Origin of the sequence: Streptomyces sp. NBC_01750, from assembly GCF_035918095.1 — a bacterium.
Lineage (GTDB): Bacteria > Actinomycetota > Actinomycetes > Streptomycetales > Streptomycetaceae > Streptomyces.
In genome coordinates this window covers 5,653,546-5,710,952 of sequence record NZ_CP109137.1, presented here as the reverse complement: position 1 = coordinate 5,710,952, position 57,407 = coordinate 5,653,546, and the positions used below count along the sequence as shown (strand labels likewise).

Annotated in this window: 51 protein-coding genes and 1 pseudogene (1 of these 52 running past the window's edge); 18 read left to right on the top strand and 34 right to left on the bottom strand. The window is 68.9% G+C overall.

Annotation, left to right across the window (positions count from 1 at the left end; all coding sequences use genetic code 11):
• Positions 1-34: 34 nt before the first annotated feature.
• The 14 genes and pseudogenes from OG966_RS26060 to OG966_RS25995 all read right to left on the bottom strand — a co-directional run bounded on the left by OG966_RS26060 (position 35) and on the right by OG966_RS25995 (position 12,141).
• Positions 35-691, bottom strand: a complete 657-nt coding sequence (locus OG966_RS26060) for an OmpA family protein (RefSeq protein WP_406731103.1) — start codon at positions 689-691, stop codon at positions 35-37.
• Positions 691-1,281 carry a hypothetical protein gene (locus OG966_RS26055; RefSeq protein ID WP_326652287.1) on the bottom strand — a complete coding sequence of 197 codons (591 nt, stop codon included), beginning with the start codon at positions 1,279-1,281 and terminating at the stop codon, positions 691-693. The genes OG966_RS26060 and OG966_RS26055 overlap by 1 nt, the downstream gene beginning before the upstream one ends.
• A 29-nt stretch (positions 1,282-1,310) precedes the next feature.
• Positions 1,311-1,922: pseudogene (locus OG966_RS26050) on the bottom strand (pilus assembly protein TadG-related protein); the annotation flags it as partial.
• 44 nt (positions 1,923-1,966) lie between these two features.
• On the bottom strand, positions 1,967-2,230 hold the full coding sequence (locus OG966_RS26045; RefSeq protein WP_326652286.1) for a hypothetical protein: 264 nt from the start codon (positions 2,228-2,230) through the stop codon (positions 1,967-1,969).
• A 224-nt stretch (positions 2,231-2,454) separates the two neighbouring features.
• Entirely contained in the window at positions 2,455-3,543 is a 1,089-nt protein-coding gene (locus OG966_RS26040; protein WP_326652285.1) for a response regulator transcription factor, read from the bottom strand.
• A 68-nt stretch (positions 3,544-3,611) separates the two neighbouring features.
• Positions 3,612-4,958 (bottom strand): sensor histidine kinase, encoded by a 1,347-nt coding sequence (locus OG966_RS26035; RefSeq protein ID WP_326652284.1) that lies wholly within the window; start codon positions 4,956-4,958, stop codon positions 3,612-3,614.
• A 67-nt stretch (positions 4,959-5,025) separates the two neighbouring features.
• On the bottom strand, positions 5,026-5,913 hold the full coding sequence (locus tag OG966_RS26030; RefSeq protein WP_326652283.1) for a DUF5936 domain-containing protein: 888 nt from the start codon (positions 5,911-5,913) through the stop codon (positions 5,026-5,028).
• A 17-nt stretch (positions 5,914-5,930) separates the two neighbouring features.
• Positions 5,931-6,872 (bottom strand): type II secretion system F family protein, encoded by a 942-nt coding sequence (locus tag OG966_RS26025; protein WP_326652282.1) that lies wholly within the window; start codon positions 6,870-6,872, stop codon positions 5,931-5,933.
• Positions 6,873-6,929: 57 nt separating this feature from the next.
• Complete coding sequence (locus tag OG966_RS26020; RefSeq protein WP_326652281.1) at positions 6,930-8,270, bottom strand: CpaF family protein; 1,341 nt, start codon at positions 8,268-8,270, stop codon at positions 6,930-6,932.
• Positions 8,271-8,378: 108 nt separating this feature from the next.
• A complete protein-coding gene (locus OG966_RS26015) occupies positions 8,379-8,744 on the bottom strand; it encodes a TadE/TadG family type IV pilus assembly protein (RefSeq protein ID WP_326652280.1) in 366 nt (121 codons plus the stop codon).
• Positions 8,741-9,151, bottom strand: a complete 411-nt coding sequence (locus tag OG966_RS26010; RefSeq protein ID WP_326652279.1) for a TadE/TadG family type IV pilus assembly protein — start codon at positions 9,149-9,151, stop codon at positions 8,741-8,743. The genes OG966_RS26015 and OG966_RS26010 overlap by 4 nt, the downstream gene beginning before the upstream one ends.
• A gap of 16 nt (positions 9,152-9,167) precedes the next feature.
• Positions 9,168-10,424, bottom strand: a complete 1,257-nt coding sequence (locus tag OG966_RS26005; protein ID WP_326652278.1) for an AAA family ATPase — start codon at positions 10,422-10,424, stop codon at positions 9,168-9,170.
• A 7-nt stretch (positions 10,425-10,431) separates the two neighbouring features.
• Positions 10,432-11,145 (bottom strand): Flp pilus assembly protein CpaB, encoded by a 714-nt coding sequence (cpaB, locus tag OG966_RS26000; RefSeq protein WP_326652277.1) that lies wholly within the window; start codon positions 11,143-11,145, stop codon positions 10,432-10,434.
• 117 nt (positions 11,146-11,262) lie between these two features.
• On the bottom strand, positions 11,263-12,141 hold the full coding sequence (locus tag OG966_RS25995; protein WP_326652276.1) for a hypothetical protein: 879 nt from the start codon (positions 12,139-12,141) through the stop codon (positions 11,263-11,265).
• Between the two features lie 286 nt (positions 12,142-12,427).
• Between OG966_RS25995 and OG966_RS25990 the strand changes: the two genes are divergently transcribed.
• The 4 genes from OG966_RS25990 to OG966_RS25975 all read left to right on the top strand — a co-directional run bounded on the left by OG966_RS25990 (position 12,428) and on the right by OG966_RS25975 (position 17,396).
• Positions 12,428-12,727: a hypothetical protein gene (locus tag OG966_RS25990; protein ID WP_326652275.1), complete on the top strand. Its 300-nt coding sequence runs from the start codon at positions 12,428-12,430 to the stop codon at positions 12,725-12,727.
• 165 nt (positions 12,728-12,892) lie between these two features.
• Positions 12,893-14,596, top strand: a complete 1,704-nt coding sequence (locus OG966_RS25985; RefSeq protein WP_406731108.1) for a chitinase — start codon at positions 12,893-12,895, stop codon at positions 14,594-14,596.
• A 522-nt stretch (positions 14,597-15,118) separates the two neighbouring features.
• Complete coding sequence (locus OG966_RS25980; protein ID WP_326652274.1) at positions 15,119-15,586, top strand: hypothetical protein; 468 nt, start codon at positions 15,119-15,121, stop codon at positions 15,584-15,586.
• Positions 15,587-16,022: 436 nt separating this feature from the next.
• Positions 16,023-17,396: a M14 family metallopeptidase gene (locus OG966_RS25975; RefSeq protein WP_326652273.1), complete on the top strand. Its 1,374-nt coding sequence runs from the start codon at positions 16,023-16,025 to the stop codon at positions 17,394-17,396.
• An 82-nt stretch (positions 17,397-17,478) separates the two neighbouring features.
• Here OG966_RS25975 and OG966_RS25970 read toward each other — a convergent pair whose 3' ends face one another.
• The 4 genes from OG966_RS25970 to OG966_RS25955 form a co-directional block, all read right to left on the bottom strand.
• Positions 17,479-18,951: a GntP family permease gene (locus tag OG966_RS25970; RefSeq protein WP_326652272.1), complete on the bottom strand. Its 1,473-nt coding sequence runs from the start codon at positions 18,949-18,951 to the stop codon at positions 17,479-17,481.
• 111 nt (positions 18,952-19,062) lie between these two features.
• A complete protein-coding gene (locus OG966_RS25965) occupies positions 19,063-19,473 on the bottom strand; it encodes a RidA family protein (protein WP_326652271.1) in 411 nt (136 codons plus the stop codon).
• 66 nt (positions 19,474-19,539) lie between these two features.
• Complete coding sequence (locus OG966_RS25960) at positions 19,540-20,289, bottom strand: IclR family transcriptional regulator (protein ID WP_326652270.1); 750 nt, start codon at positions 20,287-20,289, stop codon at positions 19,540-19,542.
• Entirely contained in the window at positions 20,286-21,359 is a 1,074-nt protein-coding gene (locus tag OG966_RS25955; RefSeq protein WP_442806816.1) for a sugar kinase, read from the bottom strand. The genes OG966_RS25960 and OG966_RS25955 overlap by 4 nt, the downstream gene beginning before the upstream one ends.
• Before the next feature lie 206 nt (positions 21,360-21,565).
• On the opposite strand from OG966_RS25955, the gene OG966_RS25950 reads away from it, so the two are divergent.
• Positions 21,566-22,888 carry an amino acid deaminase gene (locus tag OG966_RS25950; RefSeq protein ID WP_326652268.1) on the top strand — a complete coding sequence of 441 codons (1,323 nt, stop codon included), beginning with the start codon at positions 21,566-21,568 and terminating at the stop codon, positions 22,886-22,888.
• A gap of 11 nt (positions 22,889-22,899) precedes the next feature.
• Entirely contained in the window at positions 22,900-24,516 is a 1,617-nt protein-coding gene (locus tag OG966_RS25945; protein ID WP_326652267.1) for an N-acyl-D-amino-acid deacylase family protein, read from the top strand.
• Here the strand turns inward: OG966_RS25945 and OG966_RS25940 are convergent.
• Positions 24,513-25,142 (bottom strand): alpha-ketoglutarate-dependent dioxygenase AlkB, encoded by a 630-nt coding sequence (locus tag OG966_RS25940; RefSeq protein WP_326652266.1) that lies wholly within the window; start codon positions 25,140-25,142, stop codon positions 24,513-24,515. The two genes, OG966_RS25945 and OG966_RS25940, sit on opposite strands and share 4 nt — an antisense overlap.
• Before the next feature lie 121 nt (positions 25,143-25,263).
• Entirely contained in the window at positions 25,264-26,127 is an 864-nt protein-coding gene (locus tag OG966_RS25935) for a S1 family peptidase (RefSeq protein ID WP_326652265.1), read from the bottom strand.
• A gap of 390 nt (positions 26,128-26,517) precedes the next feature.
• Between OG966_RS25935 and OG966_RS25930 the strand changes: the two genes are divergently transcribed.
• Positions 26,518-26,784: a hypothetical protein gene (locus OG966_RS25930; RefSeq protein ID WP_326652264.1), complete on the top strand. Its 267-nt coding sequence runs from the start codon at positions 26,518-26,520 to the stop codon at positions 26,782-26,784.
• A 60-nt stretch (positions 26,785-26,844) separates the two neighbouring features.
• Here OG966_RS25930 and OG966_RS25925 read toward each other — a convergent pair whose 3' ends face one another.
• The 4 genes from OG966_RS25925 to OG966_RS25910 form a co-directional block, all read right to left on the bottom strand.
• A complete protein-coding gene (locus OG966_RS25925) occupies positions 26,845-27,984 on the bottom strand; it encodes a GNAT family N-acetyltransferase (RefSeq protein WP_326652263.1) in 1,140 nt (379 codons plus the stop codon).
• Positions 27,984-28,274 (bottom strand): hypothetical protein, encoded by a 291-nt coding sequence (locus OG966_RS25920; protein WP_326652262.1) that lies wholly within the window; start codon positions 28,272-28,274, stop codon positions 27,984-27,986. The genes OG966_RS25925 and OG966_RS25920 overlap by 1 nt, the downstream gene beginning before the upstream one ends.
• 187 nt (positions 28,275-28,461) lie before the next feature.
• Positions 28,462-29,673: a glycosyltransferase gene (locus OG966_RS25915; protein ID WP_326652261.1), complete on the bottom strand. Its 1,212-nt coding sequence runs from the start codon at positions 29,671-29,673 to the stop codon at positions 28,462-28,464.
• 566 nt (positions 29,674-30,239) lie between these two features.
• Positions 30,240-30,479 (bottom strand): chaplin, encoded by a 240-nt coding sequence (locus tag OG966_RS25910; protein ID WP_326652260.1) that lies wholly within the window; start codon positions 30,477-30,479, stop codon positions 30,240-30,242.
• Positions 30,480-31,224: 745 nt separating this feature from the next.
• On the opposite strand from OG966_RS25910, the gene OG966_RS25905 reads away from it, so the two are divergent.
• The 5 genes from OG966_RS25905 to OG966_RS25885 all read left to right on the top strand — a co-directional run bounded on the left by OG966_RS25905 (position 31,225) and on the right by OG966_RS25885 (position 35,394).
• The gene (locus OG966_RS25905; protein ID WP_326652259.1) at positions 31,225-31,458 is read left to right on the top strand and encodes a chaplin; all 234 of its coding nucleotides are present in this window, start codon (positions 31,225-31,227) and stop codon (positions 31,456-31,458) included.
• 245 nt (positions 31,459-31,703) lie between these two features.
• Complete coding sequence (locus tag OG966_RS25900; RefSeq protein WP_326652258.1) at positions 31,704-32,354, top strand: DUF4360 domain-containing protein; 651 nt, start codon at positions 31,704-31,706, stop codon at positions 32,352-32,354.
• A gap of 258 nt (positions 32,355-32,612) precedes the next feature.
• A complete protein-coding gene (locus tag OG966_RS25895) occupies positions 32,613-33,221 on the top strand; it encodes a DUF6058 family natural product biosynthesis protein (protein ID WP_326652257.1) in 609 nt (202 codons plus the stop codon).
• Positions 33,222-33,703: 482 nt separating this feature from the next.
• Entirely contained in the window at positions 33,704-34,915 is a 1,212-nt protein-coding gene (locus tag OG966_RS25890; RefSeq protein ID WP_326652256.1) for a pyridoxal phosphate-dependent aminotransferase, read from the top strand.
• A 92-nt stretch (positions 34,916-35,007) separates the two neighbouring features.
• On the top strand, positions 35,008-35,394 hold the full coding sequence (locus OG966_RS25885) for an SCO4983 family protein (RefSeq protein ID WP_326652255.1): 387 nt from the start codon (positions 35,008-35,010) through the stop codon (positions 35,392-35,394).
• A 224-nt stretch (positions 35,395-35,618) separates the two neighbouring features.
• Here the strand turns inward: OG966_RS25885 and OG966_RS25880 are convergent, their stop codons facing one another.
• Positions 35,619-36,209, bottom strand: coding sequence for a helix-turn-helix domain-containing protein (locus tag OG966_RS25880; RefSeq protein WP_326652254.1), 591 nt, complete (start codon positions 36,207-36,209; stop codon positions 35,619-35,621).
• Between the two features lie 83 nt (positions 36,210-36,292).
• Here OG966_RS25880 and OG966_RS25875 point away from each other — a divergent pair, with 83 nt between their 5' ends.
• Positions 36,293-37,357, top strand: coding sequence for an NAD(P)/FAD-dependent oxidoreductase (locus OG966_RS25875; RefSeq protein WP_326652253.1), 1,065 nt, complete (start codon positions 36,293-36,295; stop codon positions 37,355-37,357).
• A 240-nt stretch (positions 37,358-37,597) separates the two neighbouring features.
• Here OG966_RS25875 and OG966_RS25870 read toward each other — a convergent pair whose 3' ends face one another.
• Complete coding sequence (locus tag OG966_RS25870; RefSeq protein ID WP_326652252.1) at positions 37,598-39,433, bottom strand: phosphoenolpyruvate carboxykinase (GTP); 1,836 nt, start codon at positions 39,431-39,433, stop codon at positions 37,598-37,600.
• A gap of 284 nt (positions 39,434-39,717) precedes the next feature.
• On the opposite strand from OG966_RS25870, the gene trhA reads away from it, so the two are divergent.
• Entirely contained in the window at positions 39,718-40,392 is a 675-nt protein-coding gene (trhA, locus tag OG966_RS25865) for a PAQR family membrane homeostasis protein TrhA (RefSeq protein ID WP_326652251.1), read from the top strand.
• Positions 40,393-40,608: 216 nt separating this feature from the next.
• Positions 40,609-41,247 carry a TetR/AcrR family transcriptional regulator gene (locus OG966_RS25860; protein WP_326652250.1) on the top strand — a complete coding sequence of 213 codons (639 nt, stop codon included), beginning with the start codon at positions 40,609-40,611 and terminating at the stop codon, positions 41,245-41,247.
• 67 nt (positions 41,248-41,314) lie between these two features.
• Here the strand turns inward: OG966_RS25860 and OG966_RS25855 are convergent, their stop codons facing one another.
• From OG966_RS25855 to OG966_RS25830, 6 genes are all read right to left on the bottom strand, one after another.
• A complete protein-coding gene (locus tag OG966_RS25855; protein ID WP_326652249.1) occupies positions 41,315-43,750 on the bottom strand; it encodes a galactose oxidase-like domain-containing protein in 2,436 nt (811 codons plus the stop codon).
• 73 nt (positions 43,751-43,823) lie between these two features.
• A complete protein-coding gene (locus tag OG966_RS25850; RefSeq protein ID WP_326652248.1) occupies positions 43,824-45,008 on the bottom strand; it encodes a glycosyltransferase in 1,185 nt (394 codons plus the stop codon).
• A complete protein-coding gene (locus tag OG966_RS25845; protein ID WP_326652247.1) occupies positions 45,005-46,726 on the bottom strand; it encodes an ArnT family glycosyltransferase in 1,722 nt (573 codons plus the stop codon). Before OG966_RS25845 ends, OG966_RS25850 begins: the two co-directional genes overlap by 4 nt.
• Positions 46,723-47,937: a glycosyltransferase gene (locus OG966_RS25840; RefSeq protein ID WP_326655371.1), complete on the bottom strand. Its 1,215-nt coding sequence runs from the start codon at positions 47,935-47,937 to the stop codon at positions 46,723-46,725. Before OG966_RS25840 ends, OG966_RS25845 begins: the two co-directional genes overlap by 4 nt.
• A 228-nt stretch (positions 47,938-48,165) precedes the next feature.
• A complete protein-coding gene (locus OG966_RS25835) occupies positions 48,166-50,184 on the bottom strand; it encodes a thioredoxin domain-containing protein (RefSeq protein WP_326652246.1) in 2,019 nt (672 codons plus the stop codon).
• A 485-nt stretch (positions 50,185-50,669) separates the two neighbouring features.
• A complete protein-coding gene (locus tag OG966_RS25830; protein WP_326652245.1) occupies positions 50,670-51,407 on the bottom strand; it encodes a VOC family protein in 738 nt (245 codons plus the stop codon).
• A 409-nt stretch (positions 51,408-51,816) separates the two neighbouring features.
• Between OG966_RS25830 and OG966_RS25825 the strand changes: the two genes are divergently transcribed.
• Positions 51,817-55,023, top strand: a complete 3,207-nt coding sequence (locus OG966_RS25825) for a tetratricopeptide repeat protein (RefSeq protein ID WP_326652244.1) — start codon at positions 51,817-51,819, stop codon at positions 55,021-55,023.
• Positions 55,024-55,193: 170 nt separating this feature from the next.
• Here OG966_RS25825 and OG966_RS25820 read toward each other — a convergent pair whose 3' ends face one another.
• Complete coding sequence (locus OG966_RS25820; protein ID WP_326652243.1) at positions 55,194-55,445, bottom strand: hypothetical protein; 252 nt, start codon at positions 55,443-55,445, stop codon at positions 55,194-55,196.
• Positions 55,438-56,319 carry a mycothiol conjugate amidase Mca gene (gene mca / locus OG966_RS25815; protein ID WP_326652242.1) on the bottom strand — a complete coding sequence of 294 codons (882 nt, stop codon included), beginning with the start codon at positions 56,317-56,319 and terminating at the stop codon, positions 55,438-55,440. Before mca ends, OG966_RS25820 begins: the two co-directional genes overlap by 8 nt.
• A 151-nt stretch (positions 56,320-56,470) precedes the next feature.
• Here mca and OG966_RS25810 point away from each other — a divergent pair, with 151 nt between their 5' ends.
• Together OG966_RS25810 and greA are read left to right on the top strand one after the other, a co-directional pair.
• Complete coding sequence (locus OG966_RS25810) at positions 56,471-56,875, top strand: DUF4307 domain-containing protein (protein ID WP_326652241.1); 405 nt, start codon at positions 56,471-56,473, stop codon at positions 56,873-56,875.
• A 184-nt stretch (positions 56,876-57,059) separates the two neighbouring features.
• Positions 57,060-57,407, top strand: partial view of a transcription elongation factor GreA gene (gene greA, locus OG966_RS25805; protein ID WP_326652240.1) — the 5' portion only. 153 nt of this gene lie beyond the right edge of the window; only the first 348 of its 501 coding nucleotides appear in the window; the start codon lies at positions 57,060-57,062; the stop codon falls past the right edge of the window.

The window sequence follows — 57,407 nt, the reverse complement described above, 5'->3', positions numbered from 1 at the left end:
CGGGCCGGCTGTACCACGTATGACCGGAGGGATCTCAGCTGCTTCCACCTGTCGGGAAAGAGACCTCGACCCTGCGGTTCTTCGTACGGCCCTCCTCCGTGGCGTTGTCGGCGATCGGGTAGTCCTCGCTGTAGCCGCGGACCTCGTAGGTGATCCCGGCGTCGGCCAACTGCTGCGCGAGCACACCGTGAACGGCGCCGGCGCGCTTCTTGGAAAGGACCTGGCCGTGTTCGTAGGTGCCGAGGTTGTCCGTGAATCCGAAGACCCGGATCCTCTTTGCGTTGTGCTTCTTGATCTCCGCAACGATTGCGGCGATCCGGCCGTTCGCCTGGGGAGAGAGGTTCGCACTGTCCTTGCTGAAGAGAACTTCGGCCTGCAGGGCGAACTTCAGATTCGAGTTGGTTTCCTCGCGGCGCTCCTCACCGCCCTCGGACTCGACGATCGAGACGATGTCCAGCACCCGCGAATCGGCGAGGGTCGCGCCGTCGCGCATCTTCAGGCCGGGATTGCTGCTGTCGATCTTCGGCGGTGTGTACGTCGATTCGCTGCCCGGCGGGATGCTCGGATCGTCGTCGGCCGACGCGCCGTTCGCCGTGGCGAGCTGGAAGCTGACGAGCAGGAACGCCGCGGCGAGTGAGGTCGCTGCTGGGCGCACTTGGGCCTTGAGCCTGTGAGGCGTCGTGGCACGCATCAGGAGATCTCAATCGTGGCTGTGGGCATCAGCGGAATCTGCAGATCAACTTTGTTTGTCTCGTTCGGAGGCGAGGGGAACTGGGCGAAGAAGTCGACGCTCTGGCCCGCGTCGATCCCGTTAAGACCCGTGGTGGTCAGCGGGAATCCATCGGTGTCGCGCAGCACGTAGTAGCGCTTCTTGCCGACCTTGTCCACCAGGGTCATTCCGGCGAAAGATCGGCCAGTCCTCTTGACCTGGCTCTCCTCGCCGTTCCACTGAATCGGAGGAAACTGCCGCTTGCTGCTGGTGTTCTTGACTGCTCCAGAAACCGTCAGGAAGCCGCCGTCGTCGCGGGCGGCGCTGTGGATGGTGAACTGGAAGCCGTTACTGCCACTGATGGTGGCCAGGGCCTTGGTGGTGTCCGGCACAGTATTGCCATCACTGGGCTTGTTCTCTTTCTTGCCCGGCGGAGCGGAGGTGGACTCGCTGCCTTCCGTCCCGCCCGAACCTTTTTCGTCGCCGCCGCAGGCGGTCAGAGAGACAGTCAGCGCCGCCGCAAGGGCAGCTGTCACTGCCCTGCGGGTCATCGCTCCGTGCCGAATACTCATCACTGATGTTCCTTTGCGTTCGCTCGCGGTCAGTCCTCGGCCAGCCGGACAGAGAAGAGATGGGACAGTTCCGGAAGCTGATCCGGATTCTCGGGATCAATGTCCCAGTCGTCGCCGTCGCAGACGAGCCGTCCCGGGGAGGATGGTTTGCCCTTGTCCGGCTCGTCTTCCTGGCCGTCGCCGCTGCCCGGTTTCCCCTCGTCCTCCCGGGGTTTGAGGGTGCACAGGGGTTCGACGACGGCGGTGGCCTCGGCCCTTGCGTAGTCGTCCTCGGTGCCGGGCAGGATCGTGTCACCGACCGGCTTCTGCGAGACGACTCGGACGGTGAAGCCCCAGCGGCCGTCCTTCGCCCTGTCGCAGTTCTTCAGCTCAGTCCCGTTCCGGAGAGCCAGGCGCCCGGCCGTTCCGCAACCGTCGTAAGTCCCGATCCTGTCGCCGTTGAAGAGGTCACGCAGAAAGTCGAGGTCGAGAAGTTTTCCCTTCAGGAAGCCCCGGAAGTGGTCACGGGATTCCTGGGCCGCGGCGAGCGCGGCCGCGTCGGCGCCGGACTGGGCGCCATTGCGCGTGGCTCCTGCCTGGCCTACCGCAAAGAACGCGAGCGCGAGAAAGAGCAGGCCAGCCACCATCGTGATGTAGATGGGAGCGGCCTGCCCTGACTCACGGAACCTGCTATCGCCTGCTGTGGTTACTGACCGCCACCACCACCGCCGCCACCGCCGTTGCCCAGAATCTCGCCGACCTTGGTCGTGAGACCCGTGGCGATGTCGTTGGCCACACCGGAACCCACGATGGCCGCGATGATCAGGGCGACCAGAACGATCACGCCCACGTACTCGACGGCGCCCTGCCCCTTGTCCCTGCGGTCCTTCATCGCAACCGTCGTCGCCGCCATCCAACTGGCGACGTAAACACGGGTGTTGACCATGGTCTTCAGCGTCACGTTCGACATGGATTTCCCCTCCGGTGCCGGCCGCCCGATGGCCGGCCGGCTCGTACGAGTCCTTTGTGCCGCCCGCCCTACCGGCTTCCTCCTGGCCGGTCCGGCCGACGACGTCAGAAACGTACGCCGGGTCCACATCCCCCGACATGGGCCTCAGGGCCCAACTCCGGGCCCAATCCGGGGATTGGGCCCCTCCGGCCCGCACGTCGCGGACACTCTGGGCAACAGAACGCTCAGCCATGCCGTAACGACCCCCCTTGCGCCATGCCGTGCCAGATGGCGATGGCCTCGCCCCTACTACCCGCATTCAACTTGGCAAAGATGCGGTTGATGTGGTTCTTGACCGTCTTCTGACTGATGAAGCAGGAGTCGGCGATCTGCTGGTTGGTCATGCCGGACGCAATCAGCTCCATCACCTCGACCTCCCGCTGGCTCAACTCGGCGATCACTCCTCGCGGTCCTCCGACTACATCGGAGCCTGAAGAAGAATGTGCCACATTCGCTTGCGTAAGCGAAGACTGTTGAGCAAATTCCTGTTGGCTCGGACCGGCCCGAAAGCCCTGTCCCGACTGACTCGCCGGATGATGACGGGCATCCTGCCCCGGTGTCGCGTATGCGGTCGCAGACGATTCCCGAGGGACAGGCGGAGACCCGGACCCGGTGAGAGCCGCACCCAGCCCCTCGGGCAGCGGCTGTCCCTCCCGTCCTTCCGCCGCGTCCCCACGGACACTGGCCAGCAGTGCGCTGGAGGCGGAGTGCGTGAAGTGCGCCCGGCCCTGCTTGATGTCCCTCACCGCGGCGACCAGTTGGTCGGCGGTGAACTCGCCGTGTACGAGGTAGCCGCCCGCGCCCAGCCGCAGCGCTTCATGCACGATCGCGCTCTCCCGGCTGTACGTCATCATCAGCACAGGAGCCAGGCGCACCAGGTGTGGCAGGGCCGAGAGTCCGTCGACGCCCGGCATCCGGACGTCCAGCAGTACCACGTCAGGGCGGTGGTGGACGGCCGCATCGTAGGCCTGGCGTCCGTCGGCGGCTTCCGCGACGACTTCGAGGTCGTCACGACCCTGCAGCAGCACGGTCAGGCCTGCACGTACGACGGGGTTGTCGTCGGCGACGACAACCCTCAGGGGCGGGGCGGCCGGCATCGCGGCCGGGCCCGGGAGGGCGGGGAATTCGCCGGTTGTCACGGGCGGCGCGGAGGCGAGCGGGATGCCCGTGGTGTGGTCTGAGCTGAGCGGGGTGGAGTGCGAGGACGTGTGCTGCGAGACATGGGACTGCTGGGTCCAGTTCTGTCCCGAGCTGCGGGAGATGTCGTCCGGCATGGCTGCAGCCTCCTCTCGATGGATGGGGAACGGTGGGTTGTCGAGGTTGAGTGGTGAGCGGGGGGCCGTCAGTTGAGCAAGGGAGCACGGTGCTGCCTCGGCTGGGCGGGGATCCCCGGCGCGAGGTTCAGGGCGACGACCGGCAGTTCCAGCCGCACTTCGGTGCCTCTCGCCGCACGCCCCTTGCCGATCCGGATGCGTGCGCCGATGGAGGCTGCCCGCTCGACCATGCCCACCAGGCCGAAGTGGCCGGCCTGCCTGAGTCCGTCGAGTGAGGTGTTGGGGGGAAGTCCCCGCCCGTCGTCGTACACGCTGATCCGCAGTACGTCTCCGACGACACCGGCCGACACATCCAGATAGCTGGGCCGGGCATGGCGTTGGGCGTTCTCCATCGCCTCGGCGGCGATCGTGAGCGCCTGGCGGGCAACGGCGTGGGGCACGGGCGGCGCCGTTCCGTCCCCGAGCCTGCGAAAGGTGGCCCGCACGCCGTGGCGGCGGGCGAAGTCCTCGGTGCGGGCGCCCAGTTCGGCGAGTACGTCGACGCCACCGTCCAGACCGGACTCCCGCCGCAGGTCCGAGAGGAGTTCCCGCGACTCCGCGGCGGCGCGGCGCGCCGAGCGGGCCACCAGCTCGGCCTGGTGCTTGACGGTGAGCGGGTCCATCCGGTCGGCGGTGCTCGCGAGTCCGTCTGCTGCCAGGGCCAGACCGTGCAGTGTCTTGGCCACCGAGTCGTGCATCTCGCGGGCGAGCCTGGCCCGTTCCTCCTCGACGGCTCCGCTCACAGCCAGCCGGGCGCGTGCCTCGGTGAGGGCCTGGCTGGCCGCCCCGAATCCCAGCATGAGGTTGCGCAGCGTGCTGCCGATTGCTCCGGCCAGGATGCACAGCCCTGGCAGGAGGAGCGCGTTGAATCCTGCCCTGACCTCAAGGTTGACCGCGTAGGCGCCGCCGATGATGAGCGACTGGAGGACAGCGAAGACCGCGGCGCCCCGCCAGCCGTAGATCAGTCCCGCGAGCAGCGGAGTGCACATGGTGACGTAGGCGAGAGTCGAGTCCGGCGAGGCCGTGACCAGCAGCAGAGCGCCGAAAACCATGTCGGCGCCCAGCAGCCAGGGGTGGCGCAGCAGGACGGGCCCGAAGCGCTCCCAGTCGCGCAGGAGGACGTACGAGGTCATGAACGTGACCAGCACCGCCGCCCCCACCAGCCAGCTTGCGGGCCCCTGTCTGGTGCCCGCCAGCGCGAAGGGCGCGGCCAGGGCGATCATCGCAAGCCGGAATCCGAAGACCTGACGGCACAGCGCCTGAAGGGCGTTGACCTGGATGGGGAGCGACGGCATTCGGGCGGGTCCGGCGCCCGCCACGTCGTGTGGCAGCTCGCCGGCGTTGCCGCCGCTGAGGGCTGCTGTTCTCGTGGCCATGGGGGTCACCTCCCGTTCGGTGTCTGCGGCGTCGTCGGTGTCCGGCGGAATGCTGCGGCGGCGGCGGTCATCCGCCCAGTACGGCTCCGAAATCCACTCCGGAGCCGTAGTAGAAGCTCATGACGATCAGAATCATGGTTGCGGGGAGCATCACCATGGTGACCACGAGCGTCGATTTCGGCACCGCCTTGGCGGCATTGCGCCGCGCGTTCTGGGCATCGGTGCGCCGCATGTCCGTGGCGATCTGAATGAGGGTGTCGACGATGGGCGCACCGAGCTCCTCGCCCTGCTGGAGAGCTGTGACGAACATCGACACCTGTTCGGAGTCGTTGCGCTTGCGCAGTTGGTCAAAGGCCTCACGCCGGCTGACACCCATGTCCATCTGCCGCAGCGTGATGCGCAGTTCGTCGGACCAGGGTCCCTCGTACTTCTCGGCGACGCGCTCCAGAGCCTGGCGGAAGCCGAGACCCGCTGAGACGACGACGGCGAGGACGTCGAGGAAGTCGGGGAGGGTGCGCTCGATGTCCGACCGGCGCTTGCGGACGGCCGACCTGATGATGACGTCGGTCCACAGCAGCCCGTACAACAGGGCGAGGATGCCGATCACCGGCTGCCCCCGCAGGAGCATCGCGAACGCCGCCATCACCCCCAGGGAACCGTAGACCGCCCGGCGCGCGGCATAGCGGTCGACGGTCATGCCGCCGGGGTTGCCGGCCATGTCGAGGCGCCGCCGGAGTGCGTCGACGCGTTTGGGTCCCATCATCCGGAGCACGGAAGGGGCGTATCGCATACCGAGCCGGTCGATTCCGGAGCCCATCGCGCTGGTGCGGGTGGAGCCGACCTCCAGGGCGACCGCGAGATCGCGGGGAAGTTTGGCGTCGGCACGGTACAGGCGGATGCCGTGGAAGATGCCGTACACGGCGAGCCCGAGAAGCGCAGCGAGCAGAAGTCCCATGGTGTCTCTCCTTCCCCTCAGACCTGGATCCGGGACAGACGGCGAATCAGGAACGCGCCGAGGGCGTACAGGCCGAAGGCGATGAGGGTGGCGAACTGCCCCAGCACCGAGCCGGTCATCTTGTCGAGCGCTCCCGGCGTCATCGCGTTGATCATCAGCAGGAAGCCGAGGCCCAGCAGCGGCACGGCCAGGGCGGTGACCTTGATCTGGGAGAGCATCGTGCTGACCTCCCTACGGGTCTCCTTGCGCTCCTCCAGCGTCTCGGTCAGGTTCCGCAGAGAGGTGACGACCTGTCCACCCGCCCGGTTGGAGAGGATGAGCGTGGTGACCAGGACGATGAGCTCGCGGGACGGCAGCCGGTCGGCGAGCTCGCCGAGGGCGTCGTCCAGGCTGTGGCCGACGGCCAGCTGGTCGGCGACCTTGCTCAGCTCCTGACCGGCCGGATCGTCGAGTTCCTCGGCCGCCATGGCGAGAGCCGTACGCATCGCGAGGCCCGCCTGGGTGGCGTTGGCGAGGACCCGGGTGAACTCGGGGAGCTGACTGATGAAGGCCTCGGTGCGTTTGACGCGCTGCCAGTTGAGAAACGCGTTGGCGCCCCAGAGGCTCGCGAAGGCGGCCAGCAATCCGAAGAAGGGCGCGAAGATCGCGCCGACGATGAAGTACACGGCGAGCAGGGCTGCGACGACATAGACGAAGTACTCGCCGCTCGTCAGATCGAGGCCGGTCGCCGTGATCTTGCGCTCGATTCGCTTGCCGAGCTTCGTTTTCCGCAGCCGCCGGTCCAGGCCGGTGAAGCGGCGACGCCTGCCGCCTTCGATCGCGATCTGGCCCGTCTGGGACATGCGCTCGACGAGTGCCTGTCGCTGTGCCCTGCCCGAGGTGTAGGTGTGCACGCCGACGACGGAGAGCACACAGGCGAAAAGTGTGACTCCGATCGTCAGAAGCGGGAGATTATCCATATCGGGCGAGACCTTCTCGGTGGGCGGCGGACGGGACGGGGCTGGTGCCGGATCTGGTCAGACTGCCGTTCTGCGCAGAGCGAGCTGGGTCTCCGACTGGGCGACGCCGAAGGCCGGGGGCAGGGGCTCGCTCTTCATATAGAGGCGTTCGGCGACGCGGCGGGGCACGGGGTAGTACTCGAACTCTCCGTGGATCAGTCCGTCGGCGGACATGGGCCGGGAATTGAAGCGGCAGACCGAGACGATCCGGTACTCCTCGCGACCGTAGGAGTCGACGACGGCGATCTCGGTGATCCGTCGGGAGCCGTCGGCGTGCCGGGTCAGCTGGACGATGACGTCGACGGCGCTGTTTATCTGGTCCTTGATGGCCGCGAACGGGATCTCGACCTCGGACATGGAAGCCAGGGTCTGTAGTCGCATCAGCGCGTCCTCGGCGCTGTTGGCATGCACTGTGGCGAGTGAGCCGTCGTGACCTGTCGACATCGCCTGGAGCATGTCGAGCGTCTCGCCGCCACGGACCTCGCCGACGATGATGCGGTCGGGCCGCATACGCAGGGAGTTGCGCACGAGATCGCGGATGGTGACCCGGCCCTTGCCCTCGACATTGGGCGGGCGGCTCTCCAGGGTGATGACATGGGACTGCTGGAGCTGAAGCTCGGCGGAGTCCTCGATGGTGACGATGCGCTCGCCCTCCGGAATGAGCCCGGAGAGGGAGTTGAGCAGGGTGGTCTTGCCCGTGCCGGTTGCCCCGGAGACGATCACATTGAACTTGGCGCGGACAAGGCCGGCCAGTAGCAGCGTCATCTGCTCGTCGAGCGAGCCGACGGCAATCAGCTCCTGCAGGGTGAAAGCGCGGGGGAAGCGCCGGATGGTGAGGATGGGGCCGCTCAGAGAGAGCGGGGGAATGATGACATTGACACGCTCACCCGAGGGGAGACGGGCGTCGACCATCGGGTTGGCCTCGTCCACACGTCGGTTGACGGTGGAGACGATGCGCTCGATGGTCTGCATGAGCTGCTCGTTGGACGAGAATCGCAGAGGGAGCATCTCCAGGCGTCCACCGCGCTCGACGAACACCTGTTCAGGGCCGTTGACCATGATTTCGCTGATGGAGGCGTCTTCGAGCAGCGGCTCCAGGATGCCGAGACCGAGTGCCTCGTCGACGACCCTGCGGATCAACTGCGAACGCTCGACGGTGGAGAGGACAGGGCCCTCGCGGCTGATGATGTGGCCCAGCACTCGTTCGAGACGTGCGCGACGCTCGGCGGCCGCCAGTGCGGACATCTCCGCGAGGTCGATCTCCTCGAGAAGCTTGGCGCGGTAGATCCCGACGAGGCGGTTCTCCTCGCTGTGGCCATTGACCGGCTCGGGACTGCTGATGCGCGCCCGCAGGCTCATGTCCTCATCTCCCAGATGCTGCTGGTGCGGTGCTGTCGGGTGCGTGGTGCTTGGTGCTTGATCTGTGGTGCTTGGGGCGTTCCAGGTGGTACGGGGGCGGATGACGGGTCAGTCGCAGCGCATCGTGGTGGATCTCGTCGCGTCGCCGAAGTCGAAGACGGGAAGCAGGGCCGGGACCTTGACCCTGACCGTCACCTTGACCTCGTCGGAACTGCCGCCGGATGCTTCGGAGATGACCGCCTCGTCCGCGAGCCAGTCACTCATCGCCGCTTTGCCGGATTCCACATAGCGGTCGGCCCCGCCTTTCTGCGAGGCCACCCGTGCGGCGGCCCGCGACGCCGTGCCCGCCTGCTGAGCTGTGTAGGCCACCAGTCCGAGCTGGATGGCAGCGAGTGCCACGAAGAGCAGCAGGGCGAGCACACCCGCGTACTCGACGGCCGCCTGGCCCCGGTCGTCGCGCGCCGGGCGCGTCATCGCGCAGCCTCGTTCACCGCGGAGGCGCTGCCGTCGACGCTGAAGGGAAGATTCACGCTGCCTGGGAAGAGCACCGGCACTCGGAGCGAGACCGTGGCCGTGAAGAGGTCGCCGCCGGAGGGTGGACAATCGAACTCGGCCGCTCCGCGCCATGCCTCCGGAAGGTGCTCACGGCCCGCTCCTTGGCAAGCCGCGCTCTGGTCGGCTCGTGCGACGGCCCCGGCCCGTGCGGCCTCGTCCGCCGCGTTACCAGCGAGCGAGAAGGTGTATCCCACGAGTGCGGCCTGCCACAGCAGGACCATCGTGGCCAGGACGATCGGAACCATGCCGGTGAACTCGATGGCGGCCTGGCCCCGGTCGCCGCGCAGCCGTACGGTTGTGCGGCTGGGTGTCCCTGGAGATCTCATGGCTCAACGCGCCCCCTCAGTCCTCTCGCCTCGTCCGTGCCCGCAGGACACCGATCGAGCCCCGGTCCCCGCGTAACCTGCCCTGCTTGTCCGCCCCTTCGGGCACTCGTACGAGTCCCAGCTCTCCCGCCAGGCCCCACAGCGCCTGCTTCACAGTGGACTTGGATTCCAGGTCCTGCATCCGGCCGGCGTCGACCACCGGCTGAAGTTCCTTGAAGTTGGCGGGCACGACCACCCGCGAGACCCGGGTGCCGGTGATCTTCTCGATCAGCGGCGGCTGGATCTCTGTACCGCGGGTGTAGCGGTTGACCACCGTGACCGTCTCCTCCGCCTTGCGGATCTGGAGCCGGTCCCACATACGGACCATGCGTTTGGCCGCCCGTACGGCGACCACGTCCGGCGTGGTCACCAGCAGCGTGATGTCGGCCATTTCGATGGCGGCGGCATTGGCGCCGTTCATCTGTGTGCCGCAGTCGATGACAACGACCTCGTGGCGGTTGCGCAGGGCGCTGACGATCTGGCGGACCGCCCGGTCACTGACCTCCTCGCCGCGCTCGCCCTCACCCGGCGCGAGCAGCAGCCCGATCCCCGTCTGGTGGGCGAAGAGCGCGTCCTGGAGCACACGGGGTGAAATGTCCTGGATGCCGGCCAGGTCGACGATCGACCGGCGGAACTGCACATCCAGATACGAGGCGACGTCCCCGGCCTGGAGGTCCAGGTCGGCGAGTGCGACGGTCCTTCCCGACGCCCGGACCGCCAGGGCCAGTTGGACTGCCGTCAGGGTGGTGCCGACGCCGCCCTTGGCCCCGCTGACGGTGACGACCGTTCCGCCGGGGCCGGTGAAGACATCGCCGCTGTGTCCCAGGTGTCGCCGGACGCCGACGGACCAGCCGGCCGCGGCCTGGACCCGCTGCACCAGTTCCTCGTACGAGAGCGGCAGCCCGACCAGTCCTCGCGCGCCAGAGTCCATGGCCGCCGAGTAGAGACCGGGACTCGCGTCGGCGGTCACCAGAACGACCCCGACCGCCGGAAAACGCAGGGCCACTTCCCGGATCAGTTCAAGAGCGGGAACCGGCCCGATCCGCTCATGCACCAGGACGACCTCGGGCAGTTCGTCGAGCGACTCGGCCGCCAACCGGGCCAGCATGTCGAGCAGTGAGGTCGAGTCGCTCACCGGCGAGGCCGGCTCCGCGTCCGGGAGCTGGCTGAGCAGAGTGGTGATGGACCGGGCGGCATCGGCTTCTCCGACGGCCGGGAGGATGCGTGTCGTCATACAGCCCTCACCTGTTCTTGTCTTCGTCGAGGGTGTAGGTGCTGTCGCCCGGGCGCAATGTGGCGGGGCTGCCCTTGGCGAGAAGGGCGAGCCGCACATGCTCGGCGAAGGACTCGGCATAGGCGACGCGCTGCGCGTCGGTGGTGTTGAGGGCGAAGGTGATCGGCACGGCTTCCCTGGGACCGCTCCTCCTGCTGTCGTCCTTGGGCTCCAGCGGGGTGAGCCGGCCGACGTCGATGACCTTTGCGTTGGGGACGATGATGCGGGACTGGTCCGCGTCACCCTCCTTCTTGCCGGCGAAGGTCGCGAAGATATTGACCAGGTCTCCCGGTGTGATCTTGCCTGCCACGCCGGTCGCCGCATCGATCATGATGGCGATCTCCTGCTCACCAGCAGCGAGTACCGGCCGCTTGACGATCATGTCGTCCTGGAGCAGCGACCCCTTCTTGAGCCGAGTGACGGCGATCTTGCCTTCGATTACGGAGATATCGGTCACCGCACTGTCCGAGAGCCAGCGCCTGGGCATGGTGACCTTTTCGAACTGTCCCGCCTGCAATGCCGTATAGGGAGACACGTCGCTCTTGAGTCGGTATGCGGCGACCTCGGGACCGACCTTCGAATTCACATCGCTGATCACGGAAAGCACGCCGGCGAACGCACCGAAAGCGCACAGAACCGAGAGGAGCAGAAGTATGACGCCGCGGCGTTGGCGTGAATTCATGGGCAGGACAACCTCGTTCGCAGATGGGGACTGACGGAGCGGACAGAGCGAGCGGAGTGATGGGGTGCACGCTTGCGACAGGCCGTCACCGTCGGGACGGACTGCCGGGGAGGCAGTTCACGATCCCTGGTACGTAGGTGTTCCATGTTTCAGGACACCAGGATCCTGGGATTGGTTCTCTGCCGCGGCGAGGGTGGCCGAGCAGAAACCGCAGCGGTCACCTATGAGTTCAATTCCGCACCAGGTGCACCCCTCTCGCCGTACGGAGGAAACCAGCTGGTAGAGCACTGAGATATCAGGCAGGAAAGCAGCGAACTCGATCAGCTTGCCCGTGCCCCACCAGCGTGGCGAGTCGGACGGAAGCGCGGTCTCCTGCAGACTCTGCGCCTGCCACTCGGGAGCCAGCGCCGAGGTGACCCACTCGGACTGCAACTGGCCCTTGGCCACGACGAGCTGGGTGGCGAAGTCGGGGCCGGCGAGCCGGCCGGAGCCGATCTTGATGAGCTGTGGGCTCGGGTTGGCGAGTACGCCGAACTGGGAGCCCGGAACCCAGGACTTGGCATGCGACTTCAGACTCACCGGAACGCGGTCGAGTTTGGTGACGGAGCTGAGCAGCGCGCCCGCGTAGATGTAGTGGGAGAGCAGGCGGGCGGCGGAGGCGACGACACCCGCGCTGAAGTCGCAGATGGATAACTGGCGCAGCTGCCGTACGAGCACCGCGATGCCGAGCGGCGGCAGATCGACTTTGAGAAGCGCGATCCGATTGCTCTCCAGAACCGACCGGACGGTGTGCAGCCGGCGTTCGTGCGCGACCGGAATCGACGCGGGATAGAGCGCGATCACATAGCCGTGCTGCTCCAGCAGGACGGACATGTCGGCGAGCGCGGCGCCCAGGGGCTGGGCATCCGGCGCCTGCAGCAGAGCCGCTGTGGGGGTCTGGTGGTCGGTGGGCGGCAGCACCAGATCGGCGCTGGTGACAGCTATTGCGGTCGGCACGCTGGTTCCCCGTTCAGCTCCGGCCGCCGGAAACCCGACGCCCGCAGATCCCTACTGCTCCGTGCTCCTGCAGCAGCACTTTAACCACGACTTAGGAGGCAGAGAACACCTTTCAGAACCCAGAGCCCCAACCCGCACACGCTCCGCACAGGCGATATCGGACGAACAGGTCAGGAGTTAACTCTCGTTACACGAGGGTGAATTCGGCGGCGCTCCGCTCCACTTTGGGCCCCGCCCTGGGTCCACGGATCCACGCCAGGCACGACCGTCACTCGTTTACGACTATGTGGCGACGGGCCCGCGCCCGGCCACCTTCGGCGGCCGGCTGCTGCTGATCCATCTGCCGAACGCGCTCTGCGTCGCGCCGGCGGCCTGGGCGGCGGCGCGGATCCACCGCAAGCCGTACCGGGCCTCGACGCCCCGACATCTGACGGCGTCCTTCGCCGTACCGGTCGTGGCGCAGCTGCTCAATATGGCGGTGCAGTGGGAGGAGTTGGCGGTGGAGGGGCTACTGCTGTCCAACGCGGTGCTGGTGGTGGGGCGCGTGGCGGGATACGCCGGGGACCGGTTGCAGGACGAGGCCTGAACGCCGCCGTCCTGCTCACACGCCGGATGCGTGGTGCGCGTCCGTATACGAATCATCGCCAGAGGTCTTGACAACCCTATTGGTCTGGACCAACTTGTACGCCCAACGGTGGCCACCGTTCCGTAACCCCCTCCACACCCCCAACTCCCCCACCGGAGGCAGCAAGTGGACCGCACCACACGCTCACGGAGATGGCTCGGTGCCGCCCTGGCGCTCGCCGTCGGAACCGGACTCACCCTCGTGGGCATCTCGGGGACCGCGCAGGCCGCCGACATCAACGTCGCCAAGAACGCCGGCTTCGAGTCCGGGCTCACCAACTGGACCTGCTCCGGCGGCAGTGGCGCCACCACCTCCTCCCCCGTGCACGGCGGCGCCTCCGCGCTCAAGGCCACGCCCGCGGGGCAGGACAACGCCAAGTGCACGCAGACCGTCACGGTGAAGCCCAACTCGACGTACACCCTCAGCGCCTGGGTCCAGGGCGGCTACACCTACCTCGGCGCGAGCGGCACCGGCACGACGGACGTCTCCACCTGGACACCGGACTCCGCCGGCTGGAAGCAGCTGTCCACCACCTTCACCACCGGCGGCAGCACGACCTCCGTGACGGTCTACACGCACGGCTGGTACGGGCAGGCCGCCTACTACGCCGACGACGTCTCCGTCTTCGGTCCCGACGGCGGCGGTGGCGGCGACCCCTCGCCGACCGTGCCCGCCGCCCCGGGCGGCCTCGCGGTCGGATCCGTGACCTCGTCCTCCGTGGCCCTGTCCTGGAACGCCGTGTCCAACGCGACGGGCTACAACCTCTACCAGAACGGCACCAAGGTGCAGTCGGTCACCGGCGCTTCGGCGACCGCGACCGGGCTGGGCGCATCCACCTCGTACCAGTTCCAGGTGACCGCGACCAACGCGGCCGGTGAGTCCGCGAAGTCCGCGGCGGTGACCGGTACCACCTCGGCCACCGGCGGTGGCGGGGCCGGCGGATCGGTGCCCAAGCACGCGGTGACCGGCTACTGGCAGAACTTCAACAACGGGGCCACCGTCCAGAAGATCAGCGATGTACCGGCCAACTACGACATCATCGCGGTCTCCTTCGCCGACGCGACCGGTACGCCCGGCGGTGTCACCTTCAATCTCGACTCCGCCGGGCTCGGCGGCTACACCGTCGACCAGTTCAAGGCGGACATCAAGGCCAAGCAGGCGGCCGGCAAGTCCGTGATCATCTCGATCGGCGGCCAGAACGGCACCGTCACGATCAACGACTCGGCCTCCGCGACGAACTTCGCCAACTCCGTCTACTCGATGATGCAGACGTACGGCTTCGACGGCGTCGACATCGACCTGGAGAACGGTCTCAACTCGACGTACATGTCACAGGCGCTGCGCTCGCTCTCGTCGAAAGCGGGCTCCAAGCTCGTCATCACGATGGCGCCGCAGACCATCGACATGCAGTCGACGTCGAACGAGTACTTCAAGACGGCGCTCAACATCAAGGACATCCTGACCGTCGTCAATATGCAGTACTACAACAGCGGTTCGATGCTCGGTTGCGACGGCAAGGTGTACTCGCAGGGCTCGGTGGACTTCCTCACCGCCCTCGCCTGCATCCAGCTGGAGGGCGGTCTCGCACCGGCCCAGGTCGGGCTGGGTCTGCCCGCGTCGACCAGTGGTGCCGGCAGCGGCTATGTCTCCCCGACGATCGTGAACAACGCGTTGGACTGCCTCGCCAGGGGCACGAACTGCGGCTCCTTCAAGCCCTCCAAGACGTACCCCTCGCTGCGCGGCGCGATGACCTGGTCCACGAACTGGGACGCCAAGTCGGGCAACGCGTGGTCCAACGCGGTGGGCCCGCACGTGCACGCCCTCCCGTAACCACCGGTCCTGACTCCCTCGGACAGCAGCGCCGCCGCTCCCCCGGCGGCGCTGCTGCGCGTTGCTGTACGTAGCGCCCGTGAACGCGATGGGGGACTACATCGGCATCAGCCGCCGCACTCAGCTGCGCGGCTCGCTCGGCGTGGTGGCCACGACGGTCGTGGCGGGCGTCGTCGACGCATGCACCGCGGCGCAGGAGGACGGAACGGGCCACGGCGTGGACGTTCGACGGCCGTATCCACGGCGAACTCAGGGTCGCCGGCCGCACGGTCTTCGTCTCCACGATCGGGCCCGACCTTCTGCACGCGCTGGAAGCCGACGGCGCGGCCGCCTGCGACCCCGCCACGGGCCGCGTTCGCCGGCAGGTCCCGGCAGCCCGCGGCACGTACTCCCCGTCCTTCGCGCTCGGCGACGACGCCGTCCTCCTCCTCTCGGGCCCCAGGGGCAACACCCGCCTGTACGCGCGACGCGGCCGACGGCGCCCCGCGCTGGAACGTCCCGGCCCTGGACGGCACGATCACCGTGGCCCCTGACGGCACCACGGCCTATCTTCACGACGGCCGCGGCCAACTGCACGCACACGCCACCGCCGACGGGCGCCGGACACGGACGGCGACAACGGCCGATCACGCGCGCGACGAGGTGGTTCCCTACGCGGGCACGGTGCTGCTCTCGTCCGGCGACGACTACCACGGCGAGGACCGCCGGAGCATCGGCGACGACCGCCCCGGCTATGTCCTCGCGCACTCCGCCCGGACCGGCGGACAGCTGTGGCGCCGCAACCGCGAACAACCGTCCTGGACCCTCCCGGTCCCGGCAGGCCGCCTGGCCCTCGTCGGCCACGACACGGCGTGGTGGGCAGTACGACATCGCCACCGGAGAACCACGGTGGCGGGTGCGTACGACGGAGCCCTGGCTGACGACCCGGTGGTGCGGGACGGAATGCTGTACGGCCCGACCACCGAGGGCGTCCGGGCCGCACGGCTCTGACAGCGCCGGGCCGGAAGAACTCCGGCCACCGCTGGTCCGCGATCAGGCTCACGCACAGCACCAGGAACAGCAGCCCCGCGATCACCAGCGGCATACGGCCGAAGTCATTGCATCCGCGACAACGATTACCGGTCCGACGTATCTCCAACTCCCCTCAGCTGACCGGTTGTCGGGCTCATCGGATCGGCGATCGACGGCGCCTGCCAGGAGGGTGGCGGCCTTGTCACCAGCCCTGGAGTGTGACCGGGATCACCAGGGCGGCGTACGGGTGATCACGCAAAGGGGTCCGACGTTTCGGCTCTTCCTCGCGGTAGCGTGCCGATGGCTGAAGCGCACTCTTGACCGGGTCATGCCAGACCCTCAAGATGTGCGCACACACCCGCACCACGTGCGTCGCAACTGAGTAACCCCCCACACTCCATACCCAGGAGACAGCATGCGACTTCGCCCACGCGGCGGCGGCAACGGATTGCCGAGCGGCAGGAAGACCGCCACCCTCGCTGCCCTGCTCGCGCTCGCAGTAGCCGCACCGTTCACCGCCAACGCCTCGCCCCCCAGAGCCGACACCCCCGACGCGACAGCCTCGGCCGCCGCCGAGGAGGAGCAGATCCTCCAGTACGAGATCCGGGGCCATGCCACCGCCGCCGCCCGCAGCGCCATCGCCGCCACCGGTGTCTCGGTCGACGAGGCCGACGAGCACTCCCTCGTCGTCAGCGCCACCGCCACCGAGGCGAAGCGGCTGCGCGCACTCGGATACAAGATCGCCGCTCTGCCCGCTCCCCCGGCGAGAACCAGGAGCGGCGTGGCGGTCAAGCCGTTCGACTTCCCGTCGGCCGACTCGCGCTATCACAACTACGCCGAGGCGACCGCCGAGATCGATCAGCGGATCGCCAAGTACCCGAACATCATGAGCAAGCGCGTCATCGGCAAGAGCTACCAGGGCCGGGACATCATCGCCGTCAAGGTCAGCGACAACGTCGCGACGGACGAGAACGAGCCCGAGGTGCTCTTCACCCACCACCAGCACGCGCGCGAGCACCTCACCGTCGAGATGGCGCTGTATCTGCTGCGCGAGCTCGGCGAGGACTACGGAACCGACTCCCGCATCACCAACGCCGTGAACGGCCGCGAGATCTGGATCATTCCCGACGTCAACCCGGACGGCGGCGAGTACGACATCGCCACCGGCACCTACCGCAGCTGGCGCAAGAACCGGCAGCCCAACTCCGGTTCCACATCGATCGGTACGGACACCAACCGCAACTGGAACTACAAGTGGGGCTGCTGCGGCGGCTCTTCCGGTTCCGCCGGATCCGAGACCTACCGCGGCGCGCGGGCCGAGTCCGCGCCCGAGGTCAAGGTGGTCGCCGACTTCGCCCGCAGCCGGATCGTCGGCGGCAAGCAGCAGATCAGGACGGGCATCGACTTCCACACGTACAGCGAGCTGGTGCTCTGGCCGTTCGGCTACACCAACTCCGACACCGCCCCGGGGATGACCCAGGACGACCGGGACGCCTTCGCCACGGTGGGCAAGAAGATGGCCGCGAGCAACGGCTACACCCCGGAGCAGTCCAGCGACCTCTACATCACGGACGGTTCGATCGACGACTGGCTGTGGGGCAACCAGAAGATCTTCTCGTACACGTTCGAGATGTACCCGACGGGCTTCGGCGGTGGCGGCTTCTATCCGCCCGACGAGGTGATCGAGCGCGAGACGAGCCGCAACCGGGACGCGGTGCTCCAGCTGCTGGAGAACTCGGACTGCATGTACCGCTCGATCGGCAAGGAACAGCAGTACTGCACGAGCTGACGGGCCGCCGGATCTGAGGACCGGCGCGTCAGGGGTGCCCCGGGAGTCTGTCCGTCCCGGGGCACCCCAACACATCCGCCGGCTAGACGACCAGACTCAGCGCCGCCGCCACCGCGAAGCCCGCGACCGACAGCACCGACTCCAGCACCGTCCACGACTTGAGCGTGTCGCGCTCGGTGATGCCGAAGTACTTCGAGACGATCCAGAATCCGCCGTCATTGACATGCGAGGCGAAGATCGAACCGGCCGAGATCGCCATGATGACCAGCGCCAGGAAGGCCTGCGAGTGGTCGCCGTTCTCGACCAACGGCAGCACGATGCCCGCCGTGGTGACGATCGCGACCGTCGCCGAGCCCTGCGCCACGCGCAGCACCAGCGAGATCAGATAGGCGAGGACGATGACCGGCAGACCGATGCCGTTGAAGGTGTCGGAGAGCGCCTGCGCGACACCACTCGCCTTCAGTACGGCTCCGAAGACGCCGCCCGCGCCGACGACGAGCAGGATGTTGCCGACCGGCTTCAGCGACGAAGTCGACACGGACTCCAGGGACTTGCGGGACCAGCCGCGCCGGAACCCCAGCAGGTAGTACGCCAGGAGCAGCGCGATCGTCAGGGCGACGAAGGGGTTGCCGAAGAACTCGACGACCGAGCGCAGCGTGGAAGGTTCCAGCGCTATGGAGGAGAACGTAGCGGCGAGGATCAGGGCCAGCGGCGTACCGATGATGGCCAGGACCGTGCCGAGACCGATCGGGCGCTCCTGCGGCGTGCGGCCCGCGGCGGTCTGCTCGGCGAGCACCGCGGCCCTGGATTCCTCGGCGGCCTCCAGCATGTCCTGCGGGACCTCGACGAACAGGCGCTTGCCGATCCAGGCGGCATAGCCCCAGGCGGCGAGGACCGCGGGGAGGCCGACGACGATGCCCATCAGGATGACCCAGCCCAGCGAGACATGGAGCAGGCCCGCGGCGGCGACCGGGCCGGGGTGCGGCGGCAGGAAGGCGTGGGTCATCGACAGACCGGCCAGCAGCGGCATCGCGTACAACAGGATGGACCTGCCGGAGCGCTTCGCGGCTGCGTACACGATCGGCGCGAGGACGAAGATGCCGACGTCGAAGAAGACCGGGATACCGAAGATCAGGCCGGTGAGGCCCATCGCGAGCGGGGCTCGCCTCTCGCCGAAGAGGTTCAGCAGGCGCGAGCTCAACACCTCGGCGCCGCCCGACACTTCGAGAATCGCGCCGAGCATCGTGCCGAGACCGATGATGATCGCTACGTGTCCGAGGATGCCGCCCATGCCGGATTCGATGACCGAGACGGCGGCCGACTTCTGGACGGTGCCGAAGAGTTCGGTGACGGAAAGGCCGGCGGCCAGGCCGACGGCTATCGAGACGGCGAGCAGTGCGACGAACGGCTGCAGCCTGACCTTGATGATCAGGAAGAGAAGGAGTGCGATACCGAGGGCGGCGACGGTCAGCAGACCGGCGGTGCCGTCGATGAGCAGGAGCAGACCGCCCGTGTGGGGTGGGGTCTCTGGTGGCGCGTCAGCGGCGAGCAGCATGGCGGGGGACCTCGTTGTTCGGGGGATTTTGGGCGTGGGGGATCACGGCACGGCGCTCGGGGGGAGAGCGCCGCGCCGTGAAGAGCGGGGTAGTGCAAGATCAGCCGAAGGTCAGCCGAGGACTGCCAGGGCGTCGATCTCGATGAGCAGGCCCTTGGGCAGGCCGACGTACACGGTCGTACGGGCGGAGGCGGGCTCCTTGAGGCCCTGCTCCTCGAAGTACGCGTTGTAGATCTCGTTCATCTCGGCGAAGTGGGCCACGTCCGTGAGGTAGACGCGGGTCATCATCACGTCGTCCCAGCTCGCGCCGCCCTCTTCGAGCACGGCCTTGACGTTGGCCAGGGTCTGGAGAGTCTGCTCGCGCAGCGTCGGGCCCGCGGGTGTCGGAGGCCGGCCCCCGACGGCGGGCAGGAAGCCGACCTGGCCCGCGACCTGGAGGATGTTGCCCTTGCGGACGCCGTGGGAGAACTTCGCGGGCGGTGCGGTGTGGGTGCTCGGGGTGATCGCGATCTTGTCCGTCATGGGCATGCTTTCTTCTGAGGGGTGTGCGACCGGCAGGGTCGGAGGGTGCCTTTCCGCCGGCAGCGACTAGGGGCTGACGCTGCCTGAGTACTCCCTGCTGATGGCGTCGGCGGTGCGGCGCACCAGTGGGAGGAGGGTGAGGAGTTCCTCGGCGGTGACGACGACATTCGGCGCGGAGACCGACATGGCGGCGACGACCCGGCCGTCCGCACCGCGGATCGGGGCACCGATGCAATTGATGGACTCCTCGTGGCCGCCGAGGTCGGTGGCCCAGCCCTGTTCGCGCACCGCGGCGAGCTCCTTGAGGAACGCGACGTGGTTCGGGATCGAACGGGATGTGTACATGGGGTAGTCGAGCTTCTCGGCGAGTGAACGCCGCTCGGGCTCGGGAAGGTCGGCGAGCAGCAGCTTGGCGACGGCCGCGACAGTGATGGCGACGGGCTTGCCGATCCGGGAGTACATCCGGACCGGATAGCGGCTCTCCACCTTGTCGATGTAGAGAACCTCGCTCTCCTCGTACACCGCGAGGTGGATGGTGTGCCCGATCTGCTCGTTGAGCGCGACGAGGTGGGGGTGGGCGATCTCGCGTACGTCGAGGTTCTCGACGGCTTCCTGCGCGAGCGCGAACAGGCGGGCGCCGAGGCGGTAGCGCTGGTCCTGCTGGCGGTAGACGAGTCCGTGTTCATGGAGCGTACGGAGCAGCCGCAGCGCCGTGGACTTGTGTACGCCGAGGCGTTCCGCGACCTGTCCGAGGTCGGCGGGTCCTTCGGCGAGCAACGGAAGGATGCTCAGCGCGCGGTCGACTGTCTGGCTCATACGGTACGTACCTCCACCTGGTCCTGCAGGTCCTGCGCGGGGCCCGCGGTCCACCCGGGGCCGAGTCGCAGTGTGCCCCAGGCGCGGGCGCCGAGTGCGGCGAGCCGGTCGGCGTGTGCGCGCTCGGGCGGCGCGGCGAGGTCTGTGGCGACGGTGAGGGTGGCGGCGGCCATGAGATGCCCGTGCCGCAGCCTGGCCCGGGCGGACAGGCCGCGCAGGGTGGCGGAGAGAAACCCGGCGGCGAAGGCGTCTCCGGCACCGACGGGGGCGACGACGTCGACGCTGAGGGCGGGCACGAAGGTCACCGTGTCGCGGGCGGGTCCGCTGCGGACGTACGCCTTCGCCCCCTGCCCGCCCTGCTTCACGACCAGCACCTCCGGCTCCGGCAGCGCCGCACGGATCGCCGGCGCACCGCACAGGCCCCACGCCGCCTCCGCCTCGTCCTCGCCGACGAACACGATGTCCGCACCCCGCGCCAGATCCAGGAGCACCCGCGGGTCCTCGGCTTCGCGCCACAGGTTCACGCGGTAGTTCACGTCGAACGAGACGAGCGGGCGGCCCGGCCTACGTGTCGTCAGCTCGCGCATCAGGGCGAGGCAGTCCGCCGAGAGTGCCGCCGTGATCCCGGACAGATGCAGGATCCGCCCGGACCACAGGTCTTCGTACGGCATCGTCGCCGGCGACATGGCGGACGCCGCCGAACCGGCCCGGTAGTACAAGACCTCGGCGTGGTCACGCTCCTCGCACCGCGAACCCGGCAGCGAATCCAGCTGCGAATCCAGCTGCGAGCCTGGCTGCGAACCCGTCGCGCGCTCGCCCGCCGTTCGGAAGTAGATCCCCGTCGGGCGGTGCGCATCCCGCTGCACCGCCGAGGTGTCGACGCCGTACGACGCGATCGCCGCGACCAGATGCTCACCGAAGCCGTCGGCGCCGACCCGCCCGACCCACTTCGCGCTGTGCCCGGACGCCGCCAGAGCGCACGCCACGTTGGACTCGGCTCCGCCGATGCCCCGTACGAACGAGGGCACATCGGCGAGGCGTCCCGGTCGCGTCGGCAGGAAAGTGACCATGGACTCGCCAAGACAGACGACGTCGACGGATCCGGGCACGGTCACGGTCACAGTCGCTCAGGCTCCTCGCTGGTCGGCCGCCGGACACCATTGACCCGGCGTGGCTCGGATGTTAGACAGCGATAAGCGAACTACGCAATGGGTGTTGCATAGGATGCAACGCGACAGAATGTACGCACTGCACGGCAATCTCCCGAGGAGGCCCCATGGCTGCCCGCGCCACCGATGCTGCCGAGACCGCCGACACCGCGGCCGGACGACTCGAGCGTCTCGCCGACGAGCCGGTCGACCACCGCTTCAAGTCCCTCCCCCCGGACGCCGAGACCGCGGGCCTGACCGTCGGCGCCCTGGCGGCCGAGCGCCGCAACCTCTTCACCGGCGGCTTCACCACCCCCGTACTCGCCCTGTCCGCCGAGTCCGTCGAGCACAACCTCGCCCTCCTCGAGACCTACTCCGAGCGCCACGGCCTCGTCTTCGCCCCGCACGGCAAGACCTCCATGTCACCGCAGCTCTTCGCCCGCCAGCTGGAGCACGGCGCCTGGGGCATCACCGCTGCCGTCCCGCACCAGGTCCGCGTCTACCGCGCCTATGGGATCCGGCGCATCTTCCTCGCCAACGAGGTGGTCGACGCGGCCGCCCTGCGCTGGCTCGCGCACGAGCTGGACACCGACCCCGGCTTCCGCTTCATCTGTTACGTCGACTCCGTACGCGGAGTCGAGCTGATGGACGCGGCCCTCGGCGAGGTGGGCGCGTCCCGCCCGCTCGACGTCGTCGTCGAACTCGGCGCCGGCGAAGGTGCCCGGACCGGAGCCCGTACGGAAGCCGACTGCGCGGCCGTCGCCGACGCGGTGGCCGCCGCCCCGACCCTCCGCCTCGTCGGCGTCGCCGGTTACGAGGGCGAGGTCCCGCAGGCCGACGGCGACCGCGTCCGCGCCTGGCTGCGCCGCCTCACCGCCCTGGCCGCCGACTTCGACAAAGCCGGCCGCTTCGCCGCCACCGACGAGATCGTCGTCAGCGCGGGCGGCAGCGCCTGGTTCGACGCGGTCGCGGAGGTCTTCGCCCCGATCCCCGAACTCTCCCTTCCCGTACTGAAGTTGCTGCGTTCCGGCGCGTATGTCTCGCACGACGACGGCCACTACCGCCACCTCACCCCCTTCAACCGCATCCCGCAGGAGGGCGCCCTCCAGCCGGCCTTCCGCCTCTGGGCCCAGGTCGTCTCCCGCCCCTCCCCCGACCAGGCGTTCGTCAACGCGGGCAAGCGCGACGCGGCATACGACCTCGATCTCCCCGAGGCCCAGGTCGTCCGCGACGGCCGCACCGGTGAGATCCGCCCGGCGCACGGCATCACGATCAGCGGGCTGTCCGACCAGCACGGCTGGGTCCGCACGACCGCGGAGGCCGAGCTCGAGGTCGGCGACTGGGTCGGCATGGGCCTGTCCCACCCGTGCACGAGCTTCGACAAGTGGCAGCTGATCCCGCTGGTCGAGGCGGACGGCACGGTCACCGACTACATCCGCACCTTCTTCTGAGAGGGCGGGACATGGACCTCGTCTTCCGCGACGTACGCGTCATCGACGGCTCCGGCGGACCCTCGTACCGCGCCGACGTGGGCCTGGACGGCGGCCGTATCGCCGCCGTGCGCCGTGAGGGCGATCCCGCCCTGCCCGGGAACCGCGCCCTGGACGCGCACGGCCTCGCCCTGTCCCCCGGCTTCATCGACATGCACGCGCACAGCGATCTCGCGCTGCTCCGCGACCCCGCGCACGAGGCCAAGGCCGCACAGGGCGTCACCCTCGAAGTGCTCGGCCAGGACGGCCTGTCGTACGCGCCGGTGGACGACCCGACCCTCGCCGAGGTCCGCAAGGCGATCACCGGCTGGAACGGTGGTGCGCCCGGGGACACAACCATCGACTTCGACTGGCGTACCGTCGGCGAATACCTCGACCGGCTCGACCGGCAGGGCATCGCCGTCAACGCCGCGTACCTCGTCCCGCAGGGCACGGTCCGGATGTACGCGATGGGCTGGGACGACCGCCCCGCGACCCCCGCCGAGCTCGCCCGGATGAAGCAGCTCGTGGCCGAAGGCCTCGAACAGGGCGCGGTCGGCATGTCCTCGGGCCTCACCTACACCCCGGGCATGTACGCGGGCGACGCCGAACTCACCGAGCTCTGCCGGGTGGTGGCGCACTACGGCGGCTACTACTGCCCCCACCACCGCTCGTACGGAGCCGGGGCTCTCCAGGCGTACGAGGAGATGGTCTCCCTCACCCGCGACGCCGGCTGCGCCCTTCATCTCGCCCACGCCACCATGAACTTCGGCGTGAACAAGGACAGGGCTCCCGATCTGCTCGCGCTGCTCGACGACGCGCTGGCCGCCGGCGCGGACATCAGCCTCGACACGTACCCGTACACCCCCGGCTGCACCACGCTCGCCGCGATGCTCCCGAGCTGGGCGGGCGAAGGCGGCCCGGACGCGGTCCTGGCGCGCCTGCGCGACGACTCCACCGCCGAGAAGATCCGCCACCATATGGAGGAGATCGGCGCGGACGGCTGCCACGGCGTACCCATCGAGTGGGACACCATCGAGATCTCGGGCGTGAGCGACCCGGGGCTCGCGAGCTGCGTCGGCAGGACGATCGCGCAGTCGGCGGCCCAGCGCGGCGAGGCGCCGTGGGTCACCGCCCGCCGGCTGCTCATCGACGACCGGCTCGGCTCGACGATCCTCCAGCACGTCGGCCACGAGGAGAACGTCCGGCAGATCATGCGCCACCGGGTGCACACGGGCGGCAGCGACGGCATCCTCCAGGGCGACAAGCCGCACCCGCGCGCGTACGGCACGTTCCCGCACTACCTCGGCCGCTACGCGAGAGAGCTGGGCGTCCTCAGCCTGGAGGAGACGGTGGCCCACCTCACCTCCCGCCCGGCGGCCCGCCTGCGCCTGCCGGACCGCGGCCTGGTCCGCGAGGGATACCGCGCGGACCTGGTCCTCTTCGACCCGGACACGGTCGCGGCGGGCTCGACCTTCGAGTCCCCGCGTACGCTGCCGACCGGTATCCCTTATGTGCTGATCGACGGCAGGTTCGTGATCGAGGACGGCCGGCGTTCGGACGTGCTGGCCGGCCGCTCGGTCCGCCGGACGGACCACCGCCCCGGCTAGCGCACGCCCCGCGTCCTGAACTGGATGCTGATGCGGGGCCCCACCGAGCGCGCCGTCTTCGGCACCGCATGCTCCCAGGTCCGCTGGCAGGAGCCGCCCATCACGATGAGGTCGCCGTGCCCGAGCGGCCTGCGCACCGGGAGCCGGCCGCCGCCCCTGGGCCGCAGCACCAGATCGCGCGGGGCGCCGACGGAGACGATCGCGACCATGGTGTCCTCCCGGGATGCCCGCCCTGCCGTGTCACCGTGCCAGGCCACGCTGTCCCGGCCGTCGCGGTAGTAGCAGAGTCCGGCCGTGACGAAGGGCTCGCCGAGCTCATCGGCGTAGTGGACGGAGAGGGCCGTGCGGGCCTCGTCCAGGACGGGGTGCGGCAGTGCGTCGTCCTCCCGGTAGTGGGCGAGCAGCCGCGGCACCGTCACCACCTGCTCGTACATCTGGCGCCGCTCGGCCCGCCACGGCACACCGGCCGCCAGCTCCTCGAACAGTGCGTCCGCCCCGCCGAGCCATCCCGGCAGGACGTCGATCCACGCCCCGTCCCCGAGCACGGTCCGCCGTATGTCCTTCAGCGGACCGAGACGGATCTCGTCGGTCTGGTCGAAGAGCGAACCCTGGAGGTGTGCTGCCATGCCTCCAGGGTACCTCGGTATTCGAACATACGAACGGATAGCCGGAGGCGGGAGCCTCCCGCCCCGGGACCCCGGCCCGAGGTCCGGCGTGACCCCGGGCCGGGTCACGGCACTGCGGGCGTTACGGCTTCGGCAGCGCGCAGCCCGGCCGCCCCAGATCGATCTTGTTGTCGAGGCCGACGCACGGCACGATCCCGTAGGTCTCCTGTCCGTAGTTGATGCCTTCGCGCACTGTCACGTTCCCGTTCTCGTCCACCTCGCACGGGTTGTTGTCGGTGCAGCGCTGACCGTCCTCATTGCCGGTGTTGTTCACCGCGACGACCTTGCCGGTGGCGTTGTCGACGACGGGCGAGCCGGACGTACCGCCGATGGTCTTGCAGCTGGAGGTGTAGCGGACCGAGTCCTTCCAGGTCCACTCACCTTCCTTGAGGCGGTAAGCGAAGCCGTCGATGTTGCAGCTGTAGATCCGCTTCCAGTACCCGGATACGACCTTGATTGCGGTGCCCTGCACCGGGTGCGCGGCGTTGATCTCGAGCGCCTTGATGCCGTAGCTGCTCTGTATCTGGGCGTAGGTGCGCGTGAGTTGGTACAGCGAGATGTCGGTGTCCGTCATCGTCGCGTATGCGATCTTGCTGGCGCGCAGTGTGGCGACCCTGCTGCCCGCGGAGTTGAGAAGGCCGAAAGTACGGCTCGACGGCTGATCGACGATGACCTCGCCGGCGGCCGGGAAGCCGCTCTCGATGCAGTGCCCGTTGGAGAGTACGAGGGCGGGGTCGTCGGGCTCCGATGCGGGCATCCGCACCACCGATCCGGAACAGTTGCTGAGCGCCACCGTCCCGGCGAAGTCGACTGCTTTGACGTCGGCCTGGGGTGCGGCGGAGTTGGCGGCCGGTGCCGCGTCGGCGGCGGTGACCGCGATCGCGGGTGCCGCGCCCGCCCCGAGGAGTGCCAGGGCGAGGAGCGCGCCGACGAGAGGCTTGTTCATGTGGGGGTCCCCTCTTGCGACTTCAGTGACCGAAGGGTCTTCGGTTTGTCATGCGCATTGTTGGCGCATTCGTGTCGGTCGACAAGGTACGGAATCCGGTCAGACGAGCGCGGGACCCGCGGGCTCCGCAACCGCCCTGACAGGCAGTCACGCCCGCCGTCGGTACCGACGGCAGCAGAGCGGACGCCATGTGTCGCCTCGCCCCCCGTCCGGGGACTGTTTTCCGTATCATCACGCTCGCCACGGCCCTCGAGCAAAACACCCCACTTTGCACCCTGTTGTCGGCACGAACCTCACCGACACGCGCGCCAGGGTCGAAAAACCGTTCCTGCTGTCCCCCCGCTCCGTACCCTCGCAGTGACTTCGCCCGCGGGCGCGCGTTTGCCGCTTATGGCAAGGACTACCGCGCCTGCTCGATGGCAGCGCGTCCAGACGCTCTCAGCCCCGAATCCGACGAGTCCGCCCGCCGGCACCAGCCCGATCTACGAAGAGCTCGAGCGGGAGTGGGCAGCGGCCGGCCGCACCCTGCCGGGCCGGCCCGACATCGAGTGGACCCGCCTCGCTCACTATCCGCCCCAGCCGGCGGGCGAAACCGACGCCCGCCCCGACCCCCCGACGCAGCGCAGGGGCTGGCTCCACGACCCGCATCCGGCCTGACAACGCCAACGACCACGGACGCACAGCCGGGCGACGAGGCCGTCTCGGCGGCCGGCCGCGCTAGGCCGCCCGCCAGTCGTTCAGGCGCGCACGCCATCCGCGCGCGCCGCGGAGCCGTGTCTTCACGACCCCCGCCCCGCTCTCGCGCCGGTCCGCCTGCGCGGCGCGCAGCCGGAGAGCGGGCTCCAGACCGGACCTGGCCAGCAGCAGCCGCTGGTTGATGACGGCCCGCGGACGCCAATGACTCTGGTACGCCTCGTCCCCCCGCAGCAGGCTCAGAACCCGCCGGCCCGTGCGCGCGGCGAGCTCCGCGTCGTGCCGCAGCAGCATTGTCGCCACATCGACATTCTTCTCCCGCAGCCCCGGGTGGGCGCCGTGCAGATAGCCGCCCGTCAGATACCCCGACTGCAGCGCCACATTGGCCGCCACCACCTCGCCGTCCAGCCGGAACTCGGTCAGCGAGGCCTCGCCGTCCCGCACCATTCGCTGCGTCGCCCGCACCAGATGCTCCGCGAAGCGCGGCTTGAGGTGTTCCACGGCCACCCCCCGTCCCCGCCACTGGAGTTCGTGCAGCCGCAGCAGATGGTCGACGGCCGCGGGCACCTCGTGCTCGGGCACCGCGTAGTTCTCGATCTTCAGCGCGTCGATCTCGCGCAGCTCGGCCTGAAGGCGCAGCGCCCGGCCGGCCGGCAGCCGCTTGACGAGCTCCTCGACCGGAGCGGCGGGGAGTTCCAGACAGACCGAGTCCGTGAGCTGCCGTCGCGCACCCGTCCACGCCTCGTACAGCCGCTCGGCCGCCGCCCCCGGCCGTACCTCGCGCAGCTCGATCACCGCGTGCCGGGCGGCGCGGTACAGCCCCCGCTCCAGCGCCGTGACCGCGATCTCCGTGTGCTCGTCGTCGACGAGGATGTCGCCGAAGTCGGAGATAGGGCCTCCCATCGGCACGAGCAGCGGCAGCGGACGGTGTACGAGCATCAGGGGCGCGGCCGCGATGAGACGTCCGCCACGGCGTACGAGGACGACACGGAGCAGGCCGCCACTCCCGTACGAGAGCCACCAGGAGAGGAGCCAGGCGTGGCTCTGGAAGGGCGTGGCCGTGGCGCACCGGCGCTGCAGCGCCTCCCACTCCGGCCGGAGTCCGGCGAAGTCGCGGGGATCGCTGCACAGCCTGACGGAGATGACCGTTCGCTCCCCGGCCATCACACCAGCTCCCACTCGCCGGCGGATACGGGCACGGTCGGCGGGATCCCTTGGGAGAAGCCGGGGGCCGCACCGGGCTGAACGTCCGCGTTGGACACAGCGACGACATGACTGACGGCCGCGTACTGAGGTGTCGCGAACACGCCGCAGGCGACTGCGCAGACCGTGCCGAGGAGTACGGCAGGCAGCGCCCACCAGTTGGGTGGAGGGGTGATTCTCTCGAGGAGTGCGCCGATTCCTCGCGACAACGATCCGGGGACAGCGGGCTCCTGCTGGGGCGAGTCGGTCATCGGCTTGTTCTCTCGGTCGAGGGGGTGGTGTCCGCGGCAGACCTGCAGGACGGGGAGAGGGCGGGCCGGCGGGCGCCGAGGCCGGTACGCAGCGCCGGCCTGACCGCTGCGTGCCGGGCGACCGCAAGGCCGCGCCCGGGCAGTTGGGGCACGAACACCCCAACGGGCTCCGGCGCGCTCTTCGTGGTCATCGCCGGGTGCGCCTCCTCGTCGTGTGTCGGGCCGAGCCCAGCAGTTCCTGACGCGGAGGCAGGTGGTGCAGCAGTTCCCGGTAAAGGCGGGAGACTGCCGCGGCGGTGTCCCGCACGTCGTGTGTCGCCCGTGCGTGGGTCCGGGCCTGGCGGCCGACGGATTGCCGTAGTTCCGGCCTGGCGAGCAGCGTGATGAGCGCCGCCGCGAGGGCGGGCGGGTTTTGGGGCGGCACGAGTCCGAAAGCTTCGTGGCCTGGCGGCAGACTCTCTCTGGCCCCGCTGACGTCGGCCAACACGACCGGCAGGCCGCAGGCCATCGCCTCCAGCGGGGCGAGCGCCATGCCCTCCCAGCGAGAGGGGAGCACGGCCACGTCCGCCGCCCGGAACCATGGCCTGGTGTCCCGGCACTCCCCGGCGAACACCACGCCCGGCGGGGCGAGCCGGGTCAGCGCCTCGCGGTCGGGCCCGTCCCCGACCAGCACCAGATGGGCATCGGTCACGGCCGCGCTCACCTGCGGCCAGGCTCGCAGCAGAATGTCCTGGCCCTTCTGCCGGCAGAGCCGGCCGACGCAGACCACCAGGGGCGCGGCGGCCGGGATGTGGTCCAGCTGCGGCAGAGCGGCCCGCGCGTACGCGCCGCTCAGCGTGTCGTCGGGACTGAAGTGGCTCAGGTCGACGCCGTTGCGGATGACGGCCCAGCGGGCGGCGATTCCGGCCTGCTCCCCGGCACTTCGCTCGGTCTCGCTGACGCACAGGGTCCGGGTGGCCCAACGGGTCCCGTACCGCTCCCACTTCAGCGCCAGTCCGGCGGCGCGCCCTTCCAGCGCGTCGAAGGACCAGACATGCGGCTGGAAGACGGTCGGCACACGTCCGCGTACGGCGAGCCGGGCGGCGAGCCCGGCCTTGGCGCTGTGCGCGTGCACGAGATGGGGGCTGCTGCGGCGGATGAGGCTGGCTGCGGCCAGGACTTCCCTGACCAGCGGGAGGCCCGGGGCGCCTTCGGCGGACCAGGTGTGCACCCGGGCTCCGGACGCCGCGGCGTCCGACGCGAGCGTCCCGCCGGGAGGGCAGGCCAGGACAGTGAGAAAGCCTTCGGCGACCTGCGCCCTGACGAGGTCGGTGACGACACGCGCGACTCCCCCGTCCACCGGCTGAACCAGGTGAAAAACCGTCAGTTGGTTCTTCTCAGTCCAACTTCTCTGCGGCACGGGCGGCTCTCTTCGTACGCGGACTTCAGACCTGGCTCGGGCGAGCGGCGGCGCCGTGAAAATCAGCAGCGAGAATCTGCCGGCACAAAGAGAACGCGTTGCCGTTCCCGCCCCGTACGCGTGCCGAGTCGCTTGAACAGCGGGCGCTTAGCGGGGCGAAGCCCGGCGACTTCGCCATGACTGGCTCTCCATGTTGGTTCAACGCAACAAAGCAGGAGTGCACTTTGTCAGAAAGTCGGTGGGAAATCACGTCGGACTCGCCGGTACCGAAATGCTGGATCCAGAAGTTTCTCCCGCGGTCAGGCGTCGTTACCGATGCCGACGGCGGCGAGAAACGCGGCCGCGGAAAGGATGCGGAGAGAGGAAACGTTCAAAGGCTGCCGCGATCGTTCTCGGCTCCGTGGTGGCGACCGGGGCGGCCGGAACGGGCCGCCCGCGGCAGCGCGTCCGGGGGGCGCGGCCGTCGGCGGTCGCACTTTCCGGCTGGATGCCCGGCCCGGAACAGCAACCAGGGTGGCGCCACCGGTCGGTACCGGCGGCGCCACCCTGGCGTGGCGAAGCTCGGCTCAGCCGTTGGAGGCGACGTTGCCGGAGGCCGTGTTGAGGAGGCCGATCACGTTGGCGGTGTTGCCCGAGACGTTCACCGGGACGTGCACCGGAACCTGGGCCTGGTTGCCGGAGACGACGCCCGGCGATTCGGCGGTGGCGCCGTCCGCACCGGCATCGGCGAACGCGGATCCGGAGGCGGCACCGGCGGCGAGACCAGCGGTGGCCAGCACCAGGGCGGCCTTCTTGGCAGTCTTCATGGGAAATAGCACCTTCTGCTCGATGTTCTGCCCAACGTTAGGGCTCACATAGATCGAAACGGGATACGCATGGAGATGACACGGCCGACGACGCCGGTACCCCTGTTCAGCCCAATTACCCTACGAGCGTGCCGATGTGGGCCATGTGAGTGAATCCGCGGCTTCGCCGACCGGGCGGACCGGTCTTCGGATCTTCACATTGCACCTCATCGTTTCGATTTCGCACTGGACGTCCAAACAACGTCTCGATCAGCAATTCTGTCGGCCTCTCGGAATTCATTCAGCAAACGGGTGAATACGGGGCCGGGCGGTCGCCAGGGAGTGATGGAATGGCGGAGCAGACCGTACCGGGATCTATTCGGGTACAAGCCTCCAGCCGGCGGCGCATTGCGTCGTGGGGCAGTCGTGCTTCCTGTTGGCATGGCGCATCCGGATACGTGCGACGATCTGCCTCACCGGCGGAGGGCCTCTTGAAGACCCTCCGCCGGTATTCACAAACGGCCGCACACGAGCAGGACGGGAATGCCCCGAGCAGTGGGAGATCATCCCCGCAATAGTCTTCCTGGCGGTCCGATAAACCGCCGTGCTGCATACGAGTGACTTTTCGGGACGGCGGCCATACCGAGGTTTCTTCGCGGGAATCCAGTCGTTACTAGTCCTGCAGAGGTGTTCATGAACAGGGAACTGGCAGCGCAGCGCGAAGGTCGGGCTTGCGTACGACACCACTGCTGAAAGGATCAAAATAATGAAGCACAAGAAGGCTGCAGTCGTTGTCGCGGGCGTCGTCATGGCTTTGGGCGGCGCTGCCCCCGCCATGGCGGACGCGGGTGCCGAAGGTGCCGCTGCCGGCTCCCCCGGCATCCTGTCGGGCAACGTCGTTCAGGCTCCGATTCACGTGCCGGTCGCCGCCTGCGGCAACACCGTCGATGTGATCGCCCTGCTGAACCCGGCCTTCGGCAACGCCTGCGGCAACGGCTGACATTTGTTACAAAGCGGCACCGAGGGTCACGAAAGTGCACCCCGGTGCCGCTTTTCTCTGTTGGCCGGTTCCGGCACATCGGCAAGAGGCCGATAACGGCCCTAGCCAGCCCCTGTCCTGCTATCTACCATTCCACTCGATCCGGCTCTTCAAGAAGCGCCACGAAATACTTGAAGAGTTGACATGATCATGCCTATGCATGGTCACTTCCGGATGAACCCCTCACATTTCCCGATGGGAGAATCATGTCCCGTGCACTTTTCGCAGGTGGCGCGACAGCGGCAATTCTCGCTTCGTTGCTGGCCGCTCAGAACGCTTCCGCTGTGAGCATCGCGCCCCCGGACAAAATCACGATCGACATCGCGACAGTCAACGGATCGGGCTGTCGCCCGGGGTCCGCCGCAGTGGCCGTGTCCGAGGACAACACGGCCTTCACCGTGACCTACAGCGAGTACCTCGCCAAAGTGGGCGTGGGCGCGAGCTCGACCGACTTCCGGAAGAACTGCCAGCTGAACCTGGTGGTGCATGTCCCGCAGGGCTTCACGTACGCGATCGCCAGCGCCGACTACCGCGGTTTCGCGAGCCTGCAGTCCGGCGCCACCGCCATGCAGAAGGCGTCGTACTACTTCCAGGGCTCGCCTGACACGGCGGCCAGAAATCACCCCTTCAAGGGGCCCCTCGACGACAACTGGCAGGCGTCCGACTCCACGGAGTGGGGGCAGTTGGTCTGGGCGGCATGCGGCGTAAAGCGCAACTTCAACATCAACACCGAAGTGCGGGTCAACGCAGGGACATCGGATCCGAAGAAGACGACCAGCTTCATGACGATGGACTCGACGGACGGTGCCATCAACACCATCTACCGGCTGGCCTGGAAGGAGTGCGACGAGCCCTAAAGAGAGGGTTCCTCAGGGCACTGCCCCGGCCACCTTCCGGTGGCCGGGGCGGCAGTTGCGCGATACGCGCCCCGGTTCGGCCTCGGCTGCGGGATCCGGCGAATCCGGCCGCGAGCTCCGTCCCGTCCCCTTCTACGCCATCACGACGTGCTCCGCACCGGCCCGCCTCACCGTTCGGTGAGCACCGAACCAACCCGTCGATAGCGTGCGGAGCACCCCGCGGGACGCGCCCGTGCGGGTGGCGGCGGAGGGCCACGTATGTCGACGACAGACCTGAAGCGGCAGCTGGCGGACCGGTTCCGCGAGGTCAACGGTGTGCATCCGATGACCGATGCCGACGACGCGTACGTCAGCGCGCAGTTCACCGTCCTGGATGAACTGTGCGCAGTCCACGGCCGTGATGCCGACGAGGCCCGCCGGCTGATGCTGGGCCGGCGTCTGCCGCTGCCGGGATACCTGCGCTCCGACGGGGCCGAGATGGTGCCGGCCGATCTGTTCTCCCTCGCCGACGAGGCGGGCGGCACACACCGGCTCGAAGCCTGGTTCACCGCTCACTGGACCGTACCGGCCGTCGGCGAGGAGGAGTGGGATTCGTACCTCAGCGGACGGTACGTATGCCTCCACTCGGTGACTCCGGCCGCCATCCAGCGCAAGGACCGCCTGACGGCCGCGATCAGTGCCGCGCCGCACGAGCCGACTGCCGGTTCGGTGCGGTGGGCGGTGCGACTGCACGCTCTGATCGACGAACTCGATGCGCTGGAGCCTGCGTTCACCGCGTACGACCGTCTCCGTTTCAACGGTCCAACTTCCCGCGACACCTGCATCGACGCGATGCGCAGACGCTTCCCGCGCCCTGTGCGCCGGTAAATCGGTGAGCCGGAGCAGCAGCTGCCGGTGCTGACGCGCGGCGAGGGTGCGCGGGAGTCCGGGAGTGCGCCTTCGGCCGGTACCGGCCGGTCACCGGCACGATCCCGGCCCGCCGGCGGACGGAACACGATCCGCTCAACCGCCGGGCATATCTGAGAGCGGCCGGCGTGCCCCCTGAAGCCCGCGGTCGGCCGAAGCCGACCCGCTCCGGCCGGAAGTCGAGCAGCGGCACGTCGCCGAGGATCTCGATGCCGCCGACGCGGGCCACGACGAAGAGGACGGCGAAGGTGACGAGGACAACACCGAACCGATTCCCTCCTGCCCCCGCAACACAAACCGCAGGTGTCCGGCCCGTCCGGGTAACCCTTTCGAAGGGACGAAGCCGCTCTCGTCGGCCGATGTGTCAAACCGGACATTCATGCCACCTCACGGTGGCCGAAAACACGGGGCGATCAGCGTTACGCGCCCGTAAGCTCGCGGACATGCAGGTGATCCAGTCGACGAAGCTCGCAAACGTCTGTTACGAAATCCGGGGCCCGGTCCTCGAGGAGGCGATGCGGTTGGAGGCAGCAGGTCATCGCATCCTCAAGCTCAACACCGGCAACCCCGCCGCCTTCGGTTTCGAGTGCCCGCCCGAGATCCTCGAGGACATCCTCCGCAACCTCGGCGACGCACACGGCTACGGCGATGCGAAGGGGCTGCTGTCCGCACGCCGTGCCGTGATGCAGCACTACCAGACCAAGGGCATCGACCTGGACGTCGAGGACATCTACCTCGGCAACGGCGTCTCCGAGCTGATCCAGATGTCGATGCAGGCGCTGCTCGACGACGGCGACGAGGTACTCGTACCTGCCCCGGACTATCCGCTGTGGACCGCGTCCGTCTCGCTCGCCGGCGGCACCGCCGTGCACTACCGGTGCGACGAGCAGGCCGACTGGATGCCCGACCTCGCCGACATCGAGCGGAAGATCACCGACCGCACCAAGGCGATCGTGATCATCAACCCGAACAACCCCACGGGTGCGGTGTACGACGACGAGATGCTGCGCGGCCTCACCGAGATCGCCCGTCGGCACAACCTGGTCGTCTGCTCCGACGAGATCTACGACAAGATCCTCTACGACGGCGCCACACACACGCCGACCGCTGCGGTCGCCCCGGACCTGATGGTCCTCACCTTCAATGGGCTCTCCAAGAACTACCGGGTGGCGGGCTACCGCTCCGGCTGGATGGCAGTCTGCGGCCCGAAGGCGCACGCCTCCTCGTACATCGAGGGCCTGACGATCCTGGCCAATATGCGCCTGTGCGCCAACATGCCCTCGCAGCACGCGGTCGCCACCGCGCTCGGCGGCCGGCAGTCGATCGAGGACCTGGTGCTGCCGGGCGGGCGGATCCTGGAGCAGCGGGATGTCGCGTACGACCTGCTCACCCAGATCCCGGGCGTGACCTGCGTCAAGCCGAAGGGTGCGCTGTATCTCTTCCCGCGCCTCGACCCCAAGGTCTACAAGGTCAAGGACGACCGGCAGATGGTGCTCGATCTGCTGCGGACCGAGAAAATCATGGTCGTGCACGGTACGGGATTCAACTGGCCGGAGCCCGATCACTTCCGGATCGTGACGCTGCCGGCGGCGAAGGATCTGGCGGACGCGGTGACGCGGATCGGCAGGTTCCTCGACGGTTACAGCCAGCCGTGAGCCGGTCCCGGGCAAAGATTCACGACCCGACTCAACCTTAGACAGAATCTAAGCTAGGATGGTCTCCTGACAGTGAGCAGGAGGCCATCCCCATGTACGAGCCGATCCGCACCAGGTCACTCCCCTCGATGGCCGACGATGCCGAGTACCCGCACCGCAGCCGCGAGGAAGAGCTGGACATCCAGCTCGCCGGACATCTCTCCGCGCTGCTCGCCGTAACCGACGAGCTCGGTCTCGATGCGGCTGCCGAGCGCATCGCGTCCCAGATCTCCCGCCTCCGTGGCGCCCCGCCGGTCCGCCATGCGGGCCGCAGCGGCGCCGACCCGGCCGCCCTGCACCGCCGCGCGCACGCTCTCGCGGGCCGCGCGCTCGTCGTCGCCGCGTCGCGCGCCGACACCGCCGCCGCGATCCTTTCCGCCGAGCGCATGGACGCGCACACCGCCGCGCTGACCGACACCCATCTGGTCGGCGCCCACTGACGGCCCCGGTTCACGGGCCGCGGAGGCGCGTGGGCCGGGTGCCACCAACTGTCCGCAGCCTCCACGACATGCCGGAGCCCTTCCCGCCGCGGCGGGAAGGGCTCCGGCATGTCGCACACCCACGATCCGCGCCCGGCGCGAGCGACGCGCCGAGCAGGATCGGCCCGCGCAGGACCAGGAAGCCGGCCTCGCCCGGGAACCACGGGCCGCCGGGCCGCCACCGGTCACCTGCCGGCGGGGCGGGCCCGGACGTGTATCCGCTCGCCCTGCGCCCCGAACAGGCTGAGGAACTCGACGGGCCGAGGTCCGGCGTTGGCGAAGCCGTGGGGAGTGCGCGTGTCGAATTCGGCTGCCTCGCCCGCGGTGAGGACGATGTCGTCCTCACCCAGGGCCAGCAGCAGTCGGCCGGACAGGACGTAGAGCCAGTCGTAGCCCTCGTGCGTCCGCTGCTCGGGCCGTACGCCCGTCTGCTTTGCGACGGGAAGGATCTGCTTGTAGGCATGCAGGCCGCCGAGGTGGCGGGTCAGTGGCACAAAGGTCTGGCCGTGCCTGGTGAAGGGGCGCGGGTGGACACGGGGGTCGCCGGTGGGTGGCGCGCCCACGAGTTCGTCCAGTTGCACGTTGTGTGCCTTGGCCAGCGGGAGCAGGAGTTCCAGGGTCGGTTTGCGCTTCCCCGACTCCAGTCGCGAGAGGGTGCTGAGCGAGATGCCGGTCGCCTCGCTCAGCTCGGCCAGGGTGGTGCCGCGGTCGCGCCGCAGGGCCCGCAGCCGCGGGCCGACCGCGCTCAGCACGCCGGGAATGTCGTCGTCAGCCATTTCCCCATTTGCCGCTTCGGCAAGAAGGTTTGTCAAGTTGCCTGACGCGGACCGACGATCTCCGGTGAACGGAGGTAAGCGACATGACGAGACAGAACGAGCAGATTCCGGCCGCCGCTTCCACGGACGAGGAGCGGCGCTACGAGGTCGTGGTCGTCGGGGGCGGTGCCGCGGGACTGAGCGGGGCGCTGACCCTGGCGCGGGCGCGGCGCTCGGTACTGGTGGTCGACGCCGGTCAGCCGCGCAACGCCCCGGCGGCCGGAGTCCACACCTATCTGGCGCGCGAAGGCACCCCGCCCGCGGAACTGCTGGCCGCGGGCCGCGCGGAGGTGACCGGGTACGGCGGCGTGATCCGGACGGGCACCGTCGTGGCCGCCGAGCGGTGCACGTCGGGGGGCTTCCGCGTCGTCCTCGACAGCGGCGGCACGGTCCTGGCGGAGCGGCTGCTGGTGACCACCGGCCTGGTCGATGAGCTGCCCGACGTTCCCGGCGTGGCCGAGCGGTGGGGACGGGAGGTGCTGCACTGCCCGTACTGCCACGGCTGGGAGGTATGCGACCAGGCCATCGGCATCCTGGCGACCGGCCCCTTCGCCGTCCACCAGGCACTGCTGTGGCGCCAGTGGAGCAAGGACGTGACCCTCTTTCTGCACACCGCGCCGGAACCGGGCGAGGAGGAGTACGAGCAACTCGCCGCCCGCGACATCGCCGTCGTCGACGGCGAGGTGACCCGCCTGGAGGTGACCGGCGACCGCCTCACCGGTGTGCGGCTGGCCGGCGGCCGGGAGTTCCCCTGCCAGGCTCTCGCGGTCGTCCCGCGCTTCACCGCCCGCACAGCCGTCCTCACCGGCCTCGGACTCGCGGCCGTCGAGCAGGAGATGGGCGGCCATGTCATCGGCAGCTACATCGCCGCCGACCCGACAGGGGCGACCGCGGTGCCCGGAGTGTGGGTGGCCGGCAACGTCACCAGCCTGATCGAGCAGGTTGTCGGTGCCGCCGGTGCGGGCGTGCGCGCCGCCGCGGCGATCAACGCCGACCTGATCGCCGAGGAGACCCGCCGGGCTGTTGCCGCCCGTCGCTCCCCCTTCTCGCCGCAGTTGGAGCGTGACGTGTGCGAGCGCGTGCTCGGCGACCGCCGGCACGGCCTGTGACCCCACGGCCACCACCCTGCCGCGCCCGAAGGGGTCTTCGAGACCCTCGGCTGTGACGTCCGGCTGATCGGGCCCGAAGGGGCAGTTTGCGAGGAGTCCGTGGGAAAGAGTCCGGCCCCCGGAGCCGTGAGGGGGCTCCGGGGGCCGGGGACGCGGCGGACCTGTGTGACCCCACAGGTCAGGGCGGATGTCTGGAGGATCCGCCGCGACGTTTCTTCAGCCGTTCGACTTCGGCTCCGCTCAGCCGAGACGGGCGACCAGCGCGCGGTACTCGTCCCACAGTTCCTTCGGCGTGTGGTCACCGAAGGTGTTGAGGTGCTCGGGGACCAGAGCGGCCTCCTCGCGCCACACCTCCTTGTCGACCTTGAGCAGGAAGTCGAGGTCGGCCTCCGGCAGTTCGAGGCCGTCCGTGTCGAGCGCCTCACGCGTCGGCAGGACGCCGATCGGCGTCTCGACGCCCTCGGCCTTGCCCTGCAGGCGCTCCACGATCCACTTCAGTACGCGGCTGTTCTCGCCGAAGCCCGGCCACACGAACTTGCCCGAGTCGTTCTTGCGGAACCAGTTGACGTAGTAGATCTTCGGCAGCTTGGCGGCGTCGCCCCTGGACGTCGCAGCCTGGCCGACCTTGATCCAGTGGGCCATGTAGTCGCCCATGTTGTAACCGCAGAACGGCAGCATCGCGAACGGGTCGCGGCGCAGCTCGCCGACCTTGCCCTCGGCGGCTGCGGTCTTCTCGGAGGCGACATTCGCACCGAGGAAGACACCGTGGTTCCAGTCGAAGGACTCCGTCACCAGCGGCACGGCGGAGGCGCGGCGGCCGCCGAAGAGGATCGCCGAGATCGGCACACCCTTCGGGTCCTCCCACTCGGGTGCGGCGATCGGGCACTGCGAAGCCGGCACGGTGAAGCGGGCGTTCGGGTGGGCCGCCGGGGTCTCGGACGCCGGGGTCCAGTCGTTGCCCTTCCAGTCCGTGAGGTGCGCCGGCGCCTCCTCGGTCATGCCCTCCCACCAGATGTCGTTGTCATCCGTCAGCGCGACGTTGGTGAAGACGGCGTTGCCCCACAGGGTCTTCATGGCGTTGGCGTTGGTGTGCTCACCGGTGCCGGGCGCGACGCCGAAGAAACCGGCCTCCGGATTGATCGCGTACAGCCGGCCGTCCTCGCCGAAGCGCATCCAGGCGATGTCGTCGCCGATGGTCTCCACGGTCCAGCCGGAGATGGTCGGCTCCAGCATGGCGAGGTTGGTCTTGCCGCACGCGGACGGGAAGGCGGCCGCGACGTACTTTGACGGGCCCTGCGGCGGAGTGAGCTTGAGGATCAGCATGTGCTCGGCGAGCCAGCCCTCGTCGCGCGCCATGACGGACGCGATGCGCAGCGCGTAGCACTTCTTGCCGAGCAGGGCGTTGCCGCCGTAGCCGGAGCCGTACGACCAGATCTCGCGGGTCTCCGGGAAGTGCGAGATGTACTTGGTGGAGTTGCAGGGCCACGGCACATCGGCCTCGCCCTCGGCGAGCGGGGCGCCGAGGGTGTGGACGGCCTTGACGAAGAAGCCGTCGGTGCCGAGCTCGTCCAGCACCGGCCGGCCCATGCGTGTCATCGTCCGCATGGAGACGGCGACGTACGCGGAGTCGGTGATCTCGACGCCGATCGCGGAGAGCGGCGAGCCCAGCGGTCCCATGCAGAACGGCACGACGTACATGGTCCGCCCGCGCATCGAGCCGCGGAAGATGCCCTTCTCGCCGGCGAAGATGTCCTTCATCTCCGCGGGAGCCTTCCAGTGGTTCGTGGGGCCCGCGTCCTCCTCCTTCTCGGAGCAGATGAAGGTGCGGTCCTCGACACGTGCGACATCGCTCGGGTCGGACGCGGCGTAGTACGAGTTCGGGCGCTTGATCGGGTCCAGTTTCTTGAACGTGCCCTTGGCGACGAGCTCCTCGCACAGGCGCTCGTACTCGGCCTCGGACCCGTCACACCAGACGACGCTGTCCGGCTCCGTGAGTGCAACGATCTCGTCGACCCAGGAGACGAGCTCCTGGTGATTGGTGGGGACGGTGCCGGGAGCCGCGATGTCGCGCGCCACGATCGCTCCTAAGTGAGGGGTTTGAAGGTTGTTGCCCCGTGGGGGCTGCGACCCGGATGCTTCGTAGCCCGCTCATCCGGTGCCGACCGCACTCATCTGATGATCGGTGCAGTGTGCCCATATGTCCAGAGGACCTCTCACGTGAGCATCGCCACTCGTCACTCGAAACCTCGAACCAGGAGGTGGGAACCGGGCCGCGAACCCGGAGCGGGCTCGAGCCCAACCGCTGTGAGCCTGGCGGGAAGGGGCCCGTTACCTACGGTTCCGTAGGTAACATCTTCGCCATGACCTCTGCCGCGCCCGAAGTGACCGAGATCGAGCCCACCCCGGTGAAACCGAGGCTGCGCGGCTGGCTGCACGCCGGGATGTTTCCCGCCGTGCTTGTCGCGGGGCTGGTGCTCACGGCACTCGCCGACTCCACCCGCGCCCGGGTGGCCTGCGCGATCTACGTCTTCACAGCGTGCCTGCTCTTCGGCGTCAGCGCGATTTACCACCGCGGCACCTGGGGCCCGCGCGGCGAAGCCGTACTGCGACGGCTCGACCACGCCAATATCTTCCTGATCATCGCGGGCACCTACACCCCGCTGACGATGCTCCTCCTCCCCGATTCCACCGGTCGGACGCTGCTGTGGGCCGTCTGGGTGGCGGCCGTGGCGGGCATAGCGTTCCGGGTCTTCTGGGTCGGCGCCCCGCGCTGGCTCTACACCCCTTGCTACATCGCGATGGGGTGGGCGGCGGTCTTCTTCCTGCCGGACTTCATGCGGGCCGGCGGGATCGCCGTGCTCGTCTGCGTGATTGTCGGCGGACTGCTCTACAGCGCGGGCGGCGTGATCTACGGAATCAAGCGGCCGAACCCGTCACCGAGCTGGTTCGGCTTCCACGAGGTCTTCCACTCCCTCACCCTCGCGGCGTTCGTCGTGCACTACGTGGGCATCTCGATGGTCGCCTACCAGCACTAGTCGCCTGCCGGCACTAGGGGCGTGTCCGAGAAGTAGCGCCGACCGCTCCTCCCCCTCACTCTTACGGCCCTGGCCGTGGCATCGCCGCCACGGCCTTTTTCCTGACATCGACCGTCTTTGGAGAGCTGCTGTCATATGACATCGACTCTTCGGGACCCGCCGCCCCGGTCGGCGCACGACATCGATGCACGACGTCGATGCACGACAATGACGACCATGGCCGCCACCACACGTAACCCCTTGCGCGACTCGTCCGTCGCCCCGGCGCAGCCACAGCTGGGGCTGCGCGAGCGCAAGAAGCTCAAGACGCGGACCGCGATCCGGCAGGCGACCTTCGGTCTCATCGCCCGGCAGGGGTACGAGGCGACCACCGTCGAGCAGATCGCGGCAGCCGCCGAGGTCTCGCCCTCCACGGTCTTCCGCTACTTCCCGACCAAGGAGGACATCGTCCTCACCGACGAGTACGGCCCGGTCATGGAAGCGGCACTGCGGGCCAGACCGGCCGGTGAGGACCCGCTGGAGTCGATCCGGCATGTGATGACGCACGGTCTGCGGACCTTCATCCACGAGGAGCGCGAGGAGGTCGTCCAGCGCACCAGGCTGATGGTCGAAGTCCCTGCGGTGCGGGCCAGGATGACCGAGACCATGGCCAACACCTCGGAACTGCTGGTCCACGCGCTGGCCGACCGAACCGGCCGCGACCGCGACGACCTGGACGTACGGATCTTCACGGCGGCCGTGCTCGGGGCGCTGCGCGAGGTGGTGCTGTACTGGGCCGCGCGCGACCACCAGGACGCGCTGATCGTCCTGGTGGACCGCGCGCTGACCACGGTCAAGGGCGGGCTGACGCTCTAGCCGCCGGCGCTCCGCCCCGAGCCCCGCCCCTCACACCGCCGGGGCTCGTCCGGCCCCGCGCCCGGGATCAACGGCCGGCCCGGTCGCCCTTGCCGCACGCGAGACCGTCCCTGTCCGGGTCGAGCCCCAGGGGATCGTCCTTGCCGTTGACCTTCAAGCGGCCGTAGTCATGCGCCGAAAGCCACTCACACCGCGCCGCCGTCCCCGCCTTCACCGCCCTCGGAAAGACCGTGGGAACACATACTCCGGCCGTGCCGTAGTGCCGGTCGCAGCCCGCGATCTGCGGACTCACCGATATCGAACTCCGCTTCTTCTGAGCCTTCTTGGGCGCCTGTGCCGGCGCGCCCGCGAAATCGTGGACATGCGCGGACGGCGCGTCCGCGGCCGGCGCCGCCGGTCCCCCGAGATGCACCCACTGGGCCACCGACGGAACGCCGTTCGCGTCGACCGCGAAGAGCATGTACCAGCCGGGCGGCGCCAGATTCGGGTTGCTGGTGACATTGAGGTCGATGTTGTTGCCGTCGACCGTCATCGGCAGATCCACGAACCGCTGGTTGGGGTCGGAGGAGTGTGTCACCGCCGCCGGCCGGATCAGCTCCGCCTTGGCGATGGGCCGGTCGACCGTGATCCGCTGCGTGTCCCCGTACGTCCACTGCCCGTCGATCACCGAAGTGATACTCGGCCGCGCGCCCTTGAGCAGATACGGCGGGGTGTAGACCGACACATTGTGGTTGTACGTGCCGTTGCCCGGGTTGTCGCCGACGGACATCACCCGCCCGTCCGGCAGCAGGAAGGACCCGGAGTGATACGTACGCGGGATCGGGTCCGTCGCCAGGCCCTGCTCGTACGTATTGCTCACCGGGTCGAAGAACGACGCCTCGTACACCGGATCGGCCCGGTCGTGCAGACCGCCCCCCGTCTCCAGCACCTTTCCGTCCGGGAGCAGCACGGCGGAGACGAACATCTTGCCCTCGGCGCCCGACTGCGGACGCTTGCCCTGCCCCTGGTCGACCTGGCCCTGCGGCAGCAACGGACCGTTGGTATACACCGGGTTGGGGCTCTTCAGATCGATGATGTCGGTCAGACGGTTGGCCGCCGGGTTGGTCTCGTTGTTGCCACCGCCCATCGTCAGGACGCGCTGGTCCTGGGCCGGCGGCAGTAGCACGCTCGCCGACTCGTCGCGCTGGTCCTTGTTCTGCAGACCGGGCACATCGGTGATCGTGTTGGCGGTGTAGTCGTAGATCGAGGCACCGGAGCCCTGCGTTCCGTTGCCGAAGACATGGCTGCCGGAGTAGAAGAGCCGGCCGTCCTGCATCAGGATCATCGACGGATACAGACCCCAGTACGACCATGTCTGGTTGACCTCGTTCATCGGCAGCCACCTGTTCTGCGCCGCCGAGAACTTCTCGGCCGTCACATTGCCGGTGGAGTCCTCCTTCAGACCGCCGAAGGAGATGACATCGCCATTGCCGAGGACCGTCGCCGACGGATACCAGTGCCCGCCGTTCATGTCGTTCGTCCTGGTGTACATCTCGGTCGCCGGGTCGAAGATGTACGAGTCCTTCAGCCCCTGGTAGCCGATCCTGCCGTCGGCCGACGGATAGCCCTTGTTGCCGCTCATCACCAGGACCTTGCCGTCCTGCAGCTGCACATGCCCGGAACAGAACATGTCCACCGGCGTGGGGATGGTCCTGAAGGTACCGTACGCCGGGTCGTAGACGGCCGAGGTGAAGGTGCCCGCCTCGAACTGCGCCTGGTCGTTCCCGGAGCCGGCGATGACCAGCACCTTGCCGTTGCGCAGGACCACGGAGTGCATGGACCGCACCGGGTTCTGCACCGGCAGGACCTCCCAGCGGCCCATGGCGCACTCCTGAGGTGTCGCCGTGCACTGGGGCTCCGGAGCGGGCGCTGTCACTTCCTCCATGACGTAGTCGTCGGTGGTGACCGAGCCGGTGCCGTAGACCGACACACCCCAGGTGATCTGGTCGGTATGCGGCGGCACGGCGGGCGTGCGGACCTCGGCGCGCTCGTAACCGCCGCTCATCGGGAGGGCCTTGAGGTCCGTCCAGTACTGCCAGCCGAGTGTCGTGTCGTGGCGGAAGAGGGTGACGGACGTGTCGGGAGTGGTGCTCTTGTACCAGAGCGAGAGGTCGTACTGGCTCTCCGGCTTCACCTTGGGCGCACACGTCACGTTCTCGGTGATCATCGCCTTGCGGTCGCCGTCCACGCGGCGGCTCAGCGACACCTTCATCGCCTTGCTGCCGGAGTGCGCGTCGGCCACGGTCTCGAAGGTGAAGTCGTTGTCGCCCCAGCCGGACTTCTCCCAGCAGGCGGGCATGTCCGCCGTACCGGCCGGACCGGCCGCCTCGAAACCGGGGTTGGTTATCAGGTTGGCTCCGGCGGAGGCGGGCTGCGGAGCGGATATCAGCAGCGCGGCGGTCATTGTGCCGACGCCCAGCAGTGCGGCCGGGCGCCGGCGCCCTCTCCGGATCGTTGAAAGCATGGGCAGATCCCTTTCTGTGCTGTCCCCAGCCGGACGGGCGTGCAGGAAGCCCCGTCCGGCGGTCAAGGACGGACTACTGGGGCCGGGTGGTCCCGACACGGCCCTTGCGCGGCAGGTACACCAGCGCCTCCGTAGCCGCGAACCGCAGGACGAACGTGGTCAGCAGCGCCAGAGTGGTCGCGGGCAGCACGGCCATCTCGAGGCGGCCCACGAACAGCGCGATCAGCGGAATGCGCAACAGCAGATCGGCGTTGGCGAGCAGCGCGAAGCGTCCCGCCCGGTCCGCCCAGTGCCGGTGCCCGCGCCGGTCCCGGAACAACAGCACCTCGATGAGGAGGAAGTTCCACCCGACGCCGAACTGGTTGGCCACGATCTCGGCCGGCAGATAGTGCATTCCGGCGGCCGTCAGCAGATGCAGCCCGAGCAGATTCGGTACGAAGCCGGTGAGCCCGATCAGCCCGAAAGCCAGCATCCGCGCCGCCGGAGCGGCCGTACGCAGCGCAACGAGATGCCCGAGGAACCGCAGCCCCTCCTTCGCGGTCGACTTGGACTCGCCGGCGAATCTGTCCTGGAAGACGAACGGCACCTCCGCGACCTTCTCGGGACGGCACCGTACGGCCAGCTCCAGCAGGATCTTGTAGCCGAGCGGCTTCAGCACATCGGCTGTCACCACATGGCGGCGGATCGCGAAGAAGCCGCTCATCGGGTCGCTGATACCGCGCAGCCGGCCCGGGAAGAGCCCCTTGGCCAGCCAGGTCGCACCGCGCGAAACGGCGATGCGATAGCCGCCGGCGAGGCCCGCGCGGCTGCCGCCTCGGATATAGCGGCTGGCGACGACGAGATCGGCGCCCGACCGCTCGCCCGCCGCCACCAGTTCGGGCACCAGCGCGGGCGGATGCTGGAGGTCGGCGTCCATGACCACGATCCAGTCGGAGCCCGCGGACTTGATGCCCTCGACGACGGCGCCGCCGAGCCCGCCGACCGGCGTTTCGCGGTGCAGCAGGGTGACGGGAAACGGACAGTCCTGCGCGGCGCTGCGGATCACGTCCGGGGTGTCGTCCGTGGAGTCGTCGACGAAGACGACCTCGCAGGGCAGCCGGGACGGCACCGAATCGGTGAGCCGGCGAAGCAACTCCCGTACATTTCCCGATTCGTTGAAGGTGGGGATGATGATGGTGACGGCACCGGGCTCGGCGAGCTGGGCGCCGCTGAGTTCCGGATCGCCGAGCTCCTCCGCGCCTGTACGGGGTGTGGTCATCGGGCGCCTCCAGCGATACGGCGGATCTCGATCCGGTCCTCGCCGTCGCCGAAGACGGCGACCGGCTTCGAATGCTCCAGTGCCGCCTTGACGTTGGGCAGATCGACGGCGTCACGTCGGACGGTCGGCGACGACACGACATAGTCGAGGTCCCGCCAGCCACGCGGCATCGTCTTCGTCACCGCCGGGTCGAGGTCGGCCTTGTAGAACCAGATGGCGCCGGTGCCGGGCTCGAAACCGTCGTGCACCAGGTCCAGCCAGAGCGCGTCGTCGACCAGGACCCGGGCCGACGACGGGTCGGGCATCTCGTCCTGGAGCCAGGAAGCGGCGGCCCGGTAGGGGCCGTTGGCGTCGACGGTCAGGGCGGCGCGGTTGCCGTCGTACCAGCGCGGCACGACGTAGGCGGCCGCGGCCACCGCGAGGATCCCGGCGACGGCCCAGCGGATGCCGGTCCCCAGCCGCGGGCGCTGCGCCGGGGCTTCGCCCCGGACCCGTCCCGCTGCACCCTGGTGGTCCCCCCACCTCAGCCGCCAAAGAGGCCGGAAATCCCGCCGCAGCACCGCGTGCGCGACGCTCGCCGTGCCGCCCGCGAGGACCAGCGCCAGGAACGGCAGCGCCTGGATGACGTACATCGCCGGCAGATAGCCGGAGGGGCGCATCGCGACCAGGGCGAGGATCGCCACCACCAGCGAAGGTCCGGCGAGCGCCCGTGCGGTGACCGACCAGCGCAGCGTGACCAGCAGCAACGCCGCGCCCGCGAGACCGCCGAGCGGCAGTACCCGGTCGTAGTAGAGCCAGGACCGGAAGACGCCGTGCGAACCGGAGCCCGGGTCGAAGATCGATCCGGAACCCTCGCGGCCCATCTGGTACGTGATCCCGTCGATCAGCGACACATGGCCGGGTCCCGGGAACAGCTCATTGTTGAGCAGCGCGAAAAGTGGATACGACAGACCTATCAGCGCGCAGGCCGTTATCGCTCCGGTCACCGCGTACTTACGGGTGTCGCGATGACTGTGCCGCCACATCGTCACCAGCAGCGCCGGCAGCACCACCAGCATCGTTTCCTTGGTGAGTACGGAGGTCGCTGCGGCGAGACCGGCGGCGAAGTGGTGCCACAGATGGCGGCTCGGGGACGCGGCCAGGCAGAACGCCAGCAGCATCCACATCACCGCGATGTTGTCCAGGAAGATCTCACGCTGCAGGACCACGGAGAGGGGGGAAAGGCCGAAGAGGAGCATGGCCAGGCCGGCCGCCCAGCGCGGCAGGAACAGCCTGCGCGCCAGTACATAGAGGAGCACCGCGCACGCCGCGCTGACCAGCAGCATCGCGAAGCGCATCGACGCCACGGTCATCGTCTCGGGCGCGATGAGCGACGGCAGCCAGGTGAGGAACGCGATCTGGATCCAGCCGAGCGGCGGATGGTCGTACCAGTACGTGTAGTGCGCGAGCCCGTCGCCCTGCTGCACCGCCCAGGCCTGTGCGAGATAGGTGCCCTCGTCGTCGCTGAGGGTCGGGAAGTGCGTGATGTTCCAGCCCTGGACGAGCAGTATCGCCGCCAACAGCGCCGCGCAGAGCAGCAGATCGGGGCGCGAGCTGCGGAACCGTATGACGGGCCGTATGTGGACGGGCGCCTCCGGCCGGGACTCCTCGACGGCGGACGAGGCAGCGGCAGGCGGGACGGCGGCTGTGTCGGGCGCCGGCGGAAGTGTGGTGGTCACCGGTGGACGTCCTCTCGGGTCTCGGTGAGATGAGCGCCGACATGACTGGTCAGCTCCCACTCGTTACGGCCGCGCTGCTCCCGCCAGACGGCGCGCACCGCGGCGCCCGCCAGCAGTACCTGGTAGAAGGGGCCGCCGACGATGAGCTTGAGGTAGTGGCCGGTGCGGACGCGCAGTCCGTACTGCTTCCCGAAGTCGTGCAGCCCGACGATCTCGAAGACAAAGGTGACCATCGCCGTGATCAGCGGCAGGAAGGTCACGATGGCGATCCCGACGGGGACGTCGAGAAAGAGTGCGACAGCGGCGTTGACCGGGATGATCACGCCGGAGAACGCCTGCAGGAACGGCGTCATCAGGGTGTAGCGGGCGAGCATCCGTTGCCCGCGCCCCGGCAGCTGCTTCCAGTCCTTCTTCCGGTAGACCTGCAGAAAGCCCTGGTTCCACCGGGTGCGCTGCTTGAGCAGACTCATCAGGGTGCCGGGGGTCTCCTCGCGGGTGACCATGTCGCTGTCGTACGCGACGACGACCTTCTTGCCGACGGAGGAGAGGCGTACGCCCAGGTCGCAGTCCTCGGCAAGGCAGTTCGGGTCCCAGCCGTCCGCCTCGCGCAGCACCTTCGTACGGACGAAGACGGTGTTGCCGCCGAGCGGGATGAAACCTTTCTGCGCGTGCAGATGGAGACGGGAGCGGAACCAGAAGAAGTACTCGAGGCAGTTGCGCAGGCTGTACCAGCTGGAGTGGAAATTGATCAGCTGTACGCCGCCCTGGACGACATCCGCACCCGTGGAGGTGAAGGCGTGGTCGACATGGGCCAGCAGCTCGGGGTGCACCTGGTCCTCGGCGTCGAAGACGCCCACGATGTCGCCTCGGCAGTGCGGCAGCGCGGTGTTGAGGGCCTTGGGCTTGTTCTTCACCTCATGGGTGTCGGTGATCACGCGCACCCGGACGGGGTCACGGGCCGCGGAACGCTCCGCGACCGCGGCGGTCTCCGGATCGTCATGCCCGACGATCACGATGATCTCGAAGTTGGAGTGGCTGGATTCCAGCAGCCGCTCGATCGTGTGGTCCAGCACCGCCTGCTCGTGCCGCGCCGGCAGCAGCAGGGAGAAAGAGAGTCCGACACCGCCGTCGGGCCGGTCGAACCGAGTCGCCGCAAGCGTCTCGGGCGTCCGCCAGGCATGCATCTGCCACCACAGCGTGAACGCCGCCATCCAGAAAAGCGCCACGGAAATGGCAGCAATGAACACCGATATGAGCACCGAAAGGTCCCCCCTTGGACCTGCGCCCCGGCAGCAGGACCCCCCTGGCCGGCGACACACCTGTTGCAGACCCGGCGCGGCACTCCCCAGTGCACACGCCCGGCAACTCCTCGCGCCGAGGACCCTATTGGCGGAAAGTTAAGGTCCGGTGTTCGGCCGATAAAAACTGGCGTTCCACCGTCAATGGGCGAGTTTTCGGCCAAGCGCGGACGCGTCCACGACAGGGGCGTCACAGGTGAAGTTCCGGCAGACGTAGGCCGCCGGGCGGCCGCCCACCAACGGCCTGTCCCTGAGCAACGGGAACTCCTCGCTGTCCGCCTCCCCCACCGCGATCACCGCACCCGGCGCCGGCGCCAGCAGCGCCGTACGGTGCAACTCCTGTGTCGCCGGGTCGTCCTGAGGTCCGACGACAGCCACCTCACGCGGCCCGTCCAGCAGGGCCTCGGCGACCGCGAGCCCCCAGCCGATGAACCGCGGAGCACGCGGAGCGAGCGCCTTCACCACACCCAACGCGCCCTCGGCCGCCGTGCGATGGGCCTCCGAGCCGGTGTGCGCGGCATAGGACAACAGGGCCCCGGCGGCTGCCGTCCAGCCGGACGGGGTCGCACTGTCCGTCGGATCCTGCGGCCGGCGGATCAGCTGCTCCGCGTCATGCGCGGTGTCGTACAAAGCCCCGGCCTCGCCCACGAACTGGTCGACGACAATGTCCAGAAGGAACCCCGCGAAATCCAGCCACACCCCTTCGCCGCTCACCGCCGCCAGCGTCAGGAAGCCCTCCGCGACATCCGCGTAGTCCTCCAGCACCCCTGCGTTGGCGCCGACTTGACCGTCCTTGGACGTACGGGACAGCCGCGCGCCGCTGTCCATGTGCAGTCGCACCAGCAGATCGGCCGCCTCGGTCGCCCGCTCGACGAGATCCGGCCGCTCGAAATACGCCCCGACCTCCGCCAGCGCGGCGATCGCCAGCCCGTTCCACGCGGCGACCACCTTGTCGTCCCGCCCGGGCCTCGCCCGCTCCGCCCGCGCCGCGAGCAGCCGCTCCCTGATCCCCCCATCCGCTTCACCGTCCGGGAGCCGAAGGACCGAGGCACCCTCCTCGAAGGTCCCCTCCTCCGTCACCCCGAAGAACTCGGCGGCCCGCCGGCCGTCCTCGTCCCCGAGCACCTCGCACAGCTGCTGCGGCGTCCACGCGTAGAACGCGCCCTCGACATGCCTGCCCGTACCGTCGTCGCTGTCGGCGTCCAGCGCGGAGGCGAACCCGCCTTCGGCCGTACGCAGCTCCCGCACCATGAAGTCCGCGGTCTCCAGCGCCACCCGCCGGGCCAGGTCCGACCCCGTGGCCCGCCACAGATGCGCGTACACCCGGCACAGCAGCGCGTTGTCGTAGAGCATCTTCTCGAAATGGGGCACCAAAGGTCCACCAGCCCTCGGTGTGAGAACGTACCGGTGGAACCCGCCTCCCACCTGGTCGTACAGGCTCGAACGGGCCATCGCGCCGCACAGCCCTTCCGCCATCTCCAGCGCCGCCACGGAACCGGCCCGCGCGTGGTGGCGCAACAGAAACTCGATCACCATCGACGGCGGGAATTTGGTGTCTCCCTTGAACCAGCCGCTCGCGGGGTCGATGTCCCGAGTCAACTGGAGGAGCGCAAGGGCCTGGGTCTCCTCGGTGGGCATCCCGGCATCCCCGGTGCTCAGCTCCCGCCCGGCAAGGTCCCGAGTGATCTTCCCCGCGACTTCCCCCACCTCGTCCCGGCGGCTCGTCCAGGCGTTGTGCACGCCTTCGAGTACCTGGCGGAAGGACGGCATGCCATGGCGGGCCTCGGGCGGGAAGTAGGTGCCGAAGTAGAAGGGTTCCCCGTCCGGCGTCATGAACACGGACATGGGCCAGCCGCCCTGTCCGGTGGCGGCTTGCACGGCCTCCATGTAGACGGCGTCCACGTCGGGGCGCTCCTCGCGGTCCACCTTGACGGACACGAAGTGCTCGTTCATGTACGCAGCGGTGTCGTCGTCCTCGAAGGACTCGTGCGCCATGACGTGACACCAGTGGCAGGCGCTGTAGCCGACGCTCAAGAACACGGGGACATCGCGCCGCCGGGCTTCTTCGAACGCGTCGGTCTCCCATGGCCACCAGTCAACGGGGTTGTCCGCGTGCTGGAGGAGGTACGGGGACGTGGCCTGCGCGAGTCGGTTGGGCATATGCCCATCCTTGCGCACCCGCCTCCGCCCCGCCCATGCGCCACAGGAGCGGCACACAAACGGGGCGGAGGAGTGCCGGCTCAGTGCTCGCGCGGCCGGACCTGCTGACGAGTGGCGGCACTGCGCCACCACCACAGCCCACGGCAGGCGGGCAGGGAGAGCCCGAAGAACGCCCCGCATCGCGCGCACCACGGCAACCCGTTCTCCGGGTCCGTGGGGCACTCGGCATCACACCGGGGGCACTTCGGCACGGGACCTACTCTCAGGCGATCACGTCGTACTCTCCGGCCTTCACAGCGGCCGTCAGGTCCGCCCACTGTGCCGCCGTCATCGTGACGATGACGACTACGACCCGCTCGTGGCCTTCTTTCCCCTAAGGACGCGCGTTGGCTCACCGGGGACGCCATCCCCGTCTCCGGTGGCATGGGCTGACGCCACGCGGTCTTCGCCGCTGCCCCGGAACCAGCCGGAGTCGTTGCTCAAGGTCAGCGAGGCGTGAGGAGGCAGAACTCGTTGCCTTCCGGGTCGGCCAGGACCGTCCAGGAGATTGCGGACTGATCGATATCAGGGTTGGTGGCGCCCAGGGCGCGCAGTCGGGCTGCCTCTGCGGCCAGGTCGTCACCGGGGTAGGGGCAAACGTCGAGGTGGACGCGGTTCCACACGCTCTTGGTGTCGGGGGTGCGGACGAACTCCAGGTAGGGGCCGACGCCTTTGGCGGAGCGCATGGTCGCGTGGTCGTCGGTGACCTCGTGCAGCGTCCAGTCCATCGCCTCGCCCCAGAACCGGGCCATCCCTCGTGGGTCAGTGCAGTCGACCACCACCGCGGCGATCGGCCCGGTGTCCTGGTAGATCGGACGGGGCTCCAGGACGCAGAACTCGTTGCCTTCTGGGTCGGCCATGACCGTCCAGGGGACGTCGCCCTGCCCCACGTCGGCGAGCGTCGCGCCGAGATCCTTCAAGCGCGCGACCAACTCCGCTTGATGGGCAGTCGAGGTGGTGGCCAGATCAAGGTGCACGCGGTTCTTGACCGTTTTGGGTTCCGGGCGGGCGACGATGTCGATGCAGACGGCCACGGGGTCGGGGTAGGCGAAGCCCACGGGTTCGAGGTTGGTCACGCCGGGTCCCTCGCTGTCGACACCCCAACCGAGTGCCTCCGCCCAGAACCGGCCGAGCGCGGAGTCGTCCTGGGCCTTCATGTTGATCTGCACAAGTCGTGTTGCCATGCCGCAGATCCTAGAAGCTCCGCCAGCCCAGGCCGCCGCGATCAGACATGTGCTCGACCAGGTGTTGACTGTGGTCGTGCTTGCCGAGACTTCCGACCGGGGCGAGTCCTTGTAAACGATTGCAAGCCCCGACGCCGACGCCACTGACCGATCGAGGCCCCTGCGTACTCCGATACGGGCGCCATTGCTCGTCCCTGTCCTCTTCGGCACTCCACCCGACATTCACAAGAACGGGCGAGATCCCCTCAGGAACCCCCGTGCCACCGGGGCCGCCACGGGGAAGCCTCAACGCGGAAGCAGCCGGGGCCACTTGATCGTCGGACTCTCTCGCGCTGACGCGCCGCAGGCAGGACACTTGTCGACGGAACAGAAGTGGAACGGAAACCGGGGCTCTCGGAGGGGGACGCACATGCGGGACAGCCATCGGGCGGAAGCCGAGCGGCTGTTGGTACGCGCCGTCGAGGAAGAGGTACGGCGTTCGGGCGGGCGATCGGACTCGAGTGTGCTGCTGGCACGGGGTCGGGCCGCCCTGGACAGCATGGCGGCGAACGCGGGCGAGGAGTACGCCGCGTACGAGAAGGCGCTGGCGGAGGCTGAGGCCGGGCAGCAGCCTCTGGCCGAGCGCTTCAGCGGGGGAAACATCTCGACTCCCGTGCTGGTGACAGTCGTTGCGGCGGCTGCCGCGATCGGTGCGGACATCGCGCTGGGTACGGCGACGGCCACCGCGCTCGGTGCCGGGGCCGTGGTCGCGGTCGCCGGGGCCGCGGCCACCGTCGCCAAGGTGACGGCTGCGCACTGGCCGGCCGCGCACCGCAGAGCCGGGGCGCTGAGCCAGCCGGGCGGTGCCGAGCAGCTGCGGCTGCAGTGGCTGACGGCGCTGGAGGTGCGGGGCATTCGCCCGTTCCTGGATCAGCAGCGGATGCTGGCCTCCTCCACCCGCACGGCGAAGAAGGCGCCCGCGGTGCCGCAGCTGCGCGGTACGGACCGGAGTGCGGCGGCGCGCCAGCGGTCGGTGCTGGAGCAGTCGTTCGGTCATCTGCCGGAAGCGGAGGGTCCGTTCGCGGGCCGCCGGGAGGAGATGTCGCAGATCGCGCAGTGGGTGCATGCGGCCCGTGCTTCGACGGAGACCAAACCGACGGTCGTGGTGCTGTACGGCGCGGCGGGCGCGGGGCGTACGACGCTCGCCGTGCGGGCCTCGCATCATCTGAAGGACCAGTTCCGCGGTGCGTGCATCGTCGATCTGCGTGGTGACGGCGAGCAACCGCTGTCGACGCGCGATGCGCTGCTGCATCTGCTGAACCGGCTGGGCGCGCCGCGCGAGCAGCTGCTGTTCCGGGAGCGGTCGTCGGCGGAGCAGCAGGTGCGGCGGCTGAGCGAGCTGTACCACCAGCATCTGACGGGTCTGCCGGTGACGGTGGTGCTGGACGATGCGAGCGATGCGGCGCAGGTGCGGACGCTGGTGCCGGAGCGTTCGGACAGTCTGGTGCTGGTGACGGCACGCAGGCGGCTCGAGCTGCCGGACGACATTCCGGCGTGGGTGCATCAGCTGCCGGTGGAGGCGCTGGACGCGGCGGGTGCGGAGGAGCTGCTGCGGGCGTCGGCGGAGGATCCTTCGACGGGTCCGTACGACGCCCAATCGGGCGACAAGGTACGGGAGTTGTGCGGCGGGCTGCCGCTGGCGCTGCGTATCGCGGGTTCGTCGCTCGGCGCGCGCACCGCTCATCAGCTGGCGACGGATCTTGGTGCGTACGGTCCGGTGGATCCGGTCGAGCGGGCGATGTGGCTGCGCTACGCCGACCAGCCCGAGCAGGCGCGCAGGCTGCTGCGCCGGCTCGCGCTGGCCGGGCGGGCGTCGCTGGGCGTCGCCGCGGCGGCGGCGCTGCTGGCCACGGACGAGCAGGAGTCGCAGCGGCTGCTGTCGGGGCTGGCCGGTGCGGGCCTGATAGATCATGTGCGGGCCAGTCGTTACCGGCTGCACGATGTCGTCCGGTCCTTCGCGCGGGCCAGGCTGCTGGACGAGGAGGAGGCGGCAGAGCGTACGGCGGCTCAGGAGCGGCTGATCCAGAACTACGCGGATCTGGCGGGCGCGGTGATCCGGATGGTGGACGGCAAGATGTCCACGCGTGCGGGCCAGTTCGGGGCGCACGGTTTCTCCTCGCTGGACGCGGCGCTGCGCTGGCTGGACGACGAGTCGAGCTTCATCACCTCGGCGCTGCGGCATGCCGAGGGGGTGAACCAACAGGCTGTGCTCAATCTGCTGGGCGCGCTCTGCGACTACTGCCTGTTGCGCGGCGACCTGTACCGGCTCGGGGAGATCAGCGAGCTGTCACAGGCTGTCGACCAGGGACTGCTGGAGCGTTCCGTACGGTGGCGTACCGGCATCGCGGCCCGCCAGCTCGGCGAGCTCGACAAGGCGCGTACGACGCTGTCCTCGGTCGTCGGCCTCTACCGCGAGGCGCAGAACGATTCGGGCACGGCGCTCGCGCTCTGTTCCCTCGGCATCACGCTGCACCATCAGGGCAATCTGACCGAGGCCGCGGCGAAGCTCAACGAGGCGATCGAGCTGCAGTCCTCGGACGAGCAGGCCGAGGACCGGGCGTGGTCGCTGCACGCACTGGCCGCGGTGGAACGCGACCGGGCCAATCTCAGCCAGGCGCTGGATCTGCTGGCGACGGCGTTGCGGCTGCACCGGGAGGGCGAGTCGCTGCACGGCGAGGCGTGGACGCACTTCCAGCTGGGTCAGGTGTGTCTGCGGATGGGCGATGTGCCGCGCGCGGAGGAGGAGTTGCGTACGGCGCTGGATTCCTACGGCCGTACCCACGACGGCCGCGGCGAGGCCTGGGCGCTGACCCAGCTGGCGCGTGCCCGGCTGGTGGACGGCGATCCGGCCCCGGCGGTGGACCAGCTGCGCCAGGCGCTGTCGCGCCACCGGGACAACGAGGACGCACGCGGTGAGGCGTGGACGCTGTACTACCTGGGCCAGGCGCTGGAGGAACGTGGCGACCGCGATCAGGCGGTACGGGAACTGGAGCGGGCGCGCACGATGTTCTCGCGGATGCGCGATGTGTACGGCCTGGCCTGTGCCCGCCACCACTCGGGCCGGGTGACGAGGGACCAGCGCGCGGCCCAGACCGGGAATCTGCGCAATTCCGGCTTCGCCCGCCAGCTTCTGGTGGACGCCCGTGCGGACTTCCACCGCATCGGTGTCGCGCACGGGGAGGCATGGACCGCTCTGGAGCTGGCGCTGATCGACGGCGGCAACAACCGTCCGGCTCAGGCGCTGGCGCTGTGCGACGAGGCGGCGGCGCTGTTCACCTCGTACGAGGACCATCGCGGCGCGGACTGGGCGCGCTTCCTGCGCTGCACGCTGCTGCCGTTCGCCTCACCGGGCGGTATCGAGGTCGGCACGGTGGTGGCCCAGGAGGAGCTGGCCGAGCTGACGGGGACGACGCACCCGTCGCGCGACGGCAAGCTGGAGGACTGCGCGGAGGCTCTGGCGGTGATGCTGGAGCGGGGCGTGCACCTGGAGGACGGCTGGCAGGCCTGGCATCTGGGGATGGTGCCGAACCGGCATGCGCGGGAGGTGATGGGCGTACCGGTGACTGCGGCGAAGTAGGCAGGGGCGGCCCTTGGTGGAGCGGGGCCTTTCGCGGGCGGGGCCCTCACCGGGCACTGCCCCCGAACCCCCCGCTCCTCAACCGCCCGAGGGCGTACCGGGGTCCAGGGGCCTGGCCCATGGTTTCGGGAAGGGGCGGGGGCAAAGCCCGCCGCGGGCACCCCGCCCGGTCACGCCGCGGCAGCGCCCGAATTGCCCTTGCCGCCCGTGGGGGCGTCCGCCTTCGGGTCCGGGGCCTCCTCGAAGTCGACCTTGCCCATGTGGCGGTTCATCGACTTCATCAGCAGCCATACGCCCACGGCCAGCGCCGCGAAGACGATGAAGCCGAGGACGCCCGGGGTGACCTTGTTGTCGTCGACCTCCTTGGCGAGAGGGACGAGATGCGTCAGTGCGAGGTTTGCGCTTGCGCTCATATCAGGCATTGTCGCCGATGCCCGCGAAGAGGTCGTCCTCGGGGAGGGAGGTATCGACCAGGGACTTGGCGAGCTCGTACTCCTCCGTGGGCCAGACCTTCTTCTGGATGTCCATCGGAACGCGGAACCAGCCGCCGTCCGGGTCGATCTGCGTCGCGTGCGCGATCAGCGCCTTGTCGCGGATCTCGAAGAAGTCGGCACACGGGACGTAGGTGGTCAGCGTGCGCTCGGCGCGCTGGAACTCCTTCCAGCGCTCCAGCCACTCGCCGTACGGGGACTCCATACCGCGCTCGAGCAGCGCCTCGTGCAGCGCGACCGTACGGGGACGGTTGAAGCCCTGGTTGTAGTAGAGCTTCTGCGGCTGCCAGACCGGGCCGAACTCGGACTCCGGGAACTTCTCGGCGTCGCCGGCTCCGTCGAAGGCCACCATCGAGATCTTGTGGGTCATGATGTGGTCGGGGTGCGGGTATCCGCCGTTCTCGTCGTACGTCGTGACGACATGCGGGCGGAAGGTGCGGATGGACTTCACCAGGCGGCCGGCGGCCGCCTCCACGTCCTCCAGGGCGAAGCAGCCCTCGGGAAGCGGCGGCAGCGGGTCGCCCTCCGGCAGGCCGGAGTCGACGAAGCCGAGCCACTCCTGGCTCACGCCGAGGATCTCCCGCGCCTCGTCCATCTCCTTCTTGCGCACTTCGTGGATGTTCTCCTCGATGTACGCGTCGCCCTGGAGCTTGGGATTGAGGATGGAGCCGCGCTCGCCTCCCGTGCAGGTCACGACCAGCACGTCCACCCCCTCGGACACGTACTTGGCCATCGTGGCCGCGCCCTTGCTCGACTCGTCGTCGGGGTGGGCGTGAACGGCCATCAGTCGCAGCTGCTCAGTCAAGACTCGATCCTCAGTGATTCGTCGCGAAATACTGGTGCCGTCCCGCAGGGACGTCGCTGTGGGGCGGCGGTCGGGTGGCGGGCAAGAGACTTCTATAGTGACCGAATCGGGGGCCGGAAAATTCCGGCCGCCCGCCCCGGAAGGAATGATCATGGCTGCGGTGCGCGAACAGCTCCCCGAGGGCCGCTACGGCCGCCCGGCGGACGAGCGCGCCGACCGCAAGCTCAAGATCGTGGGCGCGGTCCTCGGGGTCGCGCTGCTCGGGATGATCGGCTGGTTCGGTTACGACTACATCGCCGGCCAGAAGATCAGCGCCGAGGTGATCAAGTTCGATGTCACCTCCGACTCCGAGGTCCAGGTGCACCTGGAGGTGCGCAAGGACAAAGACGCCACAGGCACCTGTACGCTGCGCTCCCGCGCGAAGGACGGCAACGAGGTCGGGCGGCTGGACGTCGCCGTGGACCAGCGGGACCTGAAGCGGATCGACCAGGTCGTCAAGGTGCGGACAACGGCGCGCGCCACCAGCGCCGAGCTGGTGGAGTGCACCGCCCGCTGACCGGCCCCCGGCCCGGCTCGCTGTCGGCGGGTCTCGTCGCTGACCTGCGTTGATGTAATTCTGATGGCATTCGTCCTCCCCCTTCCGCCACGAAATTGTTAGGCTCGTGGTTTCGCCCACCCGGGGAGGCACATCCTTTGGGTAGGGCGATGCTTTGTATTCCCAGTACCTACGAGGAGCACCTGTGACCCAGACCAGCGAAAACGTCACCTGGCTCACCCAGGAGGCGTACAACCAGCTGAAGGCCGAGCTGGAGTACCTGTCTGGTCCTGCGCGCACGGAGATCGCCACCAAGATCGCCGCTGCGCGTGAGGAGGGCGACCTGCGCGAGAACGGCGGGTACCACGCGGCCAAGGAGGAGCAGGGCAAGCAGGAGCTCCGGGTGCGCCAGCTGACCCAGCTCCTGGAGCACGCGAAGGTCGGCGAGGCGCCTGCCGTCGCGGACGGCGTGGTCGCGCCCGGCACGGTCGTGACGATCGCCTTCGACGGCGACGAGAACGACACGACGACCTTCCTGCTCGCCTCGCGCGAG

Coding starts and splice junctions, on each gene's coding strand:
- OG966_RS26060 (WP_406731103.1), bottom strand. CDS start 691: ATGCGTGCCACGACGCCTCACAGGCTCAAGGCCCAAGTGCGCCCAGCA.
- OG966_RS26055 (WP_326652287.1), bottom strand. CDS start 1,281: ATGAGTATTCGGCACGGAGCGATGACCCGCAGGGCAGTGACAGCTGCC.
- OG966_RS26045 (WP_326652286.1), bottom strand. CDS start 2,230: ATGTCGAACGTGACGCTGAAGACCATGGTCAACACCCGTGTTTACGTC.
- OG966_RS26040 (WP_326652285.1), bottom strand. CDS start 3,543: ATGCCGGACGACATCTCCCGCAGCTCGGGACAGAACTGGACCCAGCAG.
- OG966_RS26035 (WP_326652284.1), bottom strand. CDS start 4,958: ATGGCCACGAGAACAGCAGCCCTCAGCGGCGGCAACGCCGGCGAGCTG.
- OG966_RS26030 (WP_326652283.1), bottom strand. CDS start 5,913: ATGGGACTTCTGCTCGCTGCGCTTCTCGGGCTCGCCGTGTACGGCATC.
- OG966_RS26025 (WP_326652282.1), bottom strand. CDS start 6,872: ATGGATAATCTCCCGCTTCTGACGATCGGAGTCACACTTTTCGCCTGT.
- OG966_RS26020 (WP_326652281.1), bottom strand. CDS start 8,270: ATGAGCCTGCGGGCGCGCATCAGCAGTCCCGAGCCGGTCAATGGCCAC.
- OG966_RS26015 (WP_326652280.1), bottom strand. CDS start 8,744: ATGACGCGCCCGGCGCGCGACGACCGGGGCCAGGCGGCCGTCGAGTAC.
- OG966_RS26010 (WP_326652279.1), bottom strand. CDS start 9,151: ATGAGATCTCCAGGGACACCCAGCCGCACAACCGTACGGCTGCGCGGC.
- OG966_RS26005 (WP_326652278.1), bottom strand. CDS start 10,424: ATGACGACACGCATCCTCCCGGCCGTCGGAGAAGCCGATGCCGCCCGG.
- cpaB (WP_326652277.1), bottom strand. CDS start 11,145: ATGAATTCACGCCAACGCCGCGGCGTCATACTTCTGCTCCTCTCGGTT.
- OG966_RS25975 (WP_326652273.1), top strand. CDS start 16,023: ATGCGACTTCGCCCACGCGGCGGCGGCAACGGATTGCCGAGCGGCAGG.
- OG966_RS25970 (WP_326652272.1), bottom strand. CDS start 18,951: ATGCTGCTCGCCGCTGACGCGCCACCAGAGACCCCACCCCACACGGGC.
- OG966_RS25965 (WP_326652271.1), bottom strand. CDS start 19,473: ATGACGGACAAGATCGCGATCACCCCGAGCACCCACACCGCACCGCCC.
- OG966_RS25960 (WP_326652270.1), bottom strand. CDS start 20,289: ATGAGCCAGACAGTCGACCGCGCGCTGAGCATCCTTCCGTTGCTCGCC.
- OG966_RS25955 (WP_442806816.1), bottom strand. CDS start 21,359: ATGGTCACTTTCCTGCCGACGCGACCGGGACGCCTCGCCGATGTGCCC.
- OG966_RS25950 (WP_326652268.1), top strand. CDS start 21,566: ATGGCTGCCCGCGCCACCGATGCTGCCGAGACCGCCGACACCGCGGCC.
- OG966_RS25945 (WP_326652267.1), top strand. CDS start 22,900: ATGGACCTCGTCTTCCGCGACGTACGCGTCATCGACGGCTCCGGCGGA.
- OG966_RS25940 (WP_326652266.1), bottom strand. CDS start 25,142: ATGGCAGCACACCTCCAGGGTTCGCTCTTCGACCAGACCGACGAGATC.
- OG966_RS25935 (WP_326652265.1), bottom strand. CDS start 26,127: ATGAACAAGCCTCTCGTCGGCGCGCTCCTCGCCCTGGCACTCCTCGGG.
- OG966_RS25930 (WP_326652264.1), top strand. CDS start 26,518: ATGGCAAGGACTACCGCGCCTGCTCGATGGCAGCGCGTCCAGACGCTC.
- OG966_RS25925 (WP_326652263.1), bottom strand. CDS start 27,984: ATGGCCGGGGAGCGAACGGTCATCTCCGTCAGGCTGTGCAGCGATCCC.
- OG966_RS25920 (WP_326652262.1), bottom strand. CDS start 28,274: ATGACCGACTCGCCCCAGCAGGAGCCCGCTGTCCCCGGATCGTTGTCG.
- OG966_RS25910 (WP_326652260.1), bottom strand. CDS start 30,479: ATGAAGACTGCCAAGAAGGCCGCCCTGGTGCTGGCCACCGCTGGTCTC.
- OG966_RS25905 (WP_326652259.1), top strand. CDS start 31,225: ATGAAGCACAAGAAGGCTGCAGTCGTTGTCGCGGGCGTCGTCATGGCT.
- OG966_RS25900 (WP_326652258.1), top strand. CDS start 31,704: ATGTCCCGTGCACTTTTCGCAGGTGGCGCGACAGCGGCAATTCTCGCT.
- OG966_RS25895 (WP_326652257.1), top strand. CDS start 32,613: ATGTCGACGACAGACCTGAAGCGGCAGCTGGCGGACCGGTTCCGCGAG.
- OG966_RS25890 (WP_326652256.1), top strand. CDS start 33,704: ATGCAGGTGATCCAGTCGACGAAGCTCGCAAACGTCTGTTACGAAATC.
- OG966_RS25885 (WP_326652255.1), top strand. CDS start 35,008: ATGTACGAGCCGATCCGCACCAGGTCACTCCCCTCGATGGCCGACGAT.
- OG966_RS25880 (WP_326652254.1), bottom strand. CDS start 36,209: ATGGCTGACGACGACATTCCCGGCGTGCTGAGCGCGGTCGGCCCGCGG.
- OG966_RS25875 (WP_326652253.1), top strand. CDS start 36,293: ATGACGAGACAGAACGAGCAGATTCCGGCCGCCGCTTCCACGGACGAG.
- trhA (WP_326652251.1), top strand. CDS start 39,718: ATGACCTCTGCCGCGCCCGAAGTGACCGAGATCGAGCCCACCCCGGTG.
- OG966_RS25860 (WP_326652250.1), top strand. CDS start 40,609: ATGGCCGCCACCACACGTAACCCCTTGCGCGACTCGTCCGTCGCCCCG.
- OG966_RS25855 (WP_326652249.1), bottom strand. CDS start 43,750: ATGCTTTCAACGATCCGGAGAGGGCGCCGGCGCCCGGCCGCACTGCTG.
- OG966_RS25850 (WP_326652248.1), bottom strand. CDS start 45,008: ATGACCACACCCCGTACAGGCGCGGAGGAGCTCGGCGATCCGGAACTC.
- OG966_RS25840 (WP_326655371.1), bottom strand. CDS start 47,937: ATGGCGGCGTTCACGCTGTGGTGGCAGATGCATGCCTGGCGGACGCCC.
- OG966_RS25835 (WP_326652246.1), bottom strand. CDS start 50,184: ATGCCCAACCGACTCGCGCAGGCCACGTCCCCGTACCTCCTCCAGCAC.
- OG966_RS25830 (WP_326652245.1), bottom strand. CDS start 51,407: ATGGCAACACGACTTGTGCAGATCAACATGAAGGCCCAGGACGACTCC.
- OG966_RS25825 (WP_326652244.1), top strand. CDS start 51,817: ATGCGGGACAGCCATCGGGCGGAAGCCGAGCGGCTGTTGGTACGCGCC.
- OG966_RS25820 (WP_326652243.1), bottom strand. CDS start 55,445: ATGCCTGATATGAGCGCAAGCGCAAACCTCGCACTGACGCATCTCGTC.
- OG966_RS25810 (WP_326652241.1), top strand. CDS start 56,471: ATGGCTGCGGTGCGCGAACAGCTCCCCGAGGGCCGCTACGGCCGCCCG.